The organism is Colwellia marinimaniae (genome assembly GCF_002207865.1).
In the GTDB taxonomy this organism is placed as follows: domain Bacteria; phylum Pseudomonadota; class Gammaproteobacteria; order Enterobacterales; family Alteromonadaceae; genus Colwellia; species Colwellia marinimaniae.
The window spans coordinates 1-40458 of the sequence record NZ_BDQM01000034.1; the positions used below are offsets into that span (position 1 = coordinate 1).

Sequence of the window (40458 nt, forward strand, 5' to 3'; positions counted from 1 at the left end):
TGGTATTGGCTCCGTTTGGATTGGCGTCTTCACCTTAGCCTATTAGGTCAAAGGTGAGGAGTCCATACCATTGAAAAACAGCCAACTGTAAATTTTCCGTTTAATTGCCTTGTTATAAGCCACTTTGCTCTATTTTTGTTTGCAGTAAGGTAATGCGAGAATTTAGCTTTTTAAAAGCCATTTGAGCATAAAAATAATGCAGTAAAAAAGCTACAAAGCCAGAAGCTCCAATTGCAAATACAGGCTTAGTGTAAAACAGTAAAGTCAGAATAATTACTGAAAATGTAAGACATAATATAAAAAAGTGGCCTGCACCAAACATTTTTCTATTTTGCTTTTCTAGTTGGGTGATATGTGAATTTAAATCCATTGCCTAAATCTCCGTGGCATATAACGAGCTTGTAGAATAACTCGTTTATTATGAATTACCCCTAAAATCGGGGTGGTAAATGCATTACCTATATCGAGTTAATCCTCTACAGTTCGATATAGGAGCACAAAGTTTTAGTAGTTTTTACTGAATTAGTTATTCTACAGCCTCAACGCCTTGCTAAGCGGAAATTAATGGTTGGCTATAATCGCGAAGCGATGGCCAACTGTTAATTTTCCGTTTAAATGACTTGTGTACGCCCAGCATGGGCATGAACTAATGAGGTGAAAGTCCTCTGTAGGAAGGTCACCGTTTAATTAACATGTTGTTATTAAACGCTAACTACTAGCGAATGGCAAGGGCTTATCCGTGAGGATTGGTCTGAAGGAAGCCGCTAGCAAACTTGCGAGCTGATGAACAAAAACATCATATGAGGCGTAGGCTAGAGGTGAGTTGGCACAAGACGACGAAACCACGTGATCTAATGGCCACCGTAAATGATGCAGCAGTGCAAAGAAAGTACATGTTCTTATCTGGGGAGATCTGTTTAACACGCGATCGAAAAGCAACCAGTAAGGCTCTGGTTAATAAGTGCCTTGGCTTTTGGCGGTCATCGAGCCAAAAGAGCGAACCGATGAAAACGATAGCGCATGATTAGGTAACTAGGCATGTGATTAAACAGAAGTCAGCAGACGGTATAGTAGCCAAATGCCCATCGTAATGGTTGGGACAAGGTGAAGGCCTGAACATTTAGAAGAAAGAGGAGTCTTGTTTAACTTGCCTATACCCACTACGCCGTCAGGCGATTACTATAAGCAGCGTAATAACCCGCAGCCAGCTTTCAACCAAGATCTATTTCAACAACTTCTTGAACCGATGAATTTACAACGCGCTTGGCAACGAGTTAAAGCCAATAAAGGAGCCGCAGGTATTGATGACATGTCCATTGATGCTTTCAGCTTATGGGCACAACAAGGTGGCTGGCAAACATGTAAAACTCAATTGGAACAAGGTGAATATCAACCGAATGCAGTCAGACGAGTGGACATTGATAAACCTGATGGTGGTAAACGCCAATTGGGCATACCCACTGTGCTTGACCGTATTATTCAGCAAGCAATAGCCCAAGTGCTAACGCCCTTGTTTGATCCATTCTTCTCAGTGAACAGCTTCGGCTTTCGTCCTAATAAGAATGCTCAACAAGCGGTGTATCAAGTGCGAGAAATCATCAAGACGAAAAGGAAATTCGCCGTCGATGTTGATCTGTCTAAGTTCTTTGACAGAGTAAACCACGACTTATTGATGACACAGCTAAAGCGTAAGGTGCAAGATAAACGCCTATTGGCGTTGATTGGCAAATACCTACGTGCTGGTGTGATGGTGAATGGTAAGTTATTGCCCAGTCATGAAGGTGTGCCTCAAGGAGGTCCACTCTCGCCTTTATTATCGAACATTATGTTAGATAATTTAGATAAAGAGTTGGAAAGCCGAGGGCATAAATTCGCCCGTTACGCGGATGACTTTATCATCTTGGTCAAGTCAAAACGTGCGGGGAAACGGGTGCTAACCAGCATTACTCGCTACCTAGCCACGAAGCTTAAACTGGTAGTTAATGAACAGAAAAGCCAAGTGGTTAAGGTAGGCGAAAGTAAATTTCTCGGTTTTACCTTTAAACGAGGCAAGATCCAGTGGCATGCTAAAACACTGCACATTTTCAAACAAAAGATGAGGCGTCTGACGAACCGAAATTGGGGCGTCAGTATGGGTTATCAATTATTTAAAGTGAGTCAGTACTTGCGAGGCTGGATCAATTACTTTGGCATAGCGAATGCGTATCAAGCCTGTGTTGAACTCGACCACTGGATCCGCCGTCGAGTAAGAATGTGTTATTGGCGTCAATGGCGTAAGCCTCGGACTAAGGTACAAAACTTACTCAGACGGGGCGTTAAGATCCAAGCAGCGGTTGCTTGTGGTATCACCAGCAAAGGGCCGTGGCGAAGTTCTAAAACGCCGGGTATCCAGCAAGCACTGAGCAATAGTTATCTGGATAAAGCGGGTTTGTATTCACTAAGAAATGGATGGATAAAGGTTCACTACCCTAACCAGTGTGTTTAAGTTAGGGGTTCTAAATGAACCGCCCTGTGCGGAGCCGCATGCAGGGTGGTGTGGGGGCTGGAGGTTAGAGACCTCCGGCTACCCGATTAGGCTTTGAACACCCGACGTAAAAATTATCGAACTAATTTAATGTCCTGCGCCGTAAATAAATGCGGCAGCTTGAAGTGGTAAGGTTATAACATCAAAAACAACTGTGAAAGGTAGCAGAGTTGCCCCTATAACATAGTCAAAGTATATACTCTCACCTTTTGACTCGAAAAATAATTCATGCTTTATAGCTTCTTTCTCATCTGTTATTTTTACATAATAAGACCCCTGAGAGTCAATAAGTATAAAATCTTCATGAAGGTCATTTTTTTTCATTACATAAGAAGCATTATCCGTAAACACCTTTATAACCCTTATAACCTTTAAATAATTATTTCCCAACTTGATTTCATCACAACCAGTTGATACTGAAATATTTTTTAAAAAATAATCATCTCTGTCACTGTTGAAACCTTCAATATTTTCAAGTTTAACTTTACCCGTAAATTCAGACTTGTCGGCTATAATTATCGGAGTACGATCCTTGAGCTCAGATATAGGCATTTTATTATTTACATGCTTTCCGTTGACACAAAAAACCAGCTCATTATTGCCCCTTGATGCGTGAGAAATACTAGTAGTCCTAGCCTTTGTAATTTCATTGCTATTTTGGTTCTGTTCCTGAAAATAATTGGTATATACAATAGCAGTGCTACATCCGTATAGGTTTACAATAAAGAATAATATCAATATGCGCATATTCGATCCCTAAAGCCTAACGCCTTACTAAGCGGCGATAAATTGTTGGCTAAAATTGCGAGGAACGAAGCTAGCCAACTGTTTAGCGTCCGTTTGAGTAACTTGTTAGAAGATTTCCTCTTCATTTTCGACTAGCCAATTTATATCATTAATAACCAACTCATTAAATTTATCATTTGGGAATGAGGAGATATACTCCTTAACTGCTTTGTAATACTCCAAATTAGGCTCACTTTGTCCATTATCTAGTTTTCTATGGAATATACTCTGTAAGTCTAATAAATTCCTATGAATCATAATATTCGAAGCCAACATTGATTCGTAAAACCTTAAGGTTTCTTCGGGTGTTTTGTTCCTGAGTAAACGTAAAGCAACAAGGTTTTCCGCTAAAGTAACATATGTGGTGGTTGCAGTGGAATCACCAAATCCTTTTTTATACGCATAACTTCCTACTATATAGGTAAGTAAAAGCGAATAAATAATTATAACGACAAGTTTTATCATGCGAATCTTCTAACAGCGTATTAGTAGGAATTTTTCCTGATTTAAACACGGAGAAGTTCCTACTTTCATGCTTTTTATTAAAAAACAACAATACAACAGATTTATCGGATAATCAATAACTTATACATTAAACTGCCAAGCTGGTTGATGTGTAAAAGCAGGAATTATTCCCGCTTTCTTGTAGAACAAAATAAGTAGGGGGTTGCTGTTTATTTGTACAGTACACTTGCGTTGTTTATTAAGATTATTTGGTTATTAAAAATTATTTTTTAGAATACGTTAAACAGCTTTACTAAAACTTGAGCAACAACAGGACTAATTTACCTAAGTCAGCATTTAGTTAACTCTTAAGTAGCGGTATATCAATATATGCACGTTCAACCATCCAAGTAAGGAGGTAATACCGCTAGAAAATAAGTAGCTAACAGTGTAAACCACAATTCGTGCCTATATTTCTCGGTAACCAAGCAAGGGTAGGGTGTTGAAGAAGCGTAATTGGTAATCAGCCTTTTGATTATCGCCTTTTTCGGTTGATTTTTTAGTCCTTAAGGAGATGGCTATACGGTGCTCTTGTTTTTCATCCATTGCTGCTGTTGGATAAACTAACCAACTGCGCCAAATTTTTGGTTCATCGACGCGATGCTCTGCAAAACTTAAGCTAATATTCTGCTTGATGGTAAATAGGTCTTTATGATTGTGTTCGGTGTCGGTAATACTGAAACTGAAATCTTTAAGTGGTATCGCTAAACCTAAGCCCCAAGCTTTGATATAAGACTCTTTTAACGTCCAATAATCAAAAAATCGATTGCGTTGTTGTGCTAATGGCAGTGCGAATAGTTCCTGGCTTTCTTTAGGGGAAAAATAACGTTCGGCAATGGCTAATACGTCATTGCTACGACCGGTATTTTCAACATCACAGCCAATATCATCTTCAAGTGTTACCACACAAATAATGAGGTTTTTGGTATGGCTGATATTAAAGCGTAATGGCAGCGGGCAATTAACGATTTCCGGTTTATCTTTTTCACCTTTTTCAAATTGCCAATCCTGTGGTGCTACATCCGCATAATAAGACAATAAATCACGAATAAATGCACGAGTGATTAAGGCATCGTGCCTATCTTTAGCAAACATATATCGTTGTTGTTTTGCTGTTTCTTTACTGGTTAATAATGTGCTGTAAGTTGCTAACAGCTCATCATTACCCAATAACTCTTCTGGCTTGGTCATCCATAAATGAATTTCATTGTTGGCTAGGGTAAGCCTTTTTTTTGATCTAGTTGAAAGTTCAGTTTGAGAAAATGAGGTCATAGAAGTATCGGTAGCTTGTGTTGTTTATTTAACGTGTGGTTAATGCTTACTGAGAGGTGATTTTATCATAAAGAGTTTAGGGTAAATTTGTTTTTATCAGTTTATTTAAACTTGCTTGAACTATAACAAAATGGCTAGCTGGTATGAGGAGTCGCTATTTAAAGAAAATAGCCATGAAGAGTACAGATTTCTTGCCAACTGGTCGAACAGATGAGGTCAGACCTTAGTCTATTTTAACAAAAAGTATGTATCGGGTGATTGTGTTGGGTTTGAAACCTGTGTATATTAGCCGCGATAAGATATTGATTGTACCTATGTACTCATGAAAATTTACCGAGAAGAGTCTACGGATAAAAATGAGCAAACAACCTACAAGCACTACTAAGCAACATGCTAATGCGATTAGCACGCTCCTTGAACATAAGCTGCGAGCTGTTATTCATGTGAACTTGACCTTAAATGAACTTAAGGTCAAAAATGATTAAGCAACATGCTAATGCGACGACTACGCCCGAAATGAGGGCGTTTATCCACGAGTCAGCGCTACCTACCGCTGTGCTTGCCCGTTTATTAAAAATTTCCGAATCAACCGTACGTAAATGGCGTAAACGAGAATCTCTTGCCGATGCGTCTCACGTACCTAAGCAGTTAAATACCACCTTAAGCGAAGCACAAGAGTATGTTGTGGTTGAGTTGAGAACACGTTTATTACTGTCCCTTGATGAATTGCTTGCGGTGAGCAAACAGTTTATTAACGTCAATGTATCCCGTGCTGGTTTGCAACGCTGTTTAAAACGTCATGGTGTTTCACGCCTTGCTGATATGCAAGAGGGTGGCGAAATGCGCGATGCCGATAGTGTTGCTGATGAAACAGTGGCCGTGGCAATTGAAGACACCAAAGAAAATAAGCGACTTGTCTCTCAGCTATCACCCTCAGCTATGCGTGAGGTCTTAAATAAAAGTAATAATTTATCACCCGATGAAGTGGTACAGATAAAAGTTACCCAATTACCTCACTTTGCAGATGAAAGCAAAGTCAAAACAGCAACGGCAGGTAAAAGTCCAGAGCACCGCCGTTTATTAATTGCCAATGATCCCAGTTCCAATTGGGTTTATGTGGATATTTATGATGGCAATGAGCGAGAAGCCGCCAGCCGTTACATGAGTTACGTACTCACCAAAGCCCCATTTCATATTCGCCGCATTTTAGCGGGGAACTATGCCGAATTTTTAAGTCGTTTTCGTTTATTAAATGAAAGTCCAGATGAAGCCAGTGCGCTGTCTTCCCGCTGTGATGATCAAAATATCGATAGCGAAAATGCAAATAAATACTAACAGTAGAGTAATATTAATGGCTAAAAAACAGCAAAAATCATCAAAAACTGTATCAAATACAACAAGTATCGACAACGAGGAAAAAATATTTAATTCTCGTTTACAAGAATGTCCTATCGCCATTATTGGTATGGCTTCTATTTTTGCCGATGCAAAAAACCTAGAAAATTATTGGGATAACATTTTTGAGTCAGTAGATGGAATTAAAGATGTGCCTAGTGATCGCTGGGCCATTGATGATTATTACTCAAGCAATCCAAAAGATGAGGATAAAACCTACTGTAAGCGTGGTGGTTTTTTACCAGAAATTGATTTTGATCCGATGGAATTTGGTCTACCACCAAATATTTTAGAATTAACCGATATCGCGCAATTATTATCACTAGTGGTTGCTCGTGATGTGTTAAATGATGCCGGCATTGGTGATGGCTCAGGTTATGATCGCGATAAAATCGGTATTACTTTAGGTGTCGGTGGTGGTCAAAAACAAATTTCACCCTTAACGTCTCGTCTACAAGGGCCGGTGTTAGAAAAAGTATTAAAAGCGTCAGGAGTTGACGCCGAAGATCGCGCCATGATCATCGAAAAATTCAAGAAAGCTTATATTGGTTGGGAAGAAAACTCATTCCCAGGCATGTTAGGTAACGTTATTGCCGGTCGTATTGCTAACCGTTTTGATTTTGGTGGTACTAACTGTGTGGTTGATGCGGCTTGTGCTGGCTCATTAGCGGCGATTAAATTAGCCGTATCTGATTTATTAGAATATCGCTCAGAAGTGATGATCTCTGGTGGTGTTTGTTGTGATAACTCACCCTTTATGTATATGTCTTTCTCAAAAACACCGGCTTTCACCACAGGTGAAGATATTCGTCCCTTTGATAATGACTCAAAAGGCATGATGATAGGTGAAGGTATCGGCATGATGGCCTTTAAACGCTTAGAAGATGCTGAGCGTGATGGCGATAAAATTTATGCGGTACTTAAAGGTATTGGTACCTCTTCAGATGGTCGTTTTAAATCTATCTACGCACCGCGTCCAGACGGACAAGCTAAAGCGTTAAAACGTGCTTATGATGATGCCGGATTTGACCCGCGTACTTGTGGTTTAATTGAAGCGCATGGCACGGGTACTAAAGCTGGTGATGCGGCTGAATTTGGTGGTTTAATTAAACATTTTGGTTTGAACAACAAACAAACTCAACATATAGCCATGGGCTCGGTGAAGTCACAAATTGGCCATACCAAAGCAGCTGCGGGCTCTGCGGGTATGATTAAAGCGGTGTTAGCACTACATCATAAAGTATTGCCAGCGACCATTCATATCGACCAACCAAATACGTCGCTAGACATAGAAAATAGCCCAATGTATTTGAACAATGAAACCCGTCCATGGATGACGCGCGAAGATGGTTTACCACGTCGCGCCGGTGTTAGTTCATTCGGTTTTGGTGGCACTAACTACCACATAGTATTAGAAGAATATACGCCAACAGCACAAGGCCAGTATCGTTTAAATGCCGTACCACAAACTATTTTAGTGACGGCGAGCAATGAACAAGGCTTAGTAAGCACCTTAACCGAATGGAAAAGTAAGTTAACCATTGATAGTGATGCTCAGCCTTATGTATTTAATGCCTTAGTGACCGAAAACACTTTATCAACACCTGCTAGCGATCTAGCCCGTTGTGGTTTTGTTGCTAAAAATGCCGATGAAGCCATTAAGATGATTGATAGCGCATTAAAACAGTTTGCTGACAAAGCAGGTAGTAAAGACTGGTCAGTACCAACCGGCATTTATTACCGACAATCTGCTTTAGCGTTAACCGGTAAAGTGGTGGCACTTTTCTCAGGTCAAGGTTCACAATACGTTAACATGGGTCGCGAGTTAGCCTGTAATTTCCCCAGTGTTATGCAAGCAGCACAAGATATGGATGTGGAATTTGCTAATGCAGGTTTAGGTCAATTAACGCCAACCACTTATCCTATTCCAGTTTTTAGTGATGATGCCCGTAAAGCACAAGATGAAGCGTTACGTTTAACGCAACACGCGCAACCTGCTATTGGCACCTTAAGTGTTGGCCTATATAAAACCTTTATTAATGCCGGTTTTAAAGCTGACTTTACTGCCGGACATAGTTTTGGTGAATTAACAGCGCTTTGGGCCGCGGGTGTATTAAACGAGCAAGATTACATGATGTTGGCTCGTAGTCGCGGTCAAGCCATGGCTGCGCCGAAAGACAGTAGCGTAGATACTGGTACCATGATTGCTGTCGTTGGAGCAGCGGATAAAGTAGCCGCTGACATTAAAGACATTAAAGATATTTCAATTGCTAATTACAATTCGAATAACCAAGTAGTGGTTGCCGGGGTAACCAGCCAAATAGCCATTGCCATTGAAGAGCTTAAAGCTAAAGGTTATAAGGTTGTGCCTTTACCGGTATCGGCGGCGTTCCATACACCACTGGTTGGTCATGCACAAAAACCCTTTAGCGATGCAATCGATAAGGCTAAGTTCAATAAGCCGGTTGTGCCGGTTTATTCAAATGGCACGGCAAAAGTCCATTCAAATAAAGCTGCGGATATTAAAAAGGCACTGAAAAAGCATATTTTAGAAGCAGTACATTTTAATGAAGAAATTGACAATATTTACGCGGATGGCGGTCGAATCTTTGTTGAGTTTGGACCAAAAAATGTGTTAACCAAACTGGTTGAAAACATCTTAAAAGATAAAGACGATGTTGTTGCTATTGCTGTTAATGCCAATCCTAAAAAATCAGCCGATATGCAAATGCGCCAAGCCGCAGTACAAATGGCAGTATTAGGTTTAGCGCTTAATGAGATAGACCCGTACAGCGCGATAAAACGCCCATTAAAGCCAGTTAAAATGTCGCCGTTAGCAATGAAGTTAACCGGTGCCTCTTATGTTAGCGCTAAAACCAAGAAAGCCTTTGATGATGCACTAAACGATGGTTGGAAAATTAAACAAGCAACGTCTGTCCCTGTTGCTGTGCCAGCGCCGCAAGTAGTAGAGAAAATTGTCGAAAAAATTGTTGAAGTAGAACGTATTGTTGAAGTTGAGAAAATTGTTTACGTCACTATGGATGGAAAAATCGTCGATGGTTCTGTTGTTGAAGGGAACGTTGCCGTTGGTGCGCAAGTATCCACACCAGTGCAAAGCCATAATGGCGATTTAGGTGCGAGCATTGAACGTAGTGTTAGCCAGTTTGTTGAACATCAACAACAGTTGTTAAACGTACATGAACAATATATGCAAGGTCCAAAAGAATACGCGAAAACGTTTGATGCGGTACTCTCTGCCCAAGAAGGCAGTGAATTACCTGAAAGTCTAGATCGTACCTTAGGCATGTACCATGAGTTCCAATCAGAAACCTTACGTGTCCATGAGCAATATCTAAATAATCAAACCGATAATATGGCCGCCATGTTGTCTACTGCTGCACCTGAAACGTCAGTAGCTAAGCCAACAATCCCTGCGGTCTCAAAAACATTGGTCTCAAAAACATTAGTGTCAAAACCAGTAGAACAAGCGCCAGTAGCTCCCGCAGCTTTACCGGTAGCTGCTGTTAGAGAAAATATACCAGCACCAATGCAAACAGTGGCAACCGCTGCAGCACTCGCACCTGTGGCTGAAACTGTTGTTGCCGTTGCAGTTGACACTGCTCCAGTAGCATCGCTTGATTTACCAGCTATTGATTTACAAAAGATTCAAACAGTGATGTTGAACGTAGTTGCTGACAAAACCGGCTATCCAACGGAAATGCTTGAGCTTGAAATGGACATGGAAGCCGATTTAGGTATCGACTCCATTAAACGTGTTGAAATCTTAGGTGCGGTGCAAGAATTAATTCCTGACTTACCTGAGCTTAACCCAGAAGATTTAGCTGAATTACGCACCTTAGGTGAAATTGTTGACTATATGAAGTCGAAAGCTGAATCAGTTGCGCCAAGTGCGTCAGCTAATGAAAGCGCACCAGCACTGCACTTAGTTGATACAACCGTTGATGCAAGTGCATCTACCATTGATTTAAATCAACTTTCTTTGGGTAAAGTGCAAAGCGTGATGATGGACGTAGTCGCCGAAAAAACCGGTTACCCAACGGAAATGCTTGAGCTTGACATGGATATGGAAGCAGATTTAGGTATCGACTCAATCAAACGTGTTGAAATCTTAGGGGCAGTGCAAGAGACTATTCCTGACCTTCCTGAGCTTAACCCAGAAGATTTAGCCGAATTAAGAACCTTAGGCGAAATCGTTAGTTACATGCAATCTAAAGTATCAGCGGCTCCAGTAGCGGTTGCTGCAAGTGCGCCCGCGTCAATATCAGCAGCTGCACCAGCAATCGATTTAGCGCATATCCAAAGCGTGATGATGGACGTAGTCGCTGAGAAAACCGGTTACCCCACTGAAATGTTAGAACTTGACATGGATATGGAAGCCGATTTGGGTATCGACTCTATCAAACGTGTTGAAATCTTAGGGGCAGTGCAAGAAACCATCCCAGATTTGCCAGAGCTTAATCCAGAAGATTTAGCTGAGCTTCGTACCTTGGGTGAAATTGTTAGCTATATGCAGTCTAAAGTTGCAGCGACGCCTGTAGCTAATGAAACTGCAAGCACAGCAGCTAGTGCGCCAGCCAATGAAAGTGTACCAGCCAATGAAAGTGCACCAACAATTGACCTTGAACACATTCAGTCAGTAATGATGACAGTGGTAGCTGAGAAAACTGGTTACCCAACTGAAATGTTAGAGCTTGACATGGATATGGAAGCCGATTTGGGTATCGACTCTATCAAACGTGTTGAAATCTTAGGGGCAGTGCAAGAAACCATCCCAGATTTGCCAGAGCTTAATCCAGAAGATTTAGCTGAGCTTCGTACCTTGGGTGAAATTGTTAGCTATATGCAGTCTAAAGTTGCAGCGACGCCTGTAGCTAATGAAACTGCAAGCACAGCAGCTAGTGCGCCAGCCAATGAAAGTGTACCAGCCAATGAAAGTGCACCAACAAATACAGTTACACCAACAATTGACCTTGAACACATTCAGTCAGTAATGATGACAGTGGTAGCGGAGAAAACCGGTTATCCCACGGAAATGTTAGAGCTTGAAATGGATATGGAAGCAGACTTAGGCATTGACTCAATTAAACGTGTTGAAATCTTAGGTGCTGTACAAGAGACTATTCCTGACCTTCCTGAATTAAATCCAGAAGATTTAGCCGAGCTTCGTACCTTGGGTGAAATCGTAAGTTACATGCAATCTAAAGTTGCACCAACTGAACAAACTTCCGTTGAAAATAGTGTAGTAGGGAGTACTACCGACTCAAGCACTCCGGCGATTGATGCTGACTATATTCAAAGTGTAATGATGACAGTAGTGGCCGAGAAAACTGGTTACCCCACTGAAATGCTTGAACTTGGTATGGATATGGAAGCAGATTTGGGTATCGATTCAATCAAACGTGTTGAAATTCTAGGTGCGGTGCAAGAAACTATTCCTGATTTACCTGAGCTTAACCCAGAAGATTTAGCAGAGCTGCGCACTTTAGGCGAAATCGTTAGTTATATGCAGTCTAAAGTTGCACCGACCGAGCCGACTGACCCAAAAGGTCCGGGCACTAAAACAGCGTTACCAGTAGCTGAAAAAGCTAGCGATGTTAGTGCCAGCTTTCAAGGGGCACCTAGTGCCACAGTGGCGTTAACTGCCTTATCTTCAATTAATAAAATTGTGCAAACCTTCGCTAGTAAAGAGCAAGGAGCCAACGTACTAATCGTCGATGACGGTACTGGTGCAGCAGTAGCACTAAGCGCCAAGCTTATTAAACAGGGTTGGCAGGTTACCGCCTTAAAACCTAACTGGCTGGTTAGTAGCTCGAAAAAAGCCTTTAGCAAAGCAGTTAATGTTATTGAAATTGGCAGCAGCGAAAAAACCCTTGATGAAGGACAAATTAAAGACATCATCGAGAATAACGAACAACTTGATGCGGTTATTTACCTGCAAAGCCCTAGCATTAAAGGAACTGACTCTAAAGGTAAAAATACCGTTAATGCTATTGAATACCCTGAAGCGGCAAAACAAGGCTTAATGTTAGCCTTTGTTTTAGCCAAGCTGTGTAAGGTTAAGAATGCGAGTAAAGCACGTGCTTCATTTGTTGTGGTAACACGTCAAGGTGGTGCATTAGGCTTTGTCAATGCCGAGGGCGCGAATCAAGTTAAGGCCGATATTAAAGCTGATTTAGTACAAGCGGGTTTAGCTGGTTTAGTTAAAACTCTGTCTCATGAATGGGGCTCGTCTCAAGGTAAAGGCGATAATGCAGTTTTCTGTCGTATCGTTGATTTATCAACTAAGTTAGCTGCAGATAAAGCGGCAACTATTATCAGTGATGAATTACTTGATATCGATACCAGCATAGTAGAAGTAGCTCATGATACGGATAACCTAAGTAACAACATTGGCGCACGTTTAACGCTAACCGGTGTGGCTACCGACAGTTATGCCCTTGCAGCTGGCTCAAGTATTGATAACAAGTCAGTATTTTTAGTCAGTGGTGGCGCAAAAGGCGTAACCGCTCATTGTGTTATCGAAATTGCTAAACAATACCAGTCTACCTTTATCCTACTAGGTCGTAGTGTCTTTGACGAAAACGAGCCAAGCTGGGCACAAGGTATTACCGAAGAAGTAGCGCTGAAAAAAGCCGCGATGCAAGCCTTGATTGCTGCAGGTGATAAACCAACACCGGTGAAAGTGACGCAATTTGTTCGTCCAGTATTGGCAAATCGTGAAATTGCGCAAACCTTAACGGCAATTAAAGCCGCTGGCGGTCAAGCACAATATGCTGCTGCAGATGTTACTAACAGTGATAGTGTTACTACTGCTGTTGCGACCATTATTAAAGACTTTGGCGCTGACTATGCAAAAATTACCGGCATTATCCACGGTGCAGGCGTATTAGCCGATAAGTTTATCGAGCAAAAAACGCTAGCAGAATTTAATGCGGTATACAGCACAAAAATTGATGGTCTGTTATCGCTACTTGCAGTGACCGAGCAAAAGAATATTAAACACCTGGTTTTATTCTCCTCAGCAGCAGGTTTCTACGGTAATCCAGGTCAGTCTGATTACTCAATTGCCAATGATATTTTAAATAAAACCGCTTATCGCTTTAAAGCGTTAAACCCCAGTGCGCAAGTACTTAGTTTTAACTGGGGTCCTTGGGATGGCGGCATGGTAACACCTGAGCTTAAACGTATGTTTAACGACCGTGGTGTGTACATTATTCCGCTTGATGCGGGCGCAAAACTATTGGTTAGTGAATTAGCGGCGGACAATAACCGTTGTGCACAAATCCTAGTCGGTAATGACTTATCTAAAGATAAAAGTAAAGACCAAGCAGCAGGTGACTCTGTAAAAAAGCCACAAGTTAGTCGCTTAACAATAAGTGTTAGTAAAACACTTTTAGCGACTAACAATGCTTTTTTAGCTGACCACACTATTGGTGATGAGCAAGTATTACCAACCGTGTGTGCTATTGCCTGGATGAAAGATGCCAGCGAACAAGCTTATCAAGGTTATCACTACCAAGGTTTAGACAATTACAAACTCTTTAAAGGCATCATCTTTGATGGTAATGAAGCGAGTGATTATAAAATTGAGATGAACGCTGAAGTGTTTGACGATGGCGTTCGTTTAGTGGTTGAAACTAAGATCTCAAGCATTAATGCCCAAGGTAAAACCGTCTTTCATTATGGCGCACAGCTGACGTTAGTGAACAAGCTAGCCGTTAGTCCAACGGTTGAGTTAACAGTACCGGCAACAGGTGAAAGTGCCGCGGCACTTTATAGCAACGGCACATTATTCCATGGCCCAAGCTTACAAGGCATAAGTGAAATACTTGAGTGTAACGAGCAAGGGTTATTATTAAGTTGCCAAGTACCAGAAGTCGCCAGTGCTATGCAAGGTGAATTCGCGCTGCCATGTTTAGGCAATATCATTGGCAAAAACCAAAGTAACATATTCGCCAATGACCTTGCTTACCAAGCGATGTTAGTTTGGGTGAAAAAACAACTCGGTTTAGGCAGTTTGCCCTCAAGTACGCAAAGCTGGACGGTATACCGTGAAGTAGCGCTAGGTGAGCGTTTTTACTTGCAGTTAACCGTAGTTAAAAGCTCAGCAAAAGGCAAACAACGTGGTTCGTTAGTGGCAGACATACAATTTATTGCTGAAAACAAGCAAGTATTGTCTGAGTTGAAATCCGCTAAAGTGACCGCCAGTGCCAACTTAAACGATTTGTTCTTGCCTAAAGCTGCGGCTAAAAAGGGCAACGATGAGGCAAGTGCTTAATGGCGAACGGTAATTATAGCAGCGCCATTATTGGTTTAGATGCTCAGTTTGAAAACCAATTCACTGTTCAAGCTAATATTGACTGTGTCGAGCGAGCGCTTTACTTAGGTAAAGTGCAAGGTAAAACGCAAGCTAAAACGCAAGGTAAAGAGCAAGCTAAAACGCAAGCTAAAACGCAAGGTAAAGAGCAAGCTAAAACGCAAGATCAAGATCAAGAGCAAGATAAAGCGCTCTTGATAAGCGTTAAAGCCTCTGTTGAGCGCATGGCGCTTGCTAATAAAGTAAACAGCGCTGATATCAAGGTTATCGTCCTTGCTGAAAACGCTGCCAGCGAAATGGTCGACATTGATGTAGATGTTGATGTTGATAGTGCAATTGTGGTGAGTTCATTCGCTCAGGCCATGTTACAAATCGATGTGCTTATTGGTCAACATGCTTTAGTGGCATTAGTTGGTGTCAACTTAGCAGAAATTCTTAGCTACGCTTTGTCAGCAGAGCCAGAACAACAAAGTTCTGCTGGGAATGACTTAGCCGTAGATACAGTAACTACTATCAGTTTTGATGAGACCTTTACCGGTTATCAACACTGTCATGGCATAGCCGCGATATTATTTGCCTCGATAAGTTTTGCGCAAAGTAATAACAGTTATGTTTACTCATGGTTAAAAGGTTTTGCCGTTGGTGATGAGGTAACTAATTTTACTGAGGTGACCAAGGTTACTGCATCTGCACTCGATAATGCTCAAGTTAGCGCTAATGATATTGGTTTATTAGAAGTTTCAGCCTTGGCGGATAACAAGCTTTCCTTAGCAGAGTCTAGTGGTTTAATTGCCAGTTATGCCCATGAAGAAAAACTAAACACGGCAGTTTCCTGTGCCCGTAGCCTTACCGGTGAAGGTGCGGGATTTTCGCAAGTATTCGGACTGTTACGCACTATTATTGCTTTGCAGCAGCGATATATTCCTGCTATCACTGATTGGCAACAGCCAGCAGAACATGAGCTAATAGACTGGCAAAACTCAAGTTTTTATCTTGCTACCGAGGCTCGACCTTGGTATCCACATCCAGAGGGTAATGCTCATCTGGCTGCGTATAGTTGTTTGGCGGCTAACAATGACTACTGCCATGTGATATTGGCAGAAAACAAAATTATTGTTGCCGGTGAAAAACATCCCTTGGTGGATATTCGTGACAATGGTTTTATTGCTTGCAGTGATTTGAAAATGGTACTGGTGGCAGCAGATGACCAGCAAAGCTTATTATCAAAGCTCACTGAGCTTGAAAACGATTTACAAAGCAATTTAGTAATGCCAGCGCAATCAATTCAAGCTATTGCGCTCAGTTATTACCAGCAAGCTAAATCTATAAAAAGCACCTACAGCATTGTGTTGTTATGTGAATCAAAAACCGAGTTATTAAAAGAAGTAGCTTCGGCTAAGTCAGGCATTGTTACTGCACTCGAAACGGGTAAAGAATGGCGAACGCCAAAAGGCAGTTATTTTACCCCTAAGCCAGTAAATAGAGATTTAACTGTAAGTGAAGACTCCAACAATGTCTCGTTTTTATATCCGGGTATTGGCGCGACTTATATCGGTTTAGGTCGCGATTTATTACATTTATTTCCTGAAATACATCAAGATGTTGCCAATTTAGCGGATGATATCGGCGCCAGTTTAAAAGATACCTTATTAAATCCCCGCTCGGTTGTTAGACCTAGTTTTAAAGCACTCAAACAGCTTGATTTAGACTTGCGCGGTAATTTAGCCGATATCGCTGAAGCCGGGGTTGGTTTTGCTTGTGTCTTCACCAAAGTTTTTGAAAATGTCTTTAAACTTAAAGCTGACTTTGCTACCGGTTATAGCATGGGCGAAGTGAGTATGTATGCGGCGTTAGGTGCGTGGCAGCAACCGGGTTTAATGAGCGCACGTTTAGCCAATTCGGACACCTTTAATGAACGATTATGTGGTGATTTATTAACCCTGCGTGAACATTGGGGCTTGCCTGAACTTACCGAAACGACCGGTAAAAATGATGAGTTTATTTGGGAAACCTACACCATTAAAGCCACGTTAGCTGAAGTTATTGCGGCCAGTGAAGGTGAAGAACGGGTTTATTGCACCATAATCAACACCCCAGACAGCTTATTAATTGCCGGCTATCCAGAAGATTGCCTACGGGTTATTAAAAAGTTAGGTGTGCGCGCTATGGCGTTAAACATGGCTAATGCGATTCATAGTGCACCGGCAAATATCGAATATGATGATATGGTTGAACTTTACACCATGGATGTGACGAGTCGTTTGCCCACAAAAATGTACTCAAGCTCGTGTTACTTACCGATACCACAGTTGAGTAAAGCCATTGCCCACAGTGTCGCTAAGTGCTTGTGCGAACGCGTTGATTTTCCTCGTTTGATCAATACCATGTATGACCAAGGTGCACGGGTCTTTATTGAAATGGGGCCTGGTCGTTCATTGTGTAGTTGGACGGATAAAATTTTAGACTTTGACCTTAACGGTAAGGGTAATGGCCAGCGTAAACCACGTGTTGCTGTGCCAGTTAATGCCAAAGGCACCAGTGATGAATTAACCTATTTTAGAGCCGTGGCAAAATTGATAAGCCATGGCGTGACGCTAGATCTACAGCGCTTATTTTATGGTTCAATAATCGTGCAGAAGAAATAAAGTGAGTGGATATCCGACAAGTGAACTCGGATATGACGAAAACATGGTGGTTATACCGTAAGTGTGTGAGGCACTAGTCTCACAGCCGTCAATAACGAATGTGAAGTATGGTGAGGTGAATTTCCTCTAGCCGTCTTCCCCGAAGTGTCTAATCGGGGAACCATGTTGGTGATGTTTAGAATAATAACGAATGTGAAGTATGGTGAGGTGAATTTCCTCTAGCCGTCATCCCCGAAGTGTCTAATCGGGGAGCCATGTTGGTGATGTTTAGAACAATAACGAATGTGAAGTATGGTGAGGTGAATTTCCTCTAGCCGTCATCCCCGAAGTGTCTCATCGGGGAACCATGTTGGTGATGTTTAGAACAATAGAATTGTAAATAAAATTGACTACAGGACAATGGGTTGCAGGCATTGTCTATTAAATGACGTCCATGCCAGGTCTGACAAAAGACTCGGCTGTGACGTTAAAAAGAATTATAAAATTTTTCGAGGAAAGTATGGAAAATATTGCTGTTGTAGGTATTGCTAATTTATTCCCTGGCTCAAGTGCGCCGGAAGAATTTTGGCAAAAATTACTTAAGAAACAAGATTGTCGAAGCCAAGCCACTAAAGAGCAAATGGGTGTTGATCCGGCCAAGTACACCGGCAAGAAGGGTGATACTGATAAGTTTTACTGTGTGCAAGGTGGTTATATCCGAGGTTTCGACTTTGATGCCACATCGTTTGTGCAAGCCAAAAATGGTTTAACCGCTGATTATCTCAATCAATTGGATGATTTAAACCAATGGGCGCTTTATGTTACCCAGCAAGCGTTAACCGATGCCGGCTATTGGCGCAGCGATAAACTTGCACAATGTGGGGTGATTTTAGGCAACTTATCGTTCCCAACCAAGTCATCTAATCATCTGTTTATGCCGCTTTATCATCAAGTTGTTGATAGTGCATTAAAAAACATCCTGCATAAAGATTTTCAGTTAAGCCATTTTTCACCTCTGCAACAAGCCAACTTAGCGGAAAACCTTCATGCGGATAATGCTTTAGTTGCCGGTTATCCGTCGGCGTTATTAGCCAAAGCGGCCGGTTTAGGTGGCACACACTTCTCCCTTGATGCGGCTTGTGCGTCAAGTTGTTATTCAGTGAAATTAGCCTGTGATTACCTGCATACTGGCAAGGCTGATATGATGTTAGCTGGCGCAGTTTCTGGCGCTGATCCTATGTTTGTTAATATGGGTTTCTCTATTTTTCAAGCGTATCCAGCCAACAATATTCACGCACCTTTTGATAAAAATTCACAAGGTTTATTTGCTGGCGAAGGCGCTGGCATGATGGTGCTTAAACGCCACAGTGACGCGGTGCGTGATGGCGATAAAATTCATGCCATTATCAAAGGCGGCGCTTTATCGAATGATGGCAAGGGTGAGTTTGTCCTAAGTCCAAATACCAAAGGGCAGGTTTTGGTTTATGAACGTGCCTATGACAATGCCGGTGTTGACCCTCGTGATGTTGATTACCTTGAATGCCATGCCACAGGTACGCCCAAAGGTGATAACGTTGAGCTTGGCTCGATGGATACATTTTTTAGTCGTTTTCCCCGAGAAAACGGCAATAAACCTTTGCTTGGCTCGGTAAAATCTAACTTAGGTCACTTGCTCACTGCCGCGGGAATGCCGGGCATGACCAAGGCAATTTGGGCACTGAAAGAAGGCAAAATTCCAGCAACGATAAACCTAAATGAGCCACTCACGTCAAAAAATGGCTATTTAGGGGCAGAGCAAATGCCTACGGACACTATTGATTGGCCGATAAAAGCTAATAACAAACCGAGAACAGCAGGGGTGAGCGTATTTGGTTTTGGTGGCTCTAATGCGCATTTGGTTTTGCAACAGCCAACACAAACATTAACACCGGTAACTAACACAGTGAAAGCCCGTCAACCGCTAGCTATTATTGGTATGGACGCACACTTTGGTGGCGCTAAAGATTTGGCCAGTTTTAACACGCTGATTCAGACTAATGGCAATACCTTTCGTGAATTGCCGACTAAGCGCTGGAAAGGCATTGAAAAGAACAGCGACGTGATGAAGGCCTTATCTTTAACTAAAGCACCTATGGGTGGCTATGTTGAAGATTTTGATATCGATTTTCTCCGTTTTAAAGTACCACCCAATGAGCAAGACTGTTTAATACCACAACAGCTAATGATGATGAAAGTGGCTGACAATGCCGCTAAAGATGCTGGCCTTAAAGAAGGTAGTAATGTTGCGGTCTTAGTTGCTATGGGCATTGAGTTAGAACTGCATCAATACCGTGGTCGAGTGAATTTAACGACGCAAATTGAAGAGAGCTTATTACAACAAGGTATTAGCTTAAGTGATGAACAGCGCGAAACCTTAACCAATATTGCCAAAGACGGTGTTGCCCACGCTGCCCAGCTTAATCAATATACCTCCTTTATTGGTAATATTATGGCGTCACGTATCTCAGCGTTATGGGACTTCTCTGGCCCCGCCATTACTTTATCGGCGGAAGAAAATTCTGTTTATCGCTGTATTGAATTAGCGGAAAATTTATTCCAAACCTCAGATGTCGATGCGGTGATTATCGCTTCGGTTGATTTAGCCGGTTCGATAGAAAATATCACCTTAAGACAGCACTTTGGTAAGGTATCTGTTGATGCCGAAAGTGCCACTAATACATTGGATCAAGAGCAATGGTTAGTAGGTGAGGGTGCGGCGGCTTTTGTTATTATTCCTGAGTCAAAAGTACCGCAATCAAAAGTTGGAGAGCGCAGCGTCTATGCCACAATCGACAGCATTAGTTTTGCTAACGGCTGTGATGAACAGGCCATTGTTAAAGCCGCTAACAAATCATTAGCGCTTGCCGGCATTCAAGCCGCAGATATTAGCCAGGTAGAAGCCCATGCCAGTGGTTTTATTGCCGAGAATAGTGCAGAAAAGCAAGCGTTACCAAAACTGTACTCAGGCAAGACTATCAGCTCGGTTAAAAGCAATATCGGTCATACCTTTAATGCTTCAGGTGTTGCCAGTATTGTTAAAAGTGCGCTGCTTTTAGATGAGCGATCAGCTAAAACGAATACCGCGACTGATATTGCCCGTTCTCACATTGCAGTGAATGGTTTAGGAAAAGATGGCAGTTGTGCTCACCTTATTTTATCTTCAAGTAAACATGCTCATCAGTCAGCACCGGTATCAACTCCGACACTAGCCGGTAAGCCAAAACCTAAATTAATTAAAACCATTACCCTAGGTGGTAATGCCATTTTCGATGCTATTGTCGCCAAAGGGCAATTAAGCGACATGGTGAGTATTAAACACGCTTTTACTGGCAAAGTATTAGCGCCAGTAAAAGTAGGAATTACCTTAAATAATGTCAAGCCTAAGCTGCTTGCGCAACTAGCGGGGCAAGAAAAACTTCATAGACCAATTCAAACCCTAGCTAATGTTCAAACTCAAGCCAAAGCCCGATCAACAATCGTAACTGGAGCACAAGTGAAAAGTACCTCTCAAGCGACTATTAAAAACAATGTAAAACATAAGGCCAGTAAAGAAATTTATCAAGAATCTGCTACGCATCAGGCGTTTTTGACCACTCGTCAAGTAGCCGGTCAGCAAATTTCTAAGCTGATAGCAATGCAAGCCAACGCCAGTGCGGGCCAACCCGCTTATAGCGCCGAGCCTCAGCCGGTAAGTATTGTCCATACACCTGAACTTGCTGTTGTTAGCTCAACGGTTAACACCGCAACTTTAGCTGTGGTTAATGATAACTGGGCAGAGCAAACTGGTTTTAAAATTAAAGGTCCAAAAGGTTATAACTATCAGCCACTGCAATTAAAAGAGCAATTTAGCCAACCGGAAAAAATTATTTGGGATACTGCTGATTTAGTTGAATTTGCTGAAGGTGATATCGGTAATGTTTTTGGTAAAGAATATAAAATTATTGACAGTTACTCACGTCGGGTACGTTTACCCACCACAGATTATTTGTTGGTATCACGGGTAACTGAGCTTGACGCGACCATCAATGAATATAAAAAATCATATATGTGTACTGAGTATGATATTCCTGTCGATGCACCTTTTTTAATTGATGGCCAGATTCCATGGTCGGTATCGGTTGAATCAGGCCAATGTGATTTATTATTAATTTCTTATATAGGTATTGATTTTCAAGCCAAAGGTGAGCGTGTTTACCGACTACTGGATTGTGAATTAACCTTCTTGGAAGAAATGCCCTTTGGTGGCGAAACCCTGCGTTATGAAATTCACATTGACTCTTATGCGAGAAATGGCGAACAACTATTATTCTTCTTTCACTATGACTGTTATGTTGGTGATAAAAAGGTCTTAATCATGCGTAAAGGTTGTGCCGGCTTCTTTACTGACGACGAATTAAAAGACGGTAAAGGTGTTATTCATAACGATAAAGACAAAACGGAATTTGCCAATGCAGTCAAAAGTTCATTTACACCCTTATTAAATCGTCCACGTGATCAATACGATTACGCTGATATGATGAAGTTAGTGAATGGCGATGTTGCCGGTTGTTTTGGCGCTGATTATGATCAAAAAGGCCGTAACCCGTCATTAAAATTCTCCTCAGAAAAGTTCTTAATGATCGAACGTATCATTAATATTGATGCCAGTGGCGGTCATTGGGGTTTAGGACTTATTGAAGGTCAGAAAGATTTAGCCCCTGATCATTGGTACTTCCCTTGTCACTTTAAAGGTGATGAAGTGATGGCTGGCTCATTAATGAGTGAAGGTTGTGGTCAAATGGCGATGTTCTTGATGTTGTCATTAGGCATGCACGCCAATATGAACAATGCGCGTTTCCAACCTATGCCCGGTGAGTCGCAAACGGTTCGTTGTCGTGGTCAAGTTCAGCCGCAACATAATACCCTGACTTATCGCATGGAAGTCACGGAAATGGGCATGCAGCCATATCCGTATCTTAAAGCCAATATTGATATTATTCTTGATGGCAAAGTAGTGGTTGATTTTAAAAACTTGGCGATGATGATAATCGAGCAAGATGACAACTCGCCGTACCCAGTTACCTTACCTGACAATGTCGCCTTAGTAAGTGAAGTTGCTGCCACAGTAACCAGTGCAGCAGCAAGTACTGAAGTTACGGATAAAGTAAGTAACGAGCTTGACGAGCGTGGCATTAACCCGTTTAAACATATTGAACGCCCGTTAATGAAAGTAATGTCTGACTTTGATGCGCCAAAAGAAAAGGGTGTAACCCCGCTTTTGCATTTTGAAGCGCCAATGGTTGCCGGGCAAAATCGCGTGCCTGATACCGCGCCGTTTACCCCGTGGCATATGTTTGAATTTGCTACCGGTAATATCTCAAAATGTTTTGGCGCTGATTTTGACGTCTACAAGGGCAGAATTCCTCCGCGTACACCTTGTGGCGATTTACAAGTTGTCACGCAAGTGGTTGAAGTTACGGGCACACGTTTAGAGCTGAAAAAATCATCCAGCTGTATTGCTGAATATTATGTGCCTGAAGACGCATGGTATTTCACCAAAAACAGCGTCAATAACTGGATGCCATATTCATTAATTATGGAAATAGCGCTACAACCTAATGGCTTTATTTCAGGTTACATGGGCACTACCTTAGTTTACCCAGAAAAAGATTTATTTTTCCGTAACCTAGATGGCAGTGGTGACTTGCTTAAACAAGTCGATTTACGCGGTAAAACTATCGTCAATAAGTCGGTATTGTTAAGTACTACCATGGCTGGCGGCATGATCATTCAAAGTTTCACCTTTGAGCTTTATGTTAAAGATGATAGCCAAGCGGCACAAGCGCTTGATAGCCATGATTTATTCTATAAAGGCACGGCAGTATTTGGTTACTTTGGCGCGGATGCCTTAACAAACCAGCTAGGCATAGACAACGGTAAAGTCACTTATCCGTGGTTTGTTGATAATAATACCCCGAAAGCAGACATTGAAGTGTTTGACCTAACGGATAAAACGTTAGCGTTATACCAAGCTCCTGCTAATAAGCCGCATTATAAACTTGCTGGCGGACAAATGAACTTTATCGATACCGTCTCTATTGTTGAAGGTGGCGGTAAAGCCGGTGTCGCTTATGTACATGGACTACGCACCATAGATGCCAATGATTGGTTCTTCCGTTACCATTTCCATCAAGACCCAGTTATGCCAGGCTCATTAGGTGTTGAAGCGATTATTGAATTAATGCAAACCTACGCGCTGAAAAATGATTTAGGTGCCCAGTTCACTAATCCAAGATTTATTGCACCAGCAACCTTAGTGAAATGGAAATACCGTGGTCAAATCACGCCACTCAATAAACAAATGTCACTTGATGTGCATATCACTGATATCGTTAAATCGGATGGTGAAGTGCGTTTAATCGGTGATGCTAACTTATCGAAAGATGGTTTAAGAATATACGAAGTGAAAGATATCGTATTATCTATCATCGAAGCTTAAGTTGGGTGTAATGGTTAAATAAAAATAAATATAGGTCGGTCTTTAGGCCGACAAAATATTATTATAGGTAAAAGATCAGATGCTTAGCCATATAAAAGAGCAACAAAAAAATAAAGAAAAACCGCTCGACCCTTTGGCTAAAAAATGGCTAGAGATAGAAAAAAAACAAAAGCGAAATGCTAATTTCAAAACCAAAACAGATAACTTATATAAAAGATTTCAGGATGAAATATTACCTGAGGAGCAGGAATATATTGTTTTACTGGGCAAAGAAACCCAACACTTAATGGGGTTTTTATCAAAAAAAAGTCTAACGAAATGGCAAAAAGAAGAGTTACATGGTTGGATTGAAGCAAACATAGATTTATTATCAAGTCACCGCTTTGGCGATAGTGAATTAACGCAAAAAATGCAAGAAGAGTATCGAGATGTATTATTAGCCTCGAGCAACAAAATGGCCGAGGATGAACCAATTGACCCTAATGTACTTGCCGATATACGCCATCTTGTTGATGATATGTTTGAAGGGGAAAAAACATTTTCGGATGAAGAGTTAAGTGGTTTTATTCGTGATCCAACACGATTTCATCAAGTCTTTCAAGAATTTGTAGAAAATAGAACTCAACAAAGTAACGATGCCGATAGTGATGCTGGCTTTGACGATGATGAAATGTCAGATGAAGAGGAAAGAGCTTTCTACGAAGAGTATGCTCGTCAACACGGGCATCAGCATAACTCCGCTGCTGACAGTGAAAAAGAAAAGCAGCAAGATAAACTAAAAGCTTTATTTAACAGCAGTAAATTAAATAAGTTATATAAAATACTCGCTAATCGCTTACATCCTGATAAAGAACAAAATGAGCATTTAAAAGCCGAAAAAAGTGTATTGATGGCAAAATTGATTAAAGCAAAAAAAGATAAAGATGCCTTCACTATTATTTCAATGTTTCACCAATTTGTACCAGACAGAGAATTAACCCTATTTGATGGTAATGACGATGAATTGACACAGGCCTTAATTGGTTTGTTAAACGAAAAGTTGTGTGAGCTTGACCGCGAAAATGGAGATAATAAATACAATAACGGTTTACAAAGTATGGTGTGGCAAAACCTGGGTGGACGCAGTAAAAAAGCCATTCAAGAAAATATTGATACCCACCTTACTGATCTTGAAGATGATCATACTCGATTAAAATATTATATTGAGGAGATGAAAACGGTGAAAGTATTAAAAGAAGTGCTGAACGAACGTTATGAGAAAAAACGTTTTAATCCTTTTGGTGAAATGTCCTTTTCACTTGACTACTAGGATGAACTTTTTAGGTGATAACGACCTAGAAACAAGATGTCATTAAGTAAGGCACTTGCTTTTCGCTCATCATCTTTGAGTATGACGAAAATAAAATTAGGAACAAATATGTCAAATTTAAGTTTTAATAATAACAATGCCATCGATTGGGCATGGAAAGTGGATGTCAAAGACGTTAAAAGCAGCAATATTGAAATTAAATCTGCTTTACTGGATTTAAGTAAACCAGTGTACCTGGCTAAAAAGGGCAATGATTTTGGTGTTGCCAATGTTACTTCAACGTCAGGTGCAACTGATGTCTTAGCTTTTGCGCAAAAGTTAAACCCTGAAGATTTAGGTGATGATGCCTATAAAAAACAACATGGCGTTAAATACGCTTACCATGGCGGCGCTATGGCTAATGGTATTGCCTCGGTTGAGCTAGTAGTAGCCCTGGGTAAAGCCGGATTTTTATGTTCATTTGGCGCAGCAGGTTTAGTACCCGATGCGGTGGAAGATGCCATTAAACGTATTCAAGCTGAATTGCCTAATGGTCCTTACGCGGTCAACCTTATTCATGCACCAAGCGAAGAAGCATTAGAGCGTGGCGCGGTTGAGCGCTTTTTAAAGTTGGGTGTTAACACCGTAGAGGCTTCAGCTTACTTAGGTTTGACCGAGCATATTGTTTGGTATCGCCTTGCAGGTTTAAGTAAAAATGCTGATGGTAGTGTTAACATTGGCAATAAGGTCATAGCCAAAGTATCACGTACCGAAGTAGGGCGCCGCTTTATGGAGCCGGCACCACAAAAGTTGATTGATAAATTATTGGCTCAAGGTAAAGTTACCCAAGAGCAAGCCGAGCTCTCCAAGCTTGTTCCTATGGCTGATGATATTACCGCTGAGGCAGACTCTGGCGGCCATACCGATAACCGCCCCTTCTTAACGCTATTACCAACCATTATTGCCCTACGCGATGAAGTGCAAGCTCAATATAACTTCTCACCCGCATTACGTGTCGGTGCCGGTGGTGGTATCGGAACACCTGAAGCCGCACTAGCAGCCTTTAACATGGGCGCAGCCTACATAGTGCTTGGTTCAGTAAACCAAGCCTGTGTTGAAGCTGGCGCCTCTGAATATACCCGTGAATTATTATCAAAAGTAGAAATGGCCGACGTTACTATGGCACCTGCGGCAGATATGTTTGAAATGGGCGTTAAATTACAAGTGGTTAAACGTGGTTCAATGTTTGCCATGCGCGCTAAAAAATTATACGAGCTCTATGTTGCTTATGATTCAATTGAAGCTATTCCTGCGGATGAGCGTTTAAAAATTGAGAAACAAATTTTCCGGGCAAACTTAGACGAAGTTTGGTCTGGCACGGAAGCATTTTTCCAAGAGCGTGATCCCGCCATGTTAACACGTGCACAATCGAGCCCTAAACGTAAAATGGCACTTATATTCCGTTGGTATTTAGGCTTAAGTTCTCGCTGGTCTAATACCGGCGAAAAAGGCCGTGAAATGGATTATCAAATTTGGGCAGGTCCAAGTCTTGGCGCCTTTAATACCTGGGTCAAAGGCACTTATTTGGAAGATTATACTCGTCGTGGCGCAGTAGATGTTGCTTTGCATATGTTAAAAGGTGCGGCTTATTTACAACGGGTTAACCAGTTAAAGTTACAAGGCGTTAGCTTAACGACTGAATTGGCCAGTTATCGCACGGATGATTAGTCAGCTGGTAGGTAATCTTTACGGGTCTAATTCCCCGTCGCTTGCGGCGTAAAGGGTTTTGGCCTTCGATTAATTTAGATGCCCCTGTTCGCGTAGCGAATTTAAGCCGAAGCGAACAGCCTTGGCGTGGGGGTATTTATTAAAGGAATTTATATGCCCACATGTACCGAATTTGCCGTGTTTGAGGTCAAACACGCTAATTTAGCGCGAGTTCTCGCCTTAAGTGAGTCGCTTTTTGCTGAAATTAATGCGGAGCAAAAGAACATTGTTGCCCATGAAATATTAGTGAAAACTGCTGTTGCAAAAGGGCCTTTAAAAGAGCAGTTAAAAGAGAATTCAGTCGAGGGTGTACAAGAAGTTTGTTGGCATCTCACTTGGGCAAACGTTGCCGCTGTTGAGGCAAGTTCGAGCAAATGGTCAACCTACCCAAGCGCAGCGGAAATAGAGCGTTTAGTGGGTAAAAAGCTCTATTACGGACACTTTGTTGCGGTGATAGCAAAGTAATACTCTTGCTGATATACCCATGTTGCTTCAGCGACTAAAATCATCTTGCTTTGAGACGTTTGCTAAAGCACCCGTTTGATAATAAACAAAGGACACGGCTCTCACTTTGATATCGCTACCGTCTTGATCAAATAATGCCGATTCTAGGCTAGCGTTAAAAACTAAAGGCATTAACGTATTACTGTCTATCGTTGATGAATGCTCAATCACGCAATGTGGCATATTTTTCTCCGTTAGTTAAGCTAGTTACTTAATATCGTTACTTAGTGAGTTTTTCGATTTTAATGTCATTTTATTTAAATAACTTGTCACGACACTGAAAAATGCTATACCAATAAAATCGGCCGACAAGTCAATTAAATCAAAAGTTCTATGGGGAATAAAGTACTGACTAAACTCTTCAATAACGACAAAGATAAACACCAAAATACTGCCTAGAAAGAGTTCCCTTGAAAAGAGAGGGAATGATTTAAACCTAAAGGCAATATTTGTCGCCAGGGTTAATAGACCAAATAAAAAAAAGTGGCCAAATTTATCCCCATAGGGAATACGGGCGACTAATTGAAAGAAAACACTATTCTGTCCGGTATTTGCTAAGTAAATAACCCAAAGAATAAAGCCGAAGAAAGCGACCGCAGCCAGAGGGATGAGTGTCTTTAAAAGGTGGCTCATATACCCATGAACCTTGGTATATAACCATCAGCGCTTGTCGCTGTATAGAGGGAACATTTCATCGTTTTATATTGCTCCTGCGTAAACATTACATCTATTGAATTAGCACACCTTTTGACTGCTTTTTAGTCATTTTACCCTCTCGGCAAAGGCAGGCCATCAGCTCGGTGTGGCTTACCTTTACCGTAAGGGTAAATAAAGTTACTTAGTCTGCGGTAAACTATGAGATAATTGAGATCGAAATCACATACTACATGGTCCATTATGAAACTTTTAGTTCGTAACCTTTCCCGTTCAACCACTGAACAAGAAATCCGTATTTTATTTTCTGAACATGGCTCAGTCACTGAATGTAACTTAGTTTTAGATCAAGCAACAGCTAAATCAAAAGGTTTTGCTTTTGTCGAAATGCCTAATGAAAAGGAAGCCGCCGCGGCACTGTCTGCTTTACATGAAAGTAGAGTTGCAAAGAATAAAATTAGAGTGAAAATAGCGCAAAGCTAGCGCCAAAAAGATAAAATAAAAGTAAAAGCAAAGCCAGCGTTAAGTTAATGTTGGCTTTTTTGTCGGTTAGGTGTTCTTGTTCGTCCTATAACTACTCTACTCTTGTTTTTTCTTAGGTCTAGCAAAGTTTGCATAAATTGTTACCGCTACACCCGTAATAAGAGCAAGCATGGCAAAGCCAAACATGGCATCATCTTGGGCTTCGAAAGCAAAAAGGTATATAGCTAAGGCAACCAAGAGCAAACCCACTAGCACAAAAAGTTTTGGGTGTGCAGAGATGAGCCCCAATGAGTGAACATTTTTCACTGCTTTAAATTTCACCTTGGTTGACGCTTTTCGTTTGTGCTTATTTGTTGGCATCATCAATTCCTCAGATGTTATATCGCTGTTTTAAGTGGCTCAAATATGGAGTGGCGTGATTTGCACCGCATATAAAAACACTAAGTAAAAACCTTAGTTTATTTCACTAGCTTAATCAAATACTTAATAACTATTATAGGGGTAAAATAGTCTGTTGAACGAAAATAGGATTATCAAAGGTAAGAAACTTAGCTAGCTATTAACCTAAAAAGTTGCAACCACAGTGACGCAGCAACCCATCAGCCTCAACACGTTCTTGATAAGTCCCTCCCACCCAGTATGCAAAATCATGAGCTGTACAACAAGAAAGTCATAACTCTTTATCTTTAAGAGTAGGGTCTGGACATGAATTACAGTCATCAGATGTGCACGGTTTAATCTTATCTTCTGAGTATACCGAGGTTGAGGTAATGCCTAAGTAGTATGATGAGGAGCCAGAATTTGATGCTGACACTGCCATATAAAGTCAGCTTAAATGGCAAAATAGTTATTTAAAATGAATTAATTTAAAATGAAGTTATTTTAAATTAATTGAGGAAATTCATTTCCATCATGGCGAGTATTTGCTTCACGCTAACGTCTTTTAATACATGCTCTGATGAAGAGTGCACTACACCAGCTTTATCACCAAAGGCAATATTGACAGAGTCAGGCTTGCTATCATGTAGCACTAAGACGATTTTTTTATCCATAGTGATGCAGTCAATGGTTATCGCATCCGCATTCATGCCTTGCTTACGTAATGTTTTATCCATAATACCCATCAAGGTATCGACCTTTTTATTGCGGTCATAAAATAAATCATTGGCGGTGGCGACTATATCTGAGAGCAGTGTTAAGGATTCTTTCATTTTATTCTTATAAGTAAGGTGGCTGTTTAAACTGACAGGCGAGAGAACGGCTTACTGTAAACTAGCGAGTAGCTAAAATCTATCGCTAAGTAAAGCCCTCGCTTTACCTTTGTGGCAACGGTGCGTGACAGTTAACGTACCTTGACCTGTGTTGATTTACCTATCCATACTGGTTAGTTGTTTTGAGAACATTTATACTGCGACCATCTTTTTCACAGTATAAGTATACTTATTATGATAAAAAAAATTGCATTATCACTTCTTTCGGTCGCCGTGCTGGTAGGTTGTGTGGCAACAACGTCTGATGACTCTGCCCACGTTAGCTCTTCACCAGTTAGCTCTTCACCAGTGAACAGTGCTCAAGACATTAGTGCTAGCTATGACAGTATCAATACCGCGCAATTAATTAAGCATATAAAAGTGTTGTCCTCAGATGAATTCGGCGGACGTGCGCCATCAAGTGAAGGTGAAAAACTGACCCTTGCCTACTTAACGGAACAATTTAAAGCTTTAGGTTTTAAGCCAGGTAACGGAGATAGCTTTTTACAAGAAGTACCACTGGTATCTATTGAAGCATCAAGTGATATGACCTTGGTTATTGGCGGTAAAAACTACCAATACGGTACTGATATGGTCATGGGCAGTGCGCGAATTAGTGATTTTGAGCAGCTTAAAAACTCTGAATTGGTTTTTGTTGGTTACGGTATTAATGCGCCAGAATATAATTGGAATGATTATAAAGACCTTGATGTTAAGGGTAAAACGGTTGTCATTTTAGTTAATGACCCGGGTTTTGCTACGCAAGATGATGAGTTATTTACCGGTAATGCCATGACTTACTATGGTCGTTGGACTTACAAGTATGAAGAAGCAAGTCGTCAAGGCGCTGAAGGGGCCATTATCATTCATGAAACGGCACCCGCATCATACGGTTGGTCGGTGATAAAAAACTCGTGGACAGGTCCTCAGTTTAGTTTTCAACGTGATGATTTAAATAAAGACCGCGTTGCCGTAGAAGGGTGGATCAGCCGTAATGTTGCCATTGAGTTGTTTGACAAAGCCGGTCTAGATTTTACTAAAATGAAGGAACGTGCTGCCCAAGGCAGTTTCAACATAGATATGGGTGATTTAGATGCCTCTATTACCATTAAAAATACCATCAAAAAGTCAATATCGTACAACTTTATTGCGACCTTACCTGGACAGAAAAATGCCGATGAGCATATTATATATTCTGCCCATTGGGATCACCTAGGTACTGATTTATCTAAAAAGGGTGACCAAATTTATAATGGTGCTCGTGATAATGCCACGGGCACTGCCGCATTGATTGAAGTCGCTGAAGCGTTTGCAAAATTACCTCATAGACCTGAGCGTTCAATCACCTTTTTAGCGGTAACGGCGGAAGAGCAAGGTTTACTTGGTTCTAAGTTCTATGCAGCAAATCCCATTATCCCAGTGGCGAAAACCGTTGCTAATATTAATATGGATGCCTTGAATGTAAATGGTAAGAGTGCAGACGTTGCTGTTTATGGTTTAGGGCAATCAGAGCTTGATAACTTTTTAACTAAAGCGGCGTTAAAGCAAAACCGTGTGATCTCGGGCGATCCAAGACCTGCAGCAGGCATTTATTACCGCTCTGATCACTTTGCTTTTGCTAACGTTGGTATTCCAGCGTTATATGCAAAAGGTGGAACTATACCCGCCGACCAAGCAACAGCAGATTTAAGAGCGAAGTTAGACCCCATTTTAGCTAAGTGTTATCACGGTCTTTGTGATGAATACAGCGAAGAGTGGGACTTAACCGGTGCTGTTGAAGATATGCAATTGTTCTTTGACGTGGGCGTAGAGTTATCTAAATCTGGCGTATGGCCACAATGGAGCAAAACTTCTGAGTTCAAGCGTTAAGAAAAGGTGTTAAGAGTAGCCTTAAAATTATTATCTACTATAAGGTTAGGGCGACTCATCGACATGAATACTCATTGGTCCTTAGAAGTATTCATTAAGAAAATGGTAGTGTCATAGGGTACTACCATTTTTTTTTCGCTATTTTTTCGGGATAAATTTACTGACAAATGTCCGCCATCGTTGCCTGAGTTATGCCAGCCAAATCATTGGGACTTAATTCTATTTCTAAGCCTCTTTTGCCAGCACTAACAAAAATGGTAGTAAATTGTTTTGCCGTTGCATCAATAAAAGTGCGCAAGCGCTTTTTTTGTCCCAGCGGACTAATACCGCCAAGTACATAACCGGTTGAGCGTTCAACATCTATTTTTACTGCCATTATGGCTTTTTTTCCTGAATATGCCTTGGCTATCAGTTTCATGCTTAACATGGCTGATACCGGTATTACAGCCACAGCCAAGGCTTTATTATCAATACTCACCACTAAGGTCTTAAAAACTCTATTTTCAGCTATGCCAAGTTTTTGTGCTGCTTCGCCACCATAAGACTCACTTGTAGAATCATGCTGGTACTCATGTAGATGATAAATAACCTTATGCTGTTTGGCGGCATTAATTGCGGGTGTCATTTTAATCTCTTTAGGGGAAGGTTATTGAATCAGTTTGAATATTGCCAGCTAGAACGCTATTTTAGGTGAGCATTTACTGGTGTGGAAATACTTCACTCAAAAAGACACTATTAAAGGCAACATAACGTGAGCTAGGTAATTTTTATTTACTGTTTCTAGCAACATCCTTTGTATAAAGTACATTTCCTCTTTTTTCGAATAATTCAGTTGAAAAAGGAATCACACATGAACGCCCATGTTGTTTAGCATAATATAACGCTTTATCTGCATTATTAAGTAGTACATCAAGGGTAGTGCCATCTTTTCCATATTCAGATACCCCGGCACTAAAGGATATATAGACCGTTTTGTCAGTTGGTGTATCTAATTGCATATCCTTTATGGATGCTAGTATTTTTTGAATATTACTAGTGCTAGTTTCTTTATCACTTTTATGTTGAATAAGACAAAACTCCTCGCCGCCAATGCGAGCAAAAAAAGACATAGGTGTGATTATTTTCTTTATCTGCTGACAAAACCGCTCTAACACATAATCACCAAATTCATGACCATAGCTATCGTTAAATTCTTTGAAATAGTCTATATCAAGAATACTAATGGAACATTTTAACGTGGGGTTAGCATTTTTTAATTCGTTAAATTTGGTAAACAATGCGCGCCGATTTGCTGTTTTTGTCAGTTGATCCGTATGGGCCAACATAAACATTTCATTACTATATTCTTCAAGCATAGCGCTTGAGCTCTTTAATAAGTATTGAGTTTTTTTCAGTTTACTAACATCTTGTACGTGGACAATAATAAGTTCATTATTCTTATAGGCGTTAAATTCATAAATATATTTTTGTCTTACTCTTATGACTTCTAGCTCAAATAAGTGAGCTTCGGTTTTACCTTGGTAGATGCAAGTTATTTCATTGAGTAACTTTATTACTAATTCATTTACTACATTAATGCTGCCATTAGCATTGCATAGTTCATCGAAGCTTTTATTCTTGAAGAGCAATTCTTTTTTAATCCCAGAAAATAAAGCTATCGGCATCATAAGTAAATCAAATGAATTGAATTGGCTTTGATTATCCATTACTGTTGAGTGCATAAAATAGTCTCTTTTTATTAGAAAGTGTATTTATAATCATTTCTGCATCAATTCTCTCCATACCAAACTCCAATAAAGAAAGCTTCAATAAAGTAATAACCTCATTCCACACCTCTTCATTAATATTTAAGTGCTGATGCACTGACTTTAAGTGCAGGTCAGTAAAGGATGTGGGACCACCTAATAAGGATGTTATAAAACGGGTTTGATGATCTATCAGTGTTTCCATATTACTATGCTCAAAATATACTCCTACGAGCACTGAATCGAGCATTTTTTCATAAAAATTTTCAATCAAGTTATGGATCGAAGCAAAACCGCCGTATTTAACAAATAATGAAGAGTGCACTAGTGAATCCTTATACTATGATGCTAATTATTATTAGAAAGTTCATCAGCCAGATACATTCCTTTTCATCTAAGGACGTTAAGCCGTTTTAATCATAGAACAAAAATAAACATCGTGTATTTTAATGCAGCTAGCTAAATGAAGTATGTTGATGATTAATCAATCATATAACTAAAACTATTCATTAAAAATATAGGTGAAATTTTGATTGCTGGTGGCTTGTTGTACCGCCGAAGTAAGGGGTTCAGCATACTTAATAGAGCAAAAGAGTCATTAAGTAATGGTGTATTTCATCATGAAAGTAACCCTATAGATAAATTCTTGAAATTAACTTAACTTAAGTAGTAAGTAGTAAGTAGTAAGTAAGTGAAGCGACGATAAGTGCCAATTTTCTAGTGGCATTATTTTAAAAATGCCAATGTTTGAGGTTGGCAAAGTGAAGGCTGGGTTAGGATGATAAGTATAATTGTTATATTGTTCTTTATTTTTCGCTGAAAAAATAGACCATAAAATTATCAATCTACTCACGTGCAGCTGAAATACTGTTTGCTGCTATAGCTAGTGGTAAAATTCAGTAAACAACTCGATAATGGTGCTAAAAATGTCTAACAGTATAAACATAAAGGGAATTAACTCGGTATTATTTATCTGTATGGGTAATATACGCAAGTACTTATAAATCAATAACTTAAAATCATTCTCCAACGATTCCCCAACGATACCCCAATTCAGCTCCATCCAACCGACAAATATCAGGTAATAACAAGCCACTCAATCGAGGGGGTTATAGTCTTGTAAATATTTGAAATATTGATGACTAACTATATAAAGCAAAAGACATTACCATCAACTCATAATTGAGAATAATCAAGTCTTTGGTGTTAATGCAATGTCGTATAAATAAAAGTTTGTCTGATAAATTATTTTATGAGACAATGCCGTATAAACCAATAATTGTCCGATAAAAATTCTTATGCGACAAAATAATACTGAAAAAGAACTCGTGTTAAATTACATAAGTTCGGCCAACAAAGCTGTAACCATCAGTGATATTAAAACAGCTACAGATTTCCAAGTTGATAATCGTACAGTACAACGGTGGCTGAATAGTGCGGCTAAGCAGGGTTTAATTTTAATTACAGGCGAGAGAAAGGCTCGTAAATACGTAAGCATGCCGGTGAAGAGTAAACCGACCTTTAAATTTTTAGAGGGCTTACCTAGCTCAAAACAACAAGAGTTACTGAGCATGTTGCGTACTATGTGGACGTACAACTCAACAGCACTTGAAGGTAACACACTAAACTTAGGTGAAACGCAGTTTATATTAAATGAAGGATTAACCGTATCGGGTAAGCCTTTAAAAGATCATCAAGAAGTCATGGGGCACGCGACAGCTATAGACTTACTTTACGATATGGTCAGTAGTGAGCTGACGTTAAGTAAAATCAAACTACTACATAAAGCCGTTCAGACTGACATTATATTCGATATAGATAAACCTTATGGCGATTTCAAAGTCGTACCTAATGGAACCTATTTAATACTTGATGATTTACTTGAAGGTAAGTCAAGTGTATACCATGCGTACTCACGACCATTTGAGGTGCCAAAACTTATCCTTGGTTTAGTCGAGTACATTGAGTCATGTAAACCCCATAGTATTGACGAAGCGATCACTATGTATGCAACTGCTCATTTAATCTTTGGTCAGATACACCCATTTTGGGATGGAAATGGTCGTATTGCACGTTTAATAGCGAACCTTATTTTACTGAGAGCGGGCTTCGCTCCTCTTGTTATACCAGCCACACGTAGGCTGGATTATATAAATATTCTTTCTAAATACAGTGCTAAATATGAAGCACCTAGTGTTGGGAAACCGCTATATCACGTTGGAAATGAGCTTAAAGCTTTCATTAATTTTTCCAAAGAATGCTATCAAGATACGATAAATCTTATTGAGAATATCAAGTAAGATAAACTAAAGCTGACATGTTTGTCCGATTATAGGAGACGAAATAATAAGGCAATCATTCATACTTACCGCTCGAGCAGTTAGTTCTCCGTAGGATGAACTTTCGTTAAAAAGTTAGCCATAAACGTATCCTATTCGCACAAAGTGCTCATAACTTCTATGGCGGTATGTGCCCCCCATTGCGCCATAGGAATATAAAATTTAGGTCTGCTTTATGATCGGAAAGCTGCCCCTCGTTACATCTAATTATTTATGCCACCAACAACAGATTAATGATTAAAGATTAAAGTCGAGCTTTTAATAAGGTCCACTTTCGTATCCAAAGTGGTCGTTAGCTGGGATGATGTTGACAGGTGAATTTAGACCGCTTTGTGGTAATAGTTATCGTTCAGAGACAACAAACCACTGGCGGCTTGAGCTTAAGTGTAAACTATATTATGACATAGCCCCTTCAACTGCCAATGGCTGCAAAGAGTATAGAGGGAACAAAGATGATGCTATAGTTATAAGATTGTAATTTTCTCTTTGTGATCGTGAAATGAGTCACACAACCTATTTTCGCAACGTCGGCTAAGCCTTAAGTTCTAAAGGTACTTATCGTCCAGCTAAAGTCAACTAACTGGTGAGCATTTGACCTAGATAAACACACTAGATTTCAAAACCCAACTTCCGCAATGCGGTGTGATTTTAAATGGTCCGTGCAGTTTTTCTGGAAGAATTTGATGCTGACTGTTTTCTAAAAACAGAACCAAGTATTGTGTTTAATGAATACTGAATAATTGAAAAAACAACTATGAAAAAACAACAACCTAAATCGGTGCTCGATCGAATTGAATCTGAAACACTCGATCATTATGAACAGAATGCACTGTCGTTTTGGGAGGGGACTCGCGACCATGATGTCACTCAGAATATCGAGGCTTTTATTGCAGCGCTTCCCGTAACAAAGCCGCTTAATATTTTAGATTTTGGTTGTGGACCTGGCAGAGATTTAATGACGTTTAAATTAATGGGTCATAACCCCATAGGTTTAGATGGGAGTAAAGCCTTTTGTTTGATGGCTAAAAAGTACAGCGACTGTAATACACTCAACCAACAATTTTTGCATTTAGACCTTAAAGCTCATAAGTTTGATGGGATTTTTGCCAATGCTTCTCTGTTTCATATTCCTAGTCAGGAATTGGTCAGTGTTTTAAAAGTGTTACACCATAGCTTACGACCCAATGGTATTTTATTTTCGTCTAACCCTAGAGGTAATCAAGAAGGTTGGTCTGGTCAGCGTTATGGTCATTATATGGAGTTAGAAATTTTCGAATATTATTTAGCGCAAGCTGGTTTTAAAGTGCTTAATCATTATTATCGACCTGCTGGTAAACCGCGCGAACAACAACCTTGGTTAGCTGTTATCAGTCAACGGGAAGAGAAAATTAATTAACAGACACCCAGACTTATCAAGTATTCCAAAAGCAGTTTTTCGTTGGACATTGATTACAAGTTAATGCTCACTTCCACCACACAGCGGAAGTTTTTACACAGAGATATGGGGTCAACCAGAGGTCAGCTTTGCCAACACAACAGTCGTTCACGTAATTGTATCGGCATGACTTCAAAGTGCGCATTCCGGACGTTAGCGCTTGTTTCTCTAACGGCAGCTCTTCCGACGAAGCAGACCTGAGATATTAGTGAAATATACCGACAACCTATCGCTAATTAAAAGACTGTGTTACTGGGAATGAAATGCGATCGGTTGTTAATTTTTCACAAAAATTCAACTATTTTTGAATGGTAAGTTAAATTAAAATCAACATTAATACTCATTATTTAACTAAAAAACATGCTAAATTTTCCTATTCGTTTTCTATACGGTAAGAAAATAGAAAACCAATAAGACTTCTTTTCAGTCAATTTCATAATATCTCTTTATCAATTTAATAAGGAGATATTATGAAAAAAATCATCACCACCTTAGTTATAGCGAGGATCACCAAAGCGAGGGTCTTTATACTGACAACTGAAACCTGTTTTACTGCGCTTATCACGTTTTATATACAGGTTTTTGATGTTGTGCCTATTCAACTCATTACGCAGCTTTGGAGTCATTATTGATAATCCTTAAAATTTTATCGTTCAATACTATATTGCTTGATTGATTTTCTTTTAATTCATTTTGTGCATGATCAGTTCGTTGTGCTTCGATAGTTTTTTCAACGTATTTAGCGTCAGGGTGTACTAACCATCTATTTCCAATTTTTTTTGGAGCAGGGTTTATTAAACCCTCACGTGACCATTTAGTTAAAGTAGCCATGGAAAAATGCACATCGTATGATTTTCCAGCCCAATCTTCTAATGTAATTAATTTCATTGCTATTCCTTGAGTTAAGTTAATTAGTACTTGTTCACTGTTATTCTAAGCTAGAAGTGACATAGCTCTACGTTGCATTATCCTTTTTTTAGCTAAAAAAAGGATGGCTAGCGCACTTTGATATGTTCGTAAGTATTTGACTCAACTTCACAGCTTTAGAGCAAACAGTCGTTGAAGCTTAGGATGATTGATAATGGCAAAACAGTAGTAAATATTCTGACAAGGTGCTCATAAAACGCATGAGTAGGTATTGAATAATCAATAAAAAATAGAATTGGGTAAGTAAAGTGGTACTTATAGTGTTCCTTTTTTTCCTGAGCATCTTCGGGCGTATTGACTAACTCTAAATAAATGATGTGCTCAGAAACTCTTAGTTCAAAGTTAATTGTGAGGTCTTGAACATACAAGTTAACGACTTGCTTTTGATAAGTAGTGTCAACGTCGCACGCTATTAAATAATTAGCGAGTAGTTTATCGTTGTTACTTTGATACTCTGTTATTTGTAAGGGTTCATTCGTTGATATATTGGACATAGTAAATACCTAGTTGATTAGAGTATTTACTATTTGATCACGAACGTGAAAACGCGCAACTAGAATAACAGTGGCTTACTCATGAATGTGATAACCTCAGCTCATTCGGAGCAAGCATCGAGAATGTCATTATATCCTTGAAAACACCAATTCGCTAAATGATGTTGGCGTAACCAACTCCGTACTTGTTCTATTGGATTCAGTTCGGGATGAATAAGGCGGTAACTTAACGATCGTTAAGTTGTGAATTTATCGGCTAGGGAAGTTTTTGACCAACCAGTTTTCCTTTATTCCAGCTAGCTTTTGGGGTGTATGGAATCATGTTATACATAATAGTGCTCCTAGGGGTAAAGGGACTATAAGTATGGCTGTGAGCTAATGTTCAAAGTTGTGCGCTAAGCGGACGTTAGCATTGGTTTCACTAACGACAGTTCTTCCGACAAAGCAGTCGTTAATAACTCAAAAAGTAATAGCTGCAATGTGGTAAAGGTCGAGGAGTCAAATGACTTACTTCGGATTTTTGTTGCTAAAATGGTGACTTTAGTTGTTCAGGATAACTAAGCTTAAATTAAAATCATATCGGCAATTTGTTGAATTTTATGTAAGCGTATAGCTAACGGCACCTGCCTCTAGCGTTTTTTTTTCAGATACATTATCTCCTCACTTAACTTAGGAGATAAGCATGAGAATTTCGCGTAGCCAAGAACAATGGCAAACTATTATTGAAGATCAACAAACCAGCGGCTTAGCCATTATTGATTATTGCCAACAGCAGAAATTATCAACGTCGAGCTTTTATGCCCTAAGAAAGAAACTCAGCTTATCGTCAGGTAACTTTGTTCGCGCAAAAATAACACAACAGGTCGAATTCGTTGAAGAGCAAGCGGTCATAACGGTCACAGTGGGCAAGGCAAATGTCAGTTTACCGGCATCAACCTCTGTGACTTACTTAAGCCAATTATTACGCGAGCTTATTGTATGAAGATGTTTGTTGAGCCATCAGAGGTTTTCTTATATCGAGATTTTGTCGACTTTCGCAAAGCAATAAATGGGCTTGCTGCACTGGTTGAAGATGAACTAAATCGTGATGCCTATACCGGGGCTTTATTCGTGTTTTGCAATAAAGCCAAAGACAAACTGAAAATATTGTATTGGGACAAAACAGGCTTTGCACTCTGGCAAAAACGTTTGGAAAAACAAAAATTCAAATGGCCGAGCAAAGTTAATGGCAATGAATTTTCGTTAAGCGCTGAGCAGCTCGACTGGCTACTCTGTGGATATGATGTCCTTGGCCATCAAGAATTACATTATCAATCGATGATCTAGTTGCCAGGTATTGAGTTTTTTTGTAGTCAACGATCATTGACACAAACGCTTATGGTAAATGAGGTTCAAAGCAGTATTGGCTTGAATATTTTGTTAAAATCAGCGGATGAAATTTAAGGTAAATTCACTCCCCAATGACCCCGATCAACTTAAGCAAATGCTGCTTGAGTTGCAGCAACGCATGGATGAAGAATTAGCTCAAAAAGATAATGAGTTAGTAGAGAAAGACGTCGCTTATCAACTATTGCTTGAGCGTTACAATCTCAAACTTGCCCAAGAATACGGCAAGAAATCAGAAAAGATGCCTGGTGCTGATGAAGTGTTTAATGAAGTAGAGTTAGTGCTTGATGAACACGATAAAAAACTTCTGGCCAAAGAAAACGCTGACGTGACAACGAAAATCAAGCCAAAACGTAA

At 40.2% G+C, this 40458-nt stretch carries 27 protein-coding genes and 2 pseudogenes; 15 read left to right on the forward strand and 14 right to left on the reverse strand.

Annotation, left to right across the window (positions count from 1 at the left end; genetic code table 11):
* Positions 1–112: 112 nt before the first annotated feature.
* A complete protein-coding gene (locus MTCD1_RS15155) occupies positions 113–370 on the reverse strand; it encodes a hypothetical protein (protein ID WP_057180664.1) in 258 nt (85 codons plus the stop codon).
* A gap of 768 nt (positions 371–1138) precedes the next feature.
* On the opposite strand from MTCD1_RS15155, the gene ltrA reads away from it, so the two are divergent.
* Positions 1139–2485 carry a group II intron reverse transcriptase/maturase gene (gene ltrA / locus MTCD1_RS15165; protein ID WP_082606468.1) on the forward strand — a complete coding sequence of 449 codons (1347 nt, stop codon included), beginning with the start codon at positions 1139–1141 and terminating at the stop codon, positions 2483–2485.
* A 126-nt stretch (positions 2486–2611) separates the two neighbouring features.
* Here the strand turns inward: ltrA and MTCD1_RS15170 are convergent, their stop codons facing one another.
* The 3 genes from MTCD1_RS15170 to MTCD1_RS15180 form a co-directional block, all read right to left on the reverse strand.
* Complete coding sequence (locus tag MTCD1_RS15170; RefSeq protein WP_057180666.1) at positions 2612–3271, reverse strand: hypothetical protein; 660 nt, start codon at positions 3269–3271, stop codon at positions 2612–2614.
* Positions 3272–3376: 105 nt separating this feature from the next.
* Positions 3377–3775 carry a hypothetical protein gene (locus tag MTCD1_RS15175; protein WP_057180667.1) on the reverse strand — a complete coding sequence of 133 codons (399 nt, stop codon included), beginning with the start codon at positions 3773–3775 and terminating at the stop codon, positions 3377–3379.
* Between the two features lie 447 nt (positions 3776–4222).
* Positions 4223–5086: a 4'-phosphopantetheinyl transferase family protein gene (locus MTCD1_RS15180; protein WP_057180668.1), complete on the reverse strand. Its 864-nt coding sequence runs from the start codon at positions 5084–5086 to the stop codon at positions 4223–4225.
* Positions 5087–5563: 477 nt separating this feature from the next.
* Here MTCD1_RS15180 and MTCD1_RS15185 point away from each other — a divergent pair, with 477 nt between their 5' ends.
* The 7 genes from MTCD1_RS15185 to MTCD1_RS15215 all read left to right on the forward strand — a co-directional run bounded on the left by MTCD1_RS15185 (position 5564) and on the right by MTCD1_RS15215 (position 27480).
* Entirely contained in the window at positions 5564–6421 is an 858-nt protein-coding gene (locus MTCD1_RS15185) for a transcriptional regulator (RefSeq protein WP_057180669.1), read from the forward strand.
* Positions 6422–6437: 16 nt separating this feature from the next.
* Positions 6438–14780 (forward strand): type I polyketide synthase, encoded by an 8343-nt coding sequence (locus MTCD1_RS15190; RefSeq protein WP_057180697.1) that lies wholly within the window; start codon positions 6438–6440, stop codon positions 14778–14780.
* On the forward strand, positions 14780–17464 hold the full coding sequence (locus MTCD1_RS15195) for a PfaB family protein (RefSeq protein WP_057180670.1): 2685 nt from the start codon (positions 14780–14782) through the stop codon (positions 17462–17464). Before MTCD1_RS15190 ends, MTCD1_RS15195 begins: the two co-directional genes overlap by 1 nt.
* A gap of 499 nt (positions 17465–17963) precedes the next feature.
* On the forward strand, positions 17964–23960 hold the full coding sequence (locus MTCD1_RS15200) for a hotdog fold thioesterase (protein ID WP_057180671.1): 5997 nt from the start codon (positions 17964–17966) through the stop codon (positions 23958–23960).
* A 79-nt stretch (positions 23961–24039) separates the two neighbouring features.
* On the forward strand, positions 24040–25269 hold the full coding sequence (locus MTCD1_RS15205) for a hypothetical protein (protein ID WP_057180672.1): 1230 nt from the start codon (positions 24040–24042) through the stop codon (positions 25267–25269).
* Between the two features lie 108 nt (positions 25270–25377).
* Positions 25378–26976, forward strand: a complete 1599-nt coding sequence (locus tag MTCD1_RS15210; protein ID WP_057180673.1) for a PfaD family polyunsaturated fatty acid/polyketide biosynthesis protein — start codon at positions 25378–25380, stop codon at positions 26974–26976.
* A 153-nt stretch (positions 26977–27129) separates the two neighbouring features.
* A complete protein-coding gene (locus MTCD1_RS15215; protein ID WP_057180674.1) occupies positions 27130–27480 on the forward strand; it encodes a hypothetical protein in 351 nt (116 codons plus the stop codon).
* A gap of 27 nt (positions 27481–27507) precedes the next feature.
* Here the strand turns inward: MTCD1_RS15215 and MTCD1_RS15220 are convergent, their stop codons facing one another.
* Positions 27508–27702, reverse strand: coding sequence for a tautomerase family protein (locus tag MTCD1_RS15220; RefSeq protein ID WP_197410265.1), 195 nt, complete (start codon positions 27700–27702; stop codon positions 27508–27510).
* A 24-nt stretch (positions 27703–27726) separates the two neighbouring features.
* Positions 27727–28152 carry a VanZ family protein gene (locus MTCD1_RS15225; protein ID WP_057180675.1) on the reverse strand — a complete coding sequence of 142 codons (426 nt, stop codon included), beginning with the start codon at positions 28150–28152 and terminating at the stop codon, positions 27727–27729.
* A gap of 264 nt (positions 28153–28416) precedes the next feature.
* On the opposite strand from MTCD1_RS15225, the gene MTCD1_RS15230 reads away from it, so the two are divergent.
* Positions 28417–28656: an RNA recognition motif domain-containing protein gene (locus tag MTCD1_RS15230; protein WP_057180676.1), complete on the forward strand. Its 240-nt coding sequence runs from the start codon at positions 28417–28419 to the stop codon at positions 28654–28656.
* 96 nt (positions 28657–28752) lie between these two features.
* Here the strand turns inward: MTCD1_RS15230 and MTCD1_RS15235 are convergent, their stop codons facing one another.
* Together MTCD1_RS15235 and MTCD1_RS15240 are read right to left on the reverse strand one after the other, a co-directional pair.
* Positions 28753–29016, reverse strand: a complete 264-nt coding sequence (locus tag MTCD1_RS15235; RefSeq protein ID WP_057180677.1) for a hypothetical protein — start codon at positions 29014–29016, stop codon at positions 28753–28755.
* A 527-nt stretch (positions 29017–29543) separates the two neighbouring features.
* Positions 29544–29867, reverse strand: a complete 324-nt coding sequence (locus tag MTCD1_RS15240) for a hypothetical protein (RefSeq protein WP_057180678.1) — start codon at positions 29865–29867, stop codon at positions 29544–29546.
* A gap of 234 nt (positions 29868–30101) precedes the next feature.
* On the opposite strand from MTCD1_RS15240, the gene MTCD1_RS15245 reads away from it, so the two are divergent.
* Positions 30102–31775, forward strand: a complete 1674-nt coding sequence (locus tag MTCD1_RS15245) for a M28 family metallopeptidase (protein WP_057180679.1) — start codon at positions 30102–30104, stop codon at positions 31773–31775.
* Between the two features lie 157 nt (positions 31776–31932).
* Here MTCD1_RS15245 and ybaK read toward each other — a convergent pair whose 3' ends face one another.
* From ybaK to MTCD1_RS15260, 3 genes are all read right to left on the reverse strand, one after another.
* On the reverse strand, positions 31933–32400 hold the full coding sequence (gene ybaK / locus MTCD1_RS15250) for a Cys-tRNA(Pro) deacylase (RefSeq protein WP_057180680.1): 468 nt from the start codon (positions 32398–32400) through the stop codon (positions 31933–31935).
* Positions 32401–32542: 142 nt separating this feature from the next.
* The gene (locus MTCD1_RS15255; RefSeq protein WP_082606469.1) at positions 32543–33496 is read right to left on the reverse strand and encodes a GGDEF domain-containing protein; all 954 of its coding nucleotides are present in this window, start codon (positions 33494–33496) and stop codon (positions 32543–32545) included.
* A complete protein-coding gene (locus MTCD1_RS15260) occupies positions 33474–33845 on the reverse strand; it encodes a group I truncated hemoglobin (RefSeq protein ID WP_057180682.1) in 372 nt (123 codons plus the stop codon). Before MTCD1_RS15260 ends, MTCD1_RS15255 begins: the two co-directional genes overlap by 23 nt.
* Positions 33846–34818: 973 nt before the next feature.
* Between MTCD1_RS15260 and MTCD1_RS15265 the strand changes: the two genes are divergently transcribed.
* Together MTCD1_RS15265 and MTCD1_RS15270 are read left to right on the forward strand one after the other, a co-directional pair.
* Positions 34819–35820: a Fic family protein gene (locus MTCD1_RS15265; RefSeq protein WP_082606470.1), complete on the forward strand. Its 1002-nt coding sequence runs from the start codon at positions 34819–34821 to the stop codon at positions 35818–35820.
* Positions 35821–36613: 793 nt separating this feature from the next.
* The gene (locus MTCD1_RS15270) at positions 36614–37255 is read left to right on the forward strand and encodes a class I SAM-dependent methyltransferase (RefSeq protein ID WP_057180683.1); all 642 of its coding nucleotides are present in this window, start codon (positions 36614–36616) and stop codon (positions 37253–37255) included.
* A 645-nt stretch (positions 37256–37900) separates the two neighbouring features.
* On the opposite strand, the gene MTCD1_RS15275 is transcribed toward MTCD1_RS15270, so the two are convergent.
* From MTCD1_RS15275 to MTCD1_RS21825, 3 genes and pseudogenes are all read right to left on the reverse strand, one after another.
* Positions 37901–38182: an excisionase gene (locus tag MTCD1_RS15275; RefSeq protein WP_057180684.1), complete on the reverse strand. Its 282-nt coding sequence runs from the start codon at positions 38180–38182 to the stop codon at positions 37901–37903.
* A 155-nt stretch (positions 38183–38337) separates the two neighbouring features.
* Positions 38338–38715 (reverse strand): hypothetical protein, encoded by a 378-nt coding sequence (locus MTCD1_RS15280; RefSeq protein WP_057180685.1) that lies wholly within the window; start codon positions 38713–38715, stop codon positions 38338–38340.
* A 107-nt stretch (positions 38716–38822) separates the two neighbouring features.
* Positions 38823–38993 (reverse strand): annotated as a pseudogene (locus tag MTCD1_RS21825) (transposase); the annotation flags it as partial.
* 404 nt (positions 38994–39397) lie between these two features.
* Here MTCD1_RS21825 and tnpA point away from each other — a divergent pair.
* The 3 genes and pseudogenes from tnpA to MTCD1_RS15295 all read left to right on the forward strand — a co-directional run.
* Positions 39398–39697 (forward strand): IS66 family insertion sequence element accessory protein TnpA, encoded by a 300-nt coding sequence (gene tnpA / locus MTCD1_RS15285; RefSeq protein ID WP_057180686.1) that lies wholly within the window; start codon positions 39398–39400, stop codon positions 39695–39697.
* A complete protein-coding gene (gene tnpB / locus MTCD1_RS15290; RefSeq protein WP_057180687.1) occupies positions 39694–40041 on the forward strand; it encodes an IS66 family insertion sequence element accessory protein TnpB in 348 nt (115 codons plus the stop codon). The genes tnpA and tnpB overlap by 4 nt, the downstream gene beginning before the upstream one ends.
* A gap of 106 nt (positions 40042–40147) precedes the next feature.
* Positions 40148–40458: pseudogene (locus MTCD1_RS15295) on the forward strand (IS66 family transposase); the annotation flags it as partial.

Excerpts from the sequence above, each read along its gene's own strand:
- MTCD1_RS15155 (WP_057180664.1), bottom strand. The coding sequence starts at position 370 with ATGGATTTAAATTCACATATCACCCAACTAGAAAAGCAAAATAGAAAA.
- MTCD1_RS15170 (WP_057180666.1), bottom strand. The coding sequence starts at position 3,271 with ATGCGCATATTGATATTATTCTTTATTGTAAACCTATACGGATGTAGC.
- MTCD1_RS15175 (WP_057180667.1), bottom strand. The coding sequence starts at position 3,775 with ATGATAAAACTTGTCGTTATAATTATTTATTCGCTTTTACTTACCTAT.
- MTCD1_RS15180 (WP_057180668.1), bottom strand. The coding sequence starts at position 5,086 with ATGACCTCATTTTCTCAAACTGAACTTTCAACTAGATCAAAAAAAAGG.
- MTCD1_RS15185 (WP_057180669.1), top strand. The coding sequence starts at position 5,564 with ATGATTAAGCAACATGCTAATGCGACGACTACGCCCGAAATGAGGGCG.
- MTCD1_RS15190 (WP_057180697.1), top strand. The coding sequence starts at position 6,438 with ATGGCTAAAAAACAGCAAAAATCATCAAAAACTGTATCAAATACAACA.
- MTCD1_RS15195 (WP_057180670.1), top strand. The coding sequence starts at position 14,780 with ATGGCGAACGGTAATTATAGCAGCGCCATTATTGGTTTAGATGCTCAG.
- MTCD1_RS15200 (WP_057180671.1), top strand. The coding sequence starts at position 17,964 with ATGGAAAATATTGCTGTTGTAGGTATTGCTAATTTATTCCCTGGCTCA.
- MTCD1_RS15205 (WP_057180672.1), top strand. The coding sequence starts at position 24,040 with ATGCTTAGCCATATAAAAGAGCAACAAAAAAATAAAGAAAAACCGCTC.
- MTCD1_RS15210 (WP_057180673.1), top strand. The coding sequence starts at position 25,378 with ATGTCAAATTTAAGTTTTAATAATAACAATGCCATCGATTGGGCATGG.
- MTCD1_RS15215 (WP_057180674.1), top strand. The coding sequence starts at position 27,130 with ATGCCCACATGTACCGAATTTGCCGTGTTTGAGGTCAAACACGCTAAT.
- MTCD1_RS15220 (WP_197410265.1), bottom strand. The coding sequence starts at position 27,702 with ATGCCACATTGCGTGATTGAGCATTCATCAACGATAGACAGTAATACG.
- MTCD1_RS15225 (WP_057180675.1), bottom strand. The coding sequence starts at position 28,152 with ATGAGCCACCTTTTAAAGACACTCATCCCTCTGGCTGCGGTCGCTTTC.
- MTCD1_RS15230 (WP_057180676.1), top strand. The coding sequence starts at position 28,417 with ATGAAACTTTTAGTTCGTAACCTTTCCCGTTCAACCACTGAACAAGAA.
- MTCD1_RS15235 (WP_057180677.1), bottom strand. The coding sequence starts at position 29,016 with ATGCCAACAAATAAGCACAAACGAAAAGCGTCAACCAAGGTGAAATTT.
- MTCD1_RS15240 (WP_057180678.1), bottom strand. The coding sequence starts at position 29,867 with ATGAAAGAATCCTTAACACTGCTCTCAGATATAGTCGCCACCGCCAAT.
- MTCD1_RS15245 (WP_057180679.1), top strand. The coding sequence starts at position 30,102 with ATGATAAAAAAAATTGCATTATCACTTCTTTCGGTCGCCGTGCTGGTA.
- ybaK (WP_057180680.1), bottom strand. The coding sequence starts at position 32,400 with ATGACACCCGCAATTAATGCCGCCAAACAGCATAAGGTTATTTATCAT.
- MTCD1_RS15255 (WP_082606469.1), bottom strand. The coding sequence starts at position 33,496 with ATGCACTCAACAGTAATGGATAATCAAAGCCAATTCAATTCATTTGAT.
- MTCD1_RS15265 (WP_082606470.1), top strand. The coding sequence starts at position 34,819 with ATGCGACAAAATAATACTGAAAAAGAACTCGTGTTAAATTACATAAGT.
- MTCD1_RS15270 (WP_057180683.1), top strand. The coding sequence starts at position 36,614 with ATGAAAAAACAACAACCTAAATCGGTGCTCGATCGAATTGAATCTGAA.
- MTCD1_RS15275 (WP_057180684.1), bottom strand. The coding sequence starts at position 38,182 with ATGAAATTAATTACATTAGAAGATTGGGCTGGAAAATCATACGATGTG.
- MTCD1_RS15280 (WP_057180685.1), bottom strand. The coding sequence starts at position 38,715 with ATGTCCAATATATCAACGAATGAACCCTTACAAATAACAGAGTATCAA.
- tnpA (WP_057180686.1), top strand. The coding sequence starts at position 39,398 with ATGAGAATTTCGCGTAGCCAAGAACAATGGCAAACTATTATTGAAGAT.
- tnpB (WP_057180687.1), top strand. The coding sequence starts at position 39,694 with ATGAAGATGTTTGTTGAGCCATCAGAGGTTTTCTTATATCGAGATTTT.